This window comes from Bacteroides ovatus, assembly GCF_001314995.1.
Taxonomy (GTDB): domain Bacteria; phylum Bacteroidota; class Bacteroidia; order Bacteroidales; family Bacteroidaceae; genus Bacteroides; species Bacteroides ovatus.
In genome coordinates this window covers 3,860,414-3,918,084 of record NZ_CP012938.1, presented here as the reverse complement: position 1 = coordinate 3,918,084, position 57,671 = coordinate 3,860,414, and the positions used below count along the sequence as shown (strand labels likewise).

Here is a 57,671-nt window from a genome sequence, read left to right as displayed (position 1 = left end):
AAACTGTATATTTTGTTTTTGCGGCGTCCGCGAAGACAATAGTTCTTCTCGTCGAATTCGTAGTAGTCATCATCCAGATCACGAACAGGGACCAGACCTTCACATTTGTTTTCGTTCAGTTCTACATAAAGTCCCCACTCGGTTACGCCGGAGATTACACCGTCGTAAATCTGCCCCAGACGTTCGCTCATAAATTCCACCTGTTTATATTTGATGGAAGCACGCTCGGCATTGGCTGCAATTTGTTCCATGTTCGAGCTGTGGTCGCAGAGGTCTTCGTACTTAGCTTCGGATACGCTGCGTCCTCCGTCCATATACTTCGTCACCAAACGGTGTACCATCATGTCCGGGAAACGGCGGATGGGAGAAGTAAAGTGAGTGTAATATTCGAAAGCTAGTCCGTAGTGACCGATGTTATGGGTTGAGTAACGTGCTTTCTGCATGGCGCGGATGGATACGGTTTCTATCAGGTTCTCTTCTTTCTTTCCGTGTATGTCGTCCAGCAAGTGGTTGATGGATTTTGAAATATCCGTCTTCGTTCCGCTTGTACGCACTTTGTAGCCGAAGCGTGCGATGAACTGTGACAAGTTCTCCAACTTCTCCGGATCGGGCAGGTCGTGGATACGGTAAGGAAGCACTTTGGCTTTCTTGTTCTTCGGCACACATCCTATCTTTTCTGCTACGGTCTTGTTAGCGAGCAACATGAATTCTTCCACCAGTTTATTGGCATCTTTTGACTCTTTGAAGTAAACGCTGATTGGTTTTCCTTTTTCGTCAATTTCGAACTTCACTTCGTAGCGGTCGAAGTTGATGGCTCCTGCAGAGAAGCGTTTTTCGCGCAGTGCTTTGGCAATCGTATCTAACGTGAGTACTTCTTCTTTGAAGTCTCCTTCTTTTGTTTCTATGATTTGTTGTGCCTCTTCGTAGGTGAAGCGACGGTCGGAGTTGATAACTGTATGTACGATACGTGAGTCTCTGACTTCTCCTTTTTCCGTAATATCGAAGATAACGGAGAAAGCTAGTTTTTCTTCGTTCGGGCGGAGTGAACAAATGAAGTTACACAGCCGTTCGGGAAGCATCGGGATGGTACGGTCTACCAGATAAACGGAAGTTGCCCGCTTTTCTGCTTCCTTGTCGATGATGCTGCCTTCTTTTACGTAATGTGTCACGTCGGCAATGTGTACACCTACTTCCCACAATCCGTCCTTTAGCTTGCGGATGGAAAGTGCGTCGTCAAAATCTTTGGCGTCTTTCGGGTCGATGGTGAAAGTTGTTACTTTACGGAAATCTTCGCGTTTGGCAATCTCTTCTGCTGAAATTTCGGCAGGAATCTTATCCGCTGCTGTCTCTACTGCTTTCGGATATACATACGGCAGACCGAACTCCGCAAGAATTGCGTGCATCTCTGTGGTATTGTCGCCAGCCTGACCTAATATATCTATTACTTGTCCGATAGGATTCTTTGCCTTGTCCGGCCATTCGGTTACTTTCACAATGGCTTTATCTCCGGTCTTTCCGCCTTTCAGCTTATCTTTCGGGATGAAGATATCATTGGCTAATGTACGATTCTCTGTCACCAGAAATGCGTATGACTTAGCTACTTCCAGTGTGCCGACGAAAGTATCGTTTGCACGCTCCAGTATTTCTATCACTTCTCCTTCTGCCTCTCTGTTTTTCCGTTTGGCATAGAAGGTGATCTTTACTTTGTCATTGTTCATGGCATGTGCCGAATTGCGTTCGGCCACAAATATCGGCTCGCCTCCTCCTTCAGGAATAAAGGAATTCTTGCCATTGCTTTTCCGTTGGAAAGTGCCTACCATCTCTGTTCCATGATTGGTGAGACGGAATTTTCCTTTTTCTATTTCAGAAATATAATCGTCAGCTAAAAGGTCATGTAATATATCGACGCATAACATTTTTTGCGGATGGGTAGTGAGACGCAATTCCGAAAATATATATTTCATACTCAAGGTCTCGCTGGATTTGGCATGGAAAAAGTCTATTAATAATGCTGCCAGCTCTTTCTTACTCATTCTTTTGCCGGCCTTTTTCTCTTTCTTTTCTTTCTTTTTTGCCATATTATATGGAATTTATTAGTAGTTCAATCATTGATAGGATACAAAGTAAACAAATTTTTGGTTAGTTTGTTGTCAAGGTCTGTTTATTTTTTGATTTGCTTTTCTGTGAAGTATTAAGTCGATAGAGAAATATTGCTTGATTATTTATAAACAGAAAAAGAGGCATGTCATCCCGACACACCTCTATGTATACTTAAGAGAGATTTATATTATTAAATTAGTCTTTTATACAGCGTATAGGAAAACCACGTTTGGGGGTTATTCCATATTTAGAATAAGTTATTCCATAGCTATTATTACTAAAAGTAATATTTCCTGCTCCTTGGCTTTGCATTTCTGTGGTCCAGAAGTCAGCACCACTTTCTGACCAGCCAAAGCTTCCTGTTTGATAGCATTGCCCGGAAGGAATAATTGTAAGTCCGTAAGTATTACGAGGTCCATTTGCCAAGTCAGGGTTCATGTCGGAGTTTCCGGAAGCACTCCATCCTTCAAGACCTGCTAATGCTGACCAAACATTCTTGCAATTTGGATCAGAGTGTTTGTCTCCAAAATCATCTTCCCATACATCTCCTTCAACAGGGGGTAATTGTTCAGCTACAAAATTTTCTAATATTTTCCACTCTGCTTTACTAGGTAGGTGCCATCCACTTGGACAGATTCCTTGTACTCCACTTGGTACAGCATCTGCGTCCTTCCCTTCTTCATTTTCTTTATTCATTGCAGCATACCAATTATATAGAACTCCATATGTTTTGTATGTTTCAGTATTTTTTGCGGCATTTACATCTTCACCATCGTAGTCATAAACGAAATAAAGAGGTTCTCCTTCGCAAGTAGCGGCAGCAGCAGGTTTATTTACTTTAGGTAAATAAGCTAGATTTTCAGCCATCCATGTCTGCTCACCGATTTCTACGGTTTTGTATACATGGTTGTCACGTGAATCAACCATTTCTCCTTCGCCTGGTTCAGGAGTGGGTTCCGGCTTTGTCAGAGTGATGTTAACTTCGCTTGTAGCCATTGTTCCTTGATCACCTTTGACAGTTAATTCAATTTTTAATGCTCCTTCGGTTTGGTTAGCTTCAAATGTATAATCATAGCTAAAAGGCACTGCGGTAACTTCTGATATAGCTTTGCCTCCTACTTTTAATGTGACGTTTGAGATTTCACCAAAGTCAATCGTAGCTTCTCCTTTGATTGTCATTTTTTCTGCAATGTTTACCGTAGCTCCTTCAGCAGGTGCAGATATGGAGCATGTAACGTGTTGCTCGGGAGTAGGATCGTTGTTGTCGTCACCACAAGCAATTAGTCCTAAGACTGCGAATAAAAAGAATCCAAATTTTTTCATAAATATATTTATATTTAGTGAGTAATAATATAATCGTTAATCTTTGATGCAACGGACAGGAAGACCTACTCCCGGATTGAATTCTGCATTGGTTACAAATGTGTGGAGGTCTGACCATAAACGTACGGTGATACCGAATTCAGGTCCCATTTGTACTCCAGCTGTCGAACTCCACCAGCCGGCACTGTAGCAGGAATGCATCCAGTCTTCGTCACCTGCACATGCACGGAATCCGATGGGTAGACCGTTGAATAAGGTTGCATTATTCTTTTCCATTTCTACGCCAACCCAAGTTGGTTGAGGTTCTATTTCTGTATATTCCGGCAGCATCCACATTGTTGTTGAAGCTAAAGCTTTTGCTATTGCTGTTTCGTCTACCTGACCATCATTCATGATAGCGGCCATGCCGGAGTCTAAAACATATTTAGATAATGTCTGCCATTCTTTTTGTGAAGGAATATGCCATCCGTCAGGACAAACACCTTTTATATTCCGTGTTTCATCTTCTCCTAATGCTGTTTCACCTTGAAGTGCTGCAGGTAAGTTATAGTAGGCTCCATAAGCTTTTAAATAAGCTTTTCCCAAGTCTGTTTTGATATCACTGTCGAACATAACATAATATTTGGGCGCTGTTGAAGATATATCAAAATTCTGTTCCGGTAAATAACGTAAATTCTCTGCCATCCAGATTTGTTCTGCAAGTTGTATCGTCTTGTATACATTTCCATCACGTGTATCTGTGAGGTCTTCTCCATATTGAGGTGGTGCAGGTCTGTCACCGAGTTCTGTTGTGACAGTAATAGTTGCCAAAGCACTGCCTTCATGATCTCCTTTGACTGCTAATTCAATTTTCAACTCTCCTGGTTCAGCTTCCTTGGGGAAAGTATATTCATAATAGAATGGAACCGAACTTATGTCGGTAATAACTTCTCCTCCTACTTTAAGTTCAGCGGAGATAATTTTACCATAGTTAGTCGTTCCTTCTCCTCTGATAATCAGTTTGTCTGATATTATAACGGTTTCTCCGTTAGTCGGCATAAATATCTCACAGCTTACCTGTTGGTCTGGAAGTATTTCTCCTCCTCCGCCTGCGGTGCTGTTGTCATCTTTACAGCTTGCACCAAGTAATCCTAATGCCACGATAAAGCTAGTTAATAGTATCTTTTTCATATGTTATTGGATTATGTCTTCTTTAAATAGAATACAATTAATAAAAATGGACAGATTGTCTATAACCTTCTGTAGTTTTGCATCTTCATATACCCGGAAAACAAAACCGAAAGGATCACTCTCTTTTATTCCGGAAAAAGCGAAAACGAATGTTCCGTCTGTTAACATTACGGGGCCTAATGAGATTGTTACAGAAGGATCTTTTACATAATATAGGTCAGAGCTAAGAATTTCGAATGAGAGATATAAATTGTCCTCGAAGACTCCTAGGTTTTGACCGGCCCCAAAAGCCAGGCAATTGTCTATGGCTTTTGCTTTCAGTTTGTAAGGCAATCCGGTTAGAATGTTTGAAAGCAGGTATGTTCCGTCTTCCTGTTTTTCAATGATGACATCTTTCAAGCCGTAATTCATTTGCCCGTCTGAAAACATGCCTTGCCATGTTCCGGTAAGTTCGTCAACATCATATTGTATTACCTGATAAGAAGCCGATCTGTCTTTTGCTGCCACATTGACAATAGCTCCTCTCATTTTTCCGGAGGTATTTTCTTTTACCTTGAAATTTATTCCCTTCGCATTCTGTTCAAATGACAACCATTCTTGAGCTTCTGCGGGTATGTCTATTGTATAATCGAAAGAACTTTGTAATTTTATAGGTAGCGTAGCTGCTTTATTGTCGGTGCGGAGCATCCACTCGTCTTTACCGAAGATGAAAACAGCTCCGGATTGATTGATATTGAACGCCTTTTTTTCTACTCCGTTACTGATTGTCAATAAAGCATTTCTACCAGAGTATCCGGTGTTTTCTTTTACTTCGAATACTACTTCATTGGGGTTTACTTCTTTCAGCACACACCAGTCGGCATTAACATCTGCTGTTATATTGCCTGTTGCCTGAAGTTGTATGTAGCCTTTTCCTCCAGTCGCTTGGAAATTAGTATTTACAGCTTTGATCTCTAACCTGGATTCGCTGCTTTCCGTATCATTGCATCCCGCTATTGCTATGGTGCAAAGTACAAATAAGAATATATTAAAAAACTTTCTCATAATTGTATTAATTACCTTCGTTTTCTTTTTCCATTAAGATTGAGTTATACCAGCTCCAGTAACCCATTAGTCCTGAAGTTGAATATTCATCAGAGGAATAAGCCCAGATTATCAATAATGTATTTTCCTGGCTTGCTTTATCCGCAAAGTAAAAAGTGAAAGGGTTGGTATTTGCCGTTACATTTACCAATCCGCTGCGTAGACGTGAAGGCAAACTTAATTCTGTGTGAGCATATCCTTCTACACCTGCCGCACACGCAAAGTAGTAAGACGATGAAGAAACCGGACTTATACTTTGTGAATCTAAGATCAGTTTTCCGCTGGCTTTGTCATACAGAAGAGTGAAGTTGAATCCGCCAATACTTTTCAGAGTATAACTTTCTCCTCTGACTTTAGGAGTGATGGTTACAGATTGTGAAGTTGGACCTTCATCGTAATCGTCAACCGTTGCAGTGTAGGTACCGATATAGTCTTCATATTGCAGATAGTTTTCGGGATAATACTCTTTTAATACAATATCCGTTGCATCTGCATCGGTACAAACAAATAGCCTGGACTTTTTATCCCATTTGAAGTGCTGGACTTCAACTCCGTTGACATTATATGGAGACTGTAACTTCAGCCCTTTTTCTGTATAAATATATGGTAAACTTTCTGCACTGCTATAATCGGTACTGTAAACGGAGAATGTAGACATTGTGCCATTGTCACGTATAAAGTAGTTCAGTACTTGGCCCCCTTTCTCCATGCGATATGTATTCAGAAAAGCATCTTTCTCGATGTTAATGATATCCTCAAGCTGGATACGCCATGGTATATCTTTGGGCATAGGCGTCATTTCCATTATATTTTTATATTTTTTTCCTTGTAGAATAACCTTGTCGGGAGTTGCGCTCATGATAATAAACTCATAATCTCCTCCCACGTTCATGTTCAGGCCTAAAGGACCTGAAAACATGTGGATCAGCTGGTTGTATGAGTCGAAAGTGAGCATAGTGCTTTGTTCCGATTTAACTTGATACAGGGAGGTTATTATGGTACCCGGCTTGTAACCTTCTGCTCCTGCTTCCGACGCCATTTCTACCTGTTTTCCATCAAATTTCATTAGTAGGGTGACTGCACCTGCAGAATAGTTGCTTCCTATGTAATATTCCAGTTTCCATCCGTTCGGAACATCTTTAAGAATCTCCTGACATTTTATTACATCGGCTGTAGCTCTGTTGGCGGATGATTCGTCGAATATTTCTTCTTCAGAGAAAAGACAAGATTGTAATACAATGCAAGTCAATGCCAGAAGTGTGTATATTGATAGATATTTCTTCATAATTTTCATAGTTTATTCAATAATACTTAAGTCTACATTGCCGTTTGCTATATCATCTTGGCGGCGTAGAACGATGTCGCGTAATTCGTCCAGATTGATTCCCCAGGTTTGTTCCATGTAACTATAGACTATTTCGAATTTCTGTTTGATAAGTGCACGACCGCTTTCACCGGCATTTTGTAGCATATTATTCCAGTAGTCTTCTGTATTTGTGACGTACACCGCAATGTTTTCAACAAAATCTTCACGTGATTCACTCATTGCGTAGGAAGTGACAAATCCTTGTTGCCATGCATTGCGGTTAGCTCCCACCATATACCAGTCGCTGCCGATATAGGCATTTTCTGTGATACGATCAAATGCCGGATCATAGTTTTTGGTTTGATGCAGGATGTGGGCGAACTCATGATGCATTGTTTGGAAATAGTATTCGTTTAGCAGATTGATATCTATTTTATCAGGATTGATGTCATTTACATTGTATAATGTAATTTTCATACCACCTTCTGCCGTTCCCAATACCATGGTGCCATTGTCTTCATAGGCAGGAGAGCCGATAAAGTGAATGGTCTTGGGGATGTATTGACGTAAGAAGTCCGGATTACCGGTCGCTTCATCGTATGCTTCCAGCCATACATGTTTGATAATTTTAGCCAGTACTACGGATTTTTTATAGTCGGCAGGAGCTAATACATGTGTCATATCGCTCTCGTTATCTTCCATGCGATATTTCAATGCAATGTTGTACGGATGGGTGTAATTACCCAATATCCAGTTGTCGAATGGGCTGCGTTCTACTTCTTCTGTAGAGAAGATGCTGTTTGCTTTGTCCACGCCCTCGTCGTTGTTGCAAGCTCCCAGTCCGCAGGTTAGTGTTATGATTAAACTATATATGATGTATTTCTTCATATTTTTCCCTCCTTAAGTTAGTTAGTCATTTCTTGGATTTGGTTGCATACCTGCCGTAATGACACTGGACGGTAGCTGAATTGCACGTCTGGGGTCATTCGTGTCCATCTTGTCGGTGATATTCACCAAGGTATAACCTTCATAATAGCGGCGGTAGATTACAATGCCATAGCGCTTTATATCTTGCCATCTAAGTCCCTCTTCTAAAGTTAACAGGCGTCTCGCATGTAGAATACAGTGTATCAGATTCTCTTGCATTCCTTTTTCTATTACAAAATCCGGATGCAATTCCTTTTTTACCGTCGGGGCTTCCGGTGTGTAATATTTTAATTGAGCATAAAAATCATTGATTGTCTCTTTGGACAAGGTTTGTGTATTTTTCGTAAAGGCTTTCTGCCAGGCGTCTATATCGGCTGCAGCTTCGTCGTAACGTTTTAGTAATGTGTAAGCTTCAGCCCGGCAAAGTAATGCTTCATCGGTAGTGAAAGCAGGATACAGCATATAACCGACCCAGCTGTTGCCTGATGTGAACTGCTGATAGATGACTAAACGGCGGAATCCGTTCTTGATAGAGCCACCAGGCGCAAATGGGATTTGGTGGTAGCTTGACTGGTCTCCCCATGGACCTTCGGATTTACAACTTTCCGAGGCAGTAATATTATTCATGCAGTATCTTTCACAGTTGGCATAACCCGGATCGGAAACCAATGGCCAATATGAAGCTGCTGATATTACCAGTAGATTTGCCCGATTATCTGCATCTACATAAGCGTTCGGCTGTATGTTCTTGTTGGGAGATAAAGCTCCTAATGCAGCCCAGTCACGTAAATATTGGGAAGCATTCGTGCCGAGTACTATATTGGCATAATTGATAACCTTCTGGCAGTTAGAAAAATCCGGCTGTGTGTAATATAGATAAAAGCGGGCAGCAAATGCATAGGCAGCCTTTTTATTAAAATGATATTTCACTCGTGAGTAAATATTGTCGTCGATTAGAGGCAATCCTTCTTCTAAATCGGCTGCGATATTTTGATAGACTTCAGCAACAGTTCCGCGTGAGTATTGTGGATTTACAGATGTTTCCGGTTCCTTTATGTAAGGTATACCTAGGTCTTTATCTGCATTTGTACCATACGCTTTGCAGAATGTGGTAGCTAGTACGAAATGATTATATGCGCGACATATTAGAGCTTCACCTCTTTGTGCTGACAATGATTGAGGGTTTCCCATTTGCTCGATGGCTGCCAGGGCTTGGTTGGCCGATGCAATCGAGTTATAACAATCATTCCATAAGGCATGAGGTGAGTCTTGATTCTCTTCAGTGGTTTGCTGCCAGCGATACAAGTGCTCGTTTAACCGGAAAAGATAGCTGTATGCTTTACTATTTTCATCAATGTTGTCACTGTAGAATTCGCCTATATGACAGTTGGTGGTCATTGGGTATGCAGATACCAATACTTTGGTAATGCTCTCTTCGGTAGTTAGCTCAGTTCGGTTGTCCGGCATTTCATCCAAAAAATCACTACAGGAGGTTATTCCCAGGCATAAGGTTGAAATGACTGCTGTATATAATACGTTTTTATATTTCATCATTTTTATAATTATCTGAATGGTTAAAATCCTAATCTAAGAGTTAATGTGAACTGACGAGGTACAGGGGAGGCAACTCCACCGGTATTGAAGAATTCCGGGTCCTGTCCGTTTAGCTTCTTATCTGCGTAGATTAGGAATAAATTGGTAGCCTGAAGTTTCAAAGATAAATTGGATATCTTTGCTGATGTAATCCATGATTTTGGAAAATCATAGGACAAGGAAATTTCTTTCATACGAATAAAGTCTCCTTTGGCAATTCGTTCTGTAGAGTAATTATAGGCATTATATGCATACATCAAATCTTTATTATCTTCATATTGACGTTTGGAAATGATGGCAGGGATATTGGTATGCTTCTCATCACCCGGAACTGTCCAGCGATTTTTGAATTCACGGGGCATAGAGGATAAGTCACTGTATTGATAATTGAAGCACGGATTTAAACGTACTACATTACCAAATGAATAGGTGATAAATACATTTAGTTTGAATGCTTTATAGGTGAAGATATTACCAAAGCTACCTGTTATAGTAGGATCAGTGGGACCTTCATATTTTAGATAGTCTATATTGTCACGTGTTTGGAAATCAATATCAGTACTGGTTATTTTTCCATTGATATTATACATTGGGATACCATTTGAACTTAAGCCGACAAATGGGATAGAGAACAAACCACGCACCGGGTAGCCCTGACGCGCAAAACCATAGCCTGAAACCAGATCCATCACGCTGGAACGGGCGTTAAGCTCGGTCACTTCATTTTTTGCTTTGGAAAAGATGAAATCTGTATTCCATGAGAAGTCTTTCGATTGGATATTCTTGCTTGAGATGGTGAATTCAATACCATGTGACTTCATGGAGGCTATATTGGCATATTTATAAATAGAACCACCTACTCCTTGTGTCGGAGTTATACCAATCAGGTCATAGTTGTTGCGTTTATACCAGTCGATTGAGAAATTGATCCGGTTGTCTAAGAATCCCATATCAGCACCGATGTTTAATTCATGCTTCTTTTCGTAAGTCAATTCGCTATTTTCGGGGTCGGATACATAAAGTCCGGTTTCCTGTCCGCTGGTGAAAGGGCGAAATGGTGAATAGCTGGTGATTATGGCATGTGAATTTGTTACATATTCCGGACCTCTGTCGGCAGTTAAAGAGTAGGATGCTTTGAATGTCAAATGTGACAGCACTGAGCTGAGTGTTTCGAAGAAATTTTCTTCATGTACATTCCATGCTCCTGAAATATTCCATGTAGGTAACCAGCGGGAAGAACGGCTTTTTCCCATGCGGTTGGTGCCTTCATAGCGGAATGTTCCGTTTACTGTATAACGGCCATCATACGAATAGGTTGCATTGGCAAAACCTGCTACACTCCTTGTTGTGGTATGGTTTAATCCATAATAATTTTCACCGGACTCAATACCTTTCTTGAAAAATTCATATACGTACGATGGAATTTCGCCCATTGTATATTGCATTCCCCATCCTTGAAAATAATTCTGCATGCGTTTTAAATCATTCACCTCCATACCAGCGAAAAGATTGGTTATATGCTTTTCTGCAAATAAATGATTCCAGGATGCTGTGGCACGAAAGTCTACTCCCAGCATGCGATAGTCCTTACGCTGGTAAATACCGCCTTCCGGCAGTATGCTGATGGGTAAAGCATAAGGATTGTCGGGGTTGGTGTAGAGTAAATTATTGTTGTCACGAATAGTGGCGTCATCCATTCCTGTGCGATATGCTGTTGCCTGATTCGAGTGGTCTTTAATATTATGTTCTTGCGAAGAAGCTTGATATCTGACTGCTCCTAATGCGCTAAGCTCTAATTCTGGAAGTGCTTTCCATTTTACTTCTCCTTGGAATTTAACGTCAACTACGTTTAAGTCCATATAATTGTTATCCAATTCATGAAGGATATTGAATGGTGCGTAGTTAGCTGTATAGTTGACTGCCGGATCCAATGCGCGTGATGTGTTTAGTGCATACGAATATGGATTGATGTCAAATTGACGGGTGACTTCTCCACTAGCTGCATTCACTTCAGAACTCAGTGTTCCGGGCGCTTTCTGCTTACGGTAGGAAGCACTGGATATTAAATTTATAGATAAATTCTTATATATATTATATGTTGTATTTAAATTAGCTGTATAGCGTTTTACTTCACTTTGCTTGTACCACCCCGGGTCTGACATGGCACTTAATGAAGCATAGAATGAAGATTTTTCTGTTCCGGAAGTGATACTGACAGAATGATTTTGTGTGATATTGTTGGAAAATAAAGTATCAAACCAGTCGGTATTTCTCATTTCCGCTTCACGCAGGTAAGCGTTACGTGCTTCCGGAGTGTTGGCAAGCCCGAATTGTCCTGTAACCGGATTGTATTGATTGATTAACTGATACATACGTCCATACACTCCGCTATCTTTTGCACGGTAAGTATCGCTATTGTTGAGCCATCCTTTTTGTTCCATTTCTTTATAGATTCCCATTTGTTCCTGTGAATTCATGATATTGAATTCTTTATAACTGGGAATCATACGAGTTGTAAATTCACCGGTGTAGCTGATTTTGCTGACACCGGCTTTTCCCTTTTTGGTGGTTACTACAATAACCCCTGCCATGGCTCGCGCACCGTAGATAGAGGTTGCTGATCCGTCTTTCAATATTTGAAAGCTTTCAATATCATCTGAATTCAATCCGGCAATAGCTGAACTAATCAATGTTTCGGCATCTCCTGAGGATAAGTCATCCGGACCTACGTCGATAGCATCTTCCATGATGACTCCATCTACCACCCATAGTGGCTTTGAACTACCGAAAATAGATGTAGCGCCACGTACCCGGATTTTTGGGGCAGTACCAAATGTACCGGAAACATTTTGTACAGATACGCCTGCGGCACGTCCTTCAAGTCCCCGGCTGATATCAGGCAAACCATCTAGTTTGACCTCATCTGCGGACAATTGTTTGGTTGCTCCTGTAAACAGACGTTTGTCCATTTTCTGCATACCTGTTACTACTACTTCAGATAATGTTTGTACATCGGGCATTAATGTAACATTCATATTTGGGGCAGGAGTCAGGTCTTGCGGTTTCATTCCTATATAGGAAAATTGTAACAGGGATTTATTGGATACATTTTCTATCGAGAATTTTCCATCTATATCCGTTAATACGCCGGACTTACTTCCTTTGATGACAACGGTTGCACCAATGAGCGGCTGTCCGTCATCACCGGAAATAACCACTCCTTTCACATTGAATACTTTCGCCTGTTTGGAAGGACCTTTGATAGTAATTGTGATAAATTGGTCTTCAATATGATATTCCAGTGGCTTATTGGCTAAGATTATATCGAGAGTCTGCTCTATACTCTTATCCTTGACGGAGCCAGAAACGGTGAATTTCTTGACATCGTCATACGTAAACAGGATCTTATATCCGGATAGTTTTTCTAAACGTTTTAGTACGGACGGCAACCGTTCGTTGCTAATTTCAATCGTGATTTTCTTTTGCGATTGCACCTGAGCATTTACTTGGTAGGGTCGGAAACATAATACGCATAGAAAACACACAATAAGTAGGTTCCAATTATTTCTCATACGTTTGTCTTTAATAACACTATTTGAACATGTTTATATAACTAGTTCGTATGAGAAGAAAAAATGGATACCCCTTTTGCGATTTATTTTTTAATAAAAGTGATATTTTGTTGTATTTTGCATAGATTAGTTATACTTATGCAATAAAAATCTAGTCTACAGTAAGCGTATTGCCTTGCAAGGTGACTGTCACTTTTTTCATTCTATTAAGTAATGAGATCGTATGTTCCAGGTCTTTGGTACGATCGGATATAAAGTGCATTTTATACTCCATCGCTTCTTTGTTTCTGAACTCTATGTTTACATTGTACCAACGTCCCAAATTTTGCATAATATCTTTCAATGTGACATTGTCAAAGTAGAAATAGCCGTCTTTCCAATAAACATAGGAGTCTAGATCTACTTCTGCCAGGATAAAGTTGCCATCAGATTGCAGATGTGCATCTTCTCCCGGATATAGTCTGGTATATGATCCTCCTTTGGTATTGCTGACTTCTACTTTTCCATTAATAAGCACTACATGAGTATCTTCAGGAGTATAGCTGCGTATATTAAATTCAGTACCGAGAACACGGGTTTGCACAGTTTTGGTTTTTACGATGAAAGGTCGCTCCGGATCTTTGGTCACTTTAAAATAAGCCTCACCTTCTAAAGTGACGATACGTTCGTCGCCAATAAAGGCCGTTGGATAGACAAAGTTACTATTAGCATTGAGCCAGACCTCCGTGCCGTCACATAACACTACCTTGAAACTTTCACCGCGTGGAACAGTGAGTACATGTGTTTGAGTGGTCGTTGAAATGACTTGCCTGTAATCCAGTTCTTTTTTCTCGGACTTTGAGATCACTTTCTGTGGCAAGGTTTGGTTGCTTGATTGTGGTTCGTCTAATACAATCTTTTCTCCGTTATCTTTTTGCAGAGTGATATGTTGAGGGGCAGCATCAGCAGTAAATACAGTGATTGGTTCAAGAGTAGGGGTCGTCAGGGTATTGATAAGATAGTAAGTTCCAAATAGAACGGCAATCATGGCGGCTATTCCCATACTTACTTTCCAGAAGTTGGAACGCATTCTTGTCGTGTATTGTTTTTTCTTGAATCGTTCTAGCTCCATCTCTATATTGGGTAGTTCCATTCCGCTTTTTTGTTGTAGGAAAAGACTACTATCCATGATGTCGCGACAAGCCTGTAGGGTTTCTTCATCTTTAAGCATTTCCTGCAGTTGTTCGACGTTTATTTCTGAAGAGCTCTCCATAATGTCGAGTGCCTTCTCTACAGATTTATCTGTATTATCTATATTGTCAATATCTTTATTCATCACTGTTTGACTGTATCATACTTATTTATATTACGTTTAATCATAAAATAAAGACACCTGCTTTATGATTTTTTTGCACATTCTTCACGTATCACCTGTAATGCTTTCACAATATGCTTCCTGACTGCACTGACACTGATATTTAACTCTTCTGCCACTTCCTGATATTTCTTGCGTTGGATATAACATTCTTCTAAAATATGCTTGGTATGTGGAGTCAGTTTTTCCATTGCCTTACTGATATGCATCATTCTCTCATCCTGCTCCTGATATTCCGTTTCAACATAACTTTTGGTCAGTTCGGAGTAGATTTGTACATATTGTTCATGTATATTCTGATGTCGCAGGAAGTCAATGCTTTTGTTGCGAACGTAAATGTATAGATAAGATTTAGCCGTGGCTTTATCTATTTTTGCATAATTGGCCCAAATAAATTCGAAGGCGTCGCTTACGATATCCTTGCTAGCCTCCATATTATTAATCAGGTGAAATGCATAATAATAAAGTTGAGGATAGTACTCTTTAAAAAGAAAATCAAAATCGGCCTTATCTTCCACGTGCTTTAAAAGTGTTGAATAGTAAATGAATCGCGTTGCAAATAAACAAATAATAATTGAGAAAAGCAAAATGGCTTTTATTTTATATTTATCGTATCTTTGTGGCATCATATTTTTTCAATTAATATTCATGTAGGACCTGAAAAGTAATAATGGAGAGTATTTTAATTACAGGCGCGAGTGGTTTTATCGGCAGTTTCATCGTGGAGGAAGCGTTGAAGCGAAAGTTTGGTGTGTGGGCCGGGATTCGTTCTACGAGTAGCAAGCGGTATTTGAAAAACCGGAAAATCCACTTTCTGGAACTGGATTTTGCGCACCCTAATGAACTTCGTGCCCAACTCTCCGGGCATAAAGGCACTTACAACAAATTTGATTATATCATTCATTGCGCCGGTGTTACAAAGTGCCCCGACAAGCACTCTTTTGACTATGTGAATTATCTTCAGACCAAATATTTTATCGATACATTGAAGGAGCTGAATATGGTTCCGAAACAGTTTATCTATATCAGTACATTGAGTGTGTTCGGACCTGTACGTGAGAAGGACTATACTCCGATAAAAGCGGACGACCCTCCGGTACCCAATACTGCTTATGGATTGAGCAAACTGAAAGCGGAGTTGTATATTCAGAGTATGCCTGGTTTCCCTTATGTCATTTATCGTCCTACAGGAGTCTATGGACCTCGTGAAGCTGATTACTATCTGATGGCAAAGTCTATCCGGAAACACGTTGATTTTTCGGTCGGTTTCCGTCGTCAGGATTTGACTTTTGTGTATGTGAAAGACATTGTGCAGGCTATTTTCCTGGGAATAGAGAAAAAAGTAGTTCGTAAGGCGTATTTTTTGACAGACGGGAAAGTTTATAAAAGCCGTGCCTTTTCGGATTTGATACAAAAAGAATTGGGTAATCCGTTTGTTCTTCACTTGAAATGTCCATTAATTGTGCTAAAAGTTATATCTTTGTTCGCTGAATTCATTGCTACACGTTCCGGGAGGAGCAGTACTCTGAATTCGGATAAATATAAGATAATGAAACAACGTAACTGGCAATGCGATATAACCCCGGTAATGGATGAACTGGGGTATGTGCCCGAATATGATTTGGAAAAGGGAGTTCGAGAAACCATTGCCTGGTATAAAAATGAAGGATGGCTTTAGACTTATTTAAGCGCATAGAAACCCGGAAAGGGTTGTTTGCTGTGGAAAAGATTACATTGATTTATAATCTGTTGACTTCCATATTGATTCTGTTCCTGTTTCAGCGGATGGATCATCCATGGCACATGTTGCTGGATAGGGCTATGATCGCAGCAATGACTTTTTTATTAATGTATCTTTATCGTCTTGCTCCCTGTAAATTTTCGGCATTTGTGCGTATTGTCATTCAGATGAGTCTGCTGTCTTACTGGTATCCGGATACTTTCGAGTTCAATCGTTTCTTTCCGAATTTAGATCATGTATTTGCAACTGCCGAACAGTTTATTTTCAATGGTCAGCCTGCTATTTGGTTCTGTCATACGTTTCCGCATCTTATAGTCAGCGAGGCATTCAATATGGGATATTTCTTTTATTATCCGATGATGCTGATCGTGGCTCTATTCTATTTCATTTATAAGTTTGAGTGGTTCGAAAAGATGTCTTTTGTGCTTGTCACTTCTTTCTTTATTTACTATCTGATTTATATATTCGTTCCTGTTGCAGGCCCTCAATTCTATTTTCCTGCCATTGGTATTGATAATGTATCTAAAGGTATTTTTCCTGCTATCGGTGATTATTTCAATCATAATCAGGAGTTACTTCCCGGACCGGGCTATCAGCACGGATTTTTTTATAGTTTGGTGGAAGGCTCGCAGCAAGTGGGTGAACGTCCTACGGCGGCATTCCCCAGTTCGCATGTAGGCATTTCTACTATTCTGATGATTATGGCTTGGCGTGGCAGCAAGAAGTTGTTTGCCTGTCTTATACCTTTCTATATGTTGCTCTGTGGGGCTACCGTATATATTCAGGCGCATTATGTGATTGATGCCATTGTTGGTTTCTTCTCCGCATTCCTATTGTATGTGGTCGTAACCTGGATGTTTAAAAAGTGGTTTGCGCAGCCGATGTTTAAATAGAAACCGAAGACCTTAACGTTTTAATTAGATCATGTTATTCTTCAGGAACAAGTACAAGCTCCTGAAGAATAGATATAATAGGTGTTGATTTAAATTTCCGGATTTTCTTTGCGTTGGGAAGTGATTTCATCAAATATCCGGAAAAGCTCTTCTTTTGTTTCTGCCCGTAACATCGCAATACGTGTGTTGCGGAAGTTAGGGATTCCTTTGAATAACGGGCTTGCGGCCAGATGACGGCGTACATGCAAAATACCTCTACGCTCATCGAGCAGATTAACGCTGTCTACCACTTCCTGACGAAGTACTTCCATACACCATTCAAAACTAAGTGGAGGTAATTCTTCACCTGTCTCTAAATAGTGTTTTATTTCCTTGAATATCCATGGACGACCGAAGCTGGCGCGACCGATCATTACAGCATCTACTCCATAACGGTCAAAACACTCCTTACAGCGTTGAGGACTGGTCACGTCTCCATTACCGATAATGGGAATATGCATTCTCGGATTATTCTTCACTTCGCCTATCAGTGTCCAATCCGCCTCTCCGGTATACATTTGTGCGCGGGTACGGCCATGTATGGTCAATGCGGCTATGCCACAATCTTGCAATTGTTCCGCTAATTCTACAATTACTTTATTGTTTGCATCCCATCCCAAACGAGTCTTCACTGTTACGGGTATTTTCACCGCATCTACGACAGCACGGGTGATCTCCAGCATCTTGGGGATATTTTGTAACATACCTGCTCCAGCGCCTTTTCCAGCTACTCTTTTCACCGGGCATCCGAAGTTAATATCCAGAATGTCAGGTTGTGCCTGCTCTACAATCTTGGCAGCTTCCACCATTGTCTCCGTATCTTTCCCGTATATCTGGATGGCGACAGGACGTTCTGCATCGCTGATACTTAGTTTCTGTGCAGTCTTGCTGACAGCACGTATCAGTGCGTCACTCGATACAAATTCGGTGTATACCATGTCTGCTCCGAATTTCTTGCACATTAGGCGGAAAGCCGGATCGGTTACGTCCTCCATCGGAGCAAGTAAGATGGGATATTTACCTAGATCTATTTGGCCTATCTTCATATATGAATCTGCTATTTACTGTTTATGATTGAAGTAACTTCTTGTTTTCGCTGCAAAAATACGGAAAAAAGCCTACCTTTGTACGCATTCATTTGCTTAACTGATACAAATAAGTATATATTCTATGAGTCTTAGTTTGAAAGATTTTGAAATAATGGCTCCTGTGGGGTCGCGCGAATCTCTTGCTGCGGCCATTCAGGCAGGTGCCGATTCTATCTATTTCGGTATAGAAAACCTGAATATGCGTGCCCGTTCGGCTAATACATTCACGATTGATGATTTGCGGGAAATAGCCCGTACGTGTGATGAGCACGGGATGAAGAGTTACCTGACGGTCAATACGATTATCTATGATAAAGATATCCCTCTGATGCATACTATTGTCGATGCAGCCAAGGAAGCGGGAATTTCTGCGGTGATTGCAGCTGATGTGGCAGTGATGAATTATGCCCGTCAGATAGGACAGGAGGTGCATCTTTCCACCCAGTTGAATATCTCCAATGCAGAGGCTTTAAAATTCTACGCACAATTTGCAGATGTGGTAGTATTGGCTCGTGAGTTGAATCTGGAGCAGGTAGCCGAAATCTATCGCCAGATTCAGGAAGAACATATCTGTGGTCCGAGCGGCGAACAACTTCGTATCGAAATGTTCTGCCACGGCGCGCTTTGTATGGCAGTATCGGGTAAATGCTATCTCTCTTTACATGAGATGAATCATTCGGCCAATCGCGGTGCTTGTATGCAGGTATGTCGCCGTTCTTACACGGTTCGTGATAAGGAAACGGATGTGGAGCTGGATATTGATAACGAATATATCATGTCACCGAAAGACTTGAAGACCATCCATTTTATGAATAAAATGTTGGATGCTGGTGTACGTGTATTCAAGATTGAAGGCCGTGCCCGTGGACCTGAATATGTACGTACGGTGGTTGAATGTTACAAAGAAGCTATCAAGGCTTATTTGGATGGAACATTCACCGATGAAAAGATTGCGGCTTGGGATGAACGCCTGAAAACCGTATTCAACCGTGGCTTCTGGGATGGATATTACTTGGGACAGCGTTTGGGCGAATGGACCAGGAATTATGGTTCGGCAGCTACGGAACGTAAGATTTATGTAGGTAAAGGTATCAAATACTTTTCCAATATCGGAGTTTCCGAATTCCTGGTAGAAGCTGCTGAAGTAAGTGTAGGCGATAAGCTTCTCATTACAGGGCCGACTACCGGTGCACTATTTATGACTTTGGAAGAAGCCCGTGTTGACTTGGAATCTGTGCAAACAGTGAAGAAGGGACAGCATTTCTCCATGAAATCGGATAAGATACGTCCCAGTGACAAGCTGTATAAACTGGTATCGACCGAAGAATTGAAGAAGTTCAAAGGGCTCGATATTGAGCAAAAAAGAGGCTAACTGTTATTTCTCAACTTTTAATTCTCAATTTAAATGAACTATATCTATGAATTGGAAATGAAGGTTCGCGATTACGAATGTGACCTTCAAGGTATTGTCAATAATGCCAATTATCAGCACTATCTGGAACATACCCGTCACGAGTTTCTGACTTCGGTGGGTGTCAGTTTTGCTGCACTTCATGAGCAGGGAGTCGATCCGGTAGTGGCACGCATTAGTATGGCATTCAAGACTCCATTGAAAAGCGGAGATGAGTTTGTCTCGAAACTATATATGAAAAAGGAAGGTATCAAATATGTATTTTATCAGGATATCTTCCGAAAGAATGATAATAAAGTAGTAGTGAAATCCACTGTTGAGACGGTATGTGTGGTAAACGGACGTTTAAGTGACAGCGAATTGTTCGATAACGTCTTTGCTTCCTACCTGAAATGAACAGCTCCGAAGAAGAACAAATTTATAGTATTGCTCTGACAATGGTGCCCGGTATCGGGCACATAGGGGCAAAACATTTGATAGATGGAATGGGTAATGCCGTTGATGTCTTCCGGCTGCGCAAAGAAATACCGGAACGTATTCCAGAAGTAAGTCAACGGGTGATAGAGGCATTGGATTGTCCGCAAGCTGTGTTTCGCGCCGAGCAAGAATATGAATTTATCCGGAAGAATCGAATCTCCTGTCTGACTTTTCATGATGAGGCTTATCCTTCCCGCTTGCGGGAATGTGAAGATGCCCCTATTGTTCTTTTCTTTAAAGGAAATACCGATCTAAATTCCCTTCATATCCTGAATATGGTAGGAACCCGTAATGCTACTGATTATGGGACACAAATCTGCGCCTCTTTTCTGCGGGATCTGAAAGCAGTTTGTCCTGATGTACTTGTAGTTAGCGGCCTTGCTTATGGAATCGATATTCATGCGCATCGTGAAGCTTTGGCTAATGAATTACCTACGGTAGGTGTTTTAGCTCATGGCTTGGATCGTATTTATCCTTATGTCCATCGGAAAACAGCTGTTGACATGCTTGAAAAAGGGGGATTACTGACCGAATTTCTGTCCGGAACGAATCCCGATCGTCATAACTTTATCAGTCGAAACCGTATTGTTGCCGGCATGTGTGATGCTACCATCATCATTGAGTCGGCAGAAAAGGGAGGTTCATTGATTACAGCCGAACTTGCTGAAGGTTATCATCGCGATTGTTTCGCTTTCCCCGGTCGTATGAGTGATGAATATTCAAAAGGATGCAATCGGTTGATAAGGGATAATAAAGCATCCCTGTTATTATCTGCCGAAGATTTTGTGCAGGCTATGGGCTGGAATATGCAGACGACTCTTTCAGAAAAGGTAAGTGTGCAGCGTAGTCTTTTTATTGAACTGTCTGAAGAGGAACAAAAAATTGTCGCTATTTTGGGGAAACTGGGAAATCTGCAAATCAATTCTCTTGTAGTAGAAGCAGATATTCCTGTAAATAAGATGACTGCCCTACTGTTTGAACTGGAAATGAAAGGGGTGATTCGTGTATTGGCAGGAGGAATGTACCAATTATTGAATTAACTCACATGAACTAATCTCACATATAGACATAAAAAAAGGAGCAACGCCTTGCTCCAACCTTTGTTAACCTTAAATCTAATACTATGAAAAAAATCACATGACAAATGTAAGTGTTCAACTGATTCTTTCCAAATAATTCTGTTGTATTTGTTTCTCTTTTAAATTCTTTCACTGATTTTCACTGTTATCGGACACGACGCACTTCTAATGGATAAAGCCTAGCACATTTATGGTAAATAATGGAGAGAAATGCAAGCTTTCTTGAATATGTTTTCATGGTCATTCGAAGGGTTCGTGAAATAAGGCTTAAAATAAGTGCTTTGTTGGTTTAAAAGGAACGCCCCGTTGGTTTAAAACCAAGGCATCGTTCCTTTAAAACCAACGAGGTGTTCCTTTTAAAGGAAAATGTGTACTTGTATGTTGCTGTGTATTTGCACTTTATATTTTCAACTTTTTACGGGTATTATTCATTTCCCGAACCGGCCAGATTTCGGTGTATACATCTCCGGCCACGGAATATTCTCCAATCCGTCTCCGATATAGAACCCCAGATGCGGTGGTTGGTTATATCCGGTATTTTGCCAGGCAATTCCCAAACGATACACAGGGTCGTGCATCAATGTATACAGTCGGTGTTCTGTAGGAATAGTTGTGGTATATATACGTAGTTTACTTGGGTCATTAGCATCATAGAAGACAACTTCTTCCCGCCAGTCACCGAATAGGTCGGCACTGACATTAGGAGTCCGTTTTGTACCGTTACAATGCATTGCGCCGGGAAACGTATGGATAGTTACTGCTTTATTCCCGTTCCATTTGGAAAGATTCGTACCGTTCAGTATTTCATCCTGTAAGTCACCATCCCAATATACACGGAAACTGATACCAGGTTTATTATCTGAAATTTTTTCTCCTTTGCAATTATATATCCCCGGTGCGCCGGAACTCCACATTTCAAATCCACGATGATTGGGATCAATATCTGCTGCCAGCCCACGTCCATTATCTCCTTTAGTAGGACCTCCCCAAAGGATTTCTCCGGTTCGTGCATCGTGCATTTCATAACCATAAGTTTGGCAGGCCTCTTTTTCCTCATGTACTTCCCACACCTGATATCCCGGACGGTCAGGGTCAAGATTGGCTACATGCATGGCATCACCATGTCCCAGTCCGGTGCGGTAAAGTAATGTTCCGTCGTTGTTAATAGCACAGGAACCATAAATAATTTCGTCACAACCGTCGCCGTCTACATCGGCTACCGACAGATTATGATTTCCCTGTCCGAATGCTCCTTCACCTTTCACGTCAGAGATATGCTTCCAGCGTTTGACTAGTTTGCCATTGATGAAATCATATGCCACTAATGTCGTTTTTGCGTAATAACCGCGACACATGACAACACTTGGGTGCACTCCGTCCAGATAAGCTACACAGGCGAGAAAACGGTCAACACGATTACCATAGCTGTCCCCCCACGAACCGACTTCTCCGCGTTCTACTTCATAAGGTATAGTGTGAAGTTCTTCCCCTGTCTCACCGCTGAAAATGGTAAGATATTCCGGTCCCTCAAGAATATAACCGCAAGTCTTATGGTTCATCTCGAGATTTCTCCAGTCTTTTTCCGGGTCATCCGTACCGATGAATATTTTTTTTCCTTTTCCGTCCATTGTTCCCGGTGCTGTTTTACAAACCATTTCTGCTTTACCATCACCATCAAAGTCATATACCATAAATTGGGTGTAGTGGGAACCGGCACGGATATTTTTTCCTAAATCAATTCTCCATAATTGTTTTCCGTTTAGTTTATAAGCATCCAGATATACAGGCCCTGTCACACCGGAGAAGGAGTTGTCGGCTTGGTTGGAAGGGTTCCATTTTACAATGATTTCATATTCCCCGTCTCCGTCCAAATCACCTACGCTGCAATCACCCGGAACATACGTATATGCTTGCCCTTCCGGATACTCCTGTACCACAGGTGGGTGTTTGGCCCTGACATAAGTGACACCCGGAGGAGTTGTTCCGCCTTGCGGGCGATTCATCCGGATGGTCAGGAATTCTTCTGCCCAAGGTGTCACTTCTTTAGAAGAAGTCTCTTTACCATTCACAATGGTTCTCACCACATATTTATCACTCGGTTTTCCAGAACTGTCAGTTAGGTTGGTCGCCTCTCTGGCGGATAAGGATTTGAACAGTTTACCGTTTTTGTAGACATTGAAAGCTGCATCTCTTTCATTGCCTGACAAGCGCCAGCTGATAAAGACACCGCCGTCCGTTTTTACAGCTACTAACCCTCTGTCTAATGCTTCCATCTGGCGTTGCTTTCCCTGTGCGGAAATCATTCCTGAAGTGAGGAATCCTATGATAAGGATGGAATAAAATACTGCGTTTCTCATTTTCCTTTTTATTAATGTTTATGTATGTCCCGATTATAAAAGGACATACAAAGGACGGCATTTATAATTAGCATTAACTGGACAAATATACAAAAACATGGAAAATATTACTTTCCGGGCTGTCTATATTATTGTTTCCGGCATATTTGAATTGTAGTCAATGGATTAGTACTGCTCTCTATTTAGACATGGAAGCTTACCCCTACTTTTGTATCAAAGAATAAATTTATCAATAATTAAACTTATATCCATGAGAAAACAAATACTGGTTGTTTTGTTACTTTTGTCCGGATGGAGTTCACTTCCGGCCCAATCTCTTCCCGACCGGAAAGAGACATTGAAAACCATTATCAAGGTAAATGATTATTTCATGAAGAAGTATGCGGATTATACCCGTCCCAGTTATGTCAGTAAATTCAGGCCCAGCAATATATGGACACGCGGTGTCTATTATGAGGGTTTGATGGCTCTGCATACTATTTATCCCCGTTCGGATTATTATGATTATGCTTATGACTGGGCCGATTTCCATAAATGGGGAATGCGTGGCGGTAATATCACCCGTAATGCGGATGACCATTGTTGCGGACAGGCATATATCGAATTATACAAGATTTCTCCCGATCCTGCGAAAATAAAAAATATAAAGGCAGCGATGGACATGTTAGTCAATACTCCGCAAGTGAATGACTGGACTTGGATCGATGCCATTCAGATGGGAATGCCTATTTTTGCACAATTGGGGAAACTGACCGGTGAACAGAAATATTATGATAAGATGTGGCAGATGTATTCCTGTTCGCGGAATAATATCGGTGGTAATGGTTTATTTAATCAGAAAGAGGGATTATGGTGGAGAGATGCTAATTTTGTTCCCCCGTATAAAGAACCCAATGGAAAGAATTGCTTTTGGAGCAGAGGAAACGGATGGGTCTATGCCGCCCTGACAAGGGTATTGAATGAGATTCCTGCTGATGAATCTCATCGGCAGAATTATTTAACTGATTTTCTGGCAATGAGCAAAGCTTTAAAAGCTTGTCAGCGTGAAGATGGTTTCTGGAATGTGAGCTTGCATGATGAGTCCAACTATGGTGGAAAAGAGACTTCGGGAACTTCCTTGTTTATATATGGTATGGCGTGGGGAATACGGAACGGCATTTTGAATAAACAGGAATATTTGCCTGTGGTCCTCAAAGCTTGGAATGCGATTGTCAAAGAGTGCATACATCCCGATGGCTTTTTGGGATATGTGCAGGGAAGCGGCAAGGAACCTAAAGACAGTCAGCCTGTGACTTATAAGAGCGTGCCCGATTTTGAAGATTATGGGGTAGGGTGCTTTTTGTTGGCGGGTACTGAAGTGTATAAGTTAGATTAATTGTCAGTTATCATTTAAGTTTTTAATAACATGGAAAAACAAAAAGTAATGAAATGGTTATTGTTCCTTTTATTGGTTCCCGCTGCATTAGGGGCGAATAACAGGGAGAAATATAATTTTAACTCCCAATGGTTATTACATGTAGGGGATATTCAAGGAGCGGAAAAGAACTCCTTTTCTGATAAAGATTGGAAAAAGGTAACGTTGCCACATGCTTTTAATGAAGATGAGGCTTTTAAAGTCGGCATTGAAAACATGACTGATACCATATCTTGGTATCGTAAACACTTTAAATTGCCTAAGACAGCAAAAGGGAAAAAAGTGTTTATTGAGTTTGAAGGAGTGCGTCAGGGAGCTGACTTTTATGTGAATGGTAATCATATCGGACTGCATGAGAATGGGGTGATGGCGGTAGGTTTCGACTTAACATCCTATTTGAATTTTGGTGGTGAAAACGTGATTGCCGTACGGACTGACAATGACTGGAACTATAAAGAGAGAGCAACAGGAAGCAGGTATCAGTGGAATGATAAAAACTTCAATGTTAATTATGGAGGTATACCTAAAAATGTATGGTTGCATATTACAGACAAGTTATATCAAACTTTACCTTTATATAGCAACTTGCAGACCACTGGAGTCTATATCTATGCAACTGACATACGTACCAAGAGCCGTGAGGCTATTATAAATGCAGAATCAGAGATACGTAATGAATATGATGCTCCTCTTAGTGTGAATTATGAAGTCAGTGTATACGATTATGATGATAAACTGGTGAGCACTTTCAGAGGTGAACCGATGATAGTAAATCCTAAAACAACGGCAATAGTAAAAGCTTCTCAAAAATTAGATAATCTTCATTTTTGGAGTTGGGGATATGGTTATCTCTATAATGTAAAAACCAGATTGATAGTAGACAATAAAGTTATTGACGAAGTTGTGACCAAAACGGGCTTCAGAAAAACACGTTTCGGGGAAGGAAAAGTATGGTTGAATGACCGTGTACTGCAAATGAAAGGATATGCCCAACGTACAAGTAATGAATGGCCGGGTGTAGGATTATCGGTACCACCTTGGATGAGTGATTTTTCTAATGGTTTGCTACTTGATCATAATGCAAACTTCTTCAGATGGATGCATGTGACGCCGTGGAAACAGGATGTAGAGTCTTGCGACAGGGTTGGAGTGATTCAAGTGATGCCCGCTGGGGATGCAGAAAAGGATGCGGTAGGGCGTTGGTGGGGGCAGCGTCTGGAATTGATGCGCGATGCTATTATCTATTTTAGAAATAATCCGAGTATTTTGTTCTATGAATCCGGCAACGAATCTATCAGTAAGGAGCATATGCTTGAAATGATCGCTATTCGTGACAAATATGACCCTTATGGTGGCAGAGCAATGGGGTCTCGTGAAATGTTGGATATTCGTGAAGCCGAGTGGGGAGGAGAAATGCTTTATATCAATAAGAGTGAACATCATCCGATGTTTGCCACAGAATATTGCAGAGATGAAGGCTTACGTAAATATTGGGATGAATATAGTTATCCTTTTCATAAAGAAGGGGCCGGACCTTTGTACAGGGGACAGGATGCAAGTATATATAATCATAATCAAGATATGTTTGCCGTAGAACTGGTTCGTAGATGGTATGATTACTGGCGGGAACGTCCGGGAACAGGGAGAAGAGTAAGTTCCGGTGGGGCAAAAATTATCTTTTCTGATACTCAAACCCATCGGCGTGGAGAAGAAAATTATCGTCGGAGCGGAGTGGTTGATCCTTTGAGAATACCTAAGGATGGCTTTTTTGCCCATAAAGTAATGTGGGATGGATGGGTTGATATTGAGAAGGAACATACCTATATTATGGGACATTGGAACTATTCCCCTGATGTAGTAAAGCCTGTTTATGTCGTTTCTACGGGAGATAAGGTAGAATTGTTTGTAAATGGTAAATCAAAAGGTTTCGGTAAACAAGATTATCGTTTCTTGTTCACCTTTGAGAAGGTACAATGGGAGGAAGGTACGATTGAAGCGGTGAGCTATAATGAATTCGGTAAGGAACTAAGTCGTTATTCCATAAAGACAGTGGGAGAACCTGAAAGACTGAAATTAACCTTAATACATGGTCCTGAGGGATTATTTGCCGATGGAGCCGATTTGGCAATGATACAGGTAGAAGTTGTCGATAGCAATGGAAACCGTTGTCCGCTTGCCAATAATAAGATCAGTTTCGATTTACAAGGTCCGGCAGAATGGAGAGGTGGAATAGCACAAGCTGCTGACAATTATGTTTTGGCAAAAGCGCTACCTGTGGAATGTGGTATTACAAGAGTATTGGTTCGTTCAACAGGCAAGGCGGGAAAGATTACAATAAAGGCAGAAGCATCCGGATTAGTTTCAGATGAAGTGTCTCTTACCTCTATTCCTGTAAAAGTGGAAAATGGATTAAGCAAATTTTTTCCTAGTGAAAAGCTTGCCAGTCGGTTTGATCGCGGTGAGACGCCATTGACTCCTTCTTATAAAAATTCAAAAGTAGATGTGAGAGTTAAGTCTGCCTTTGCGGGAGTTAACAGTGAAGAGGCTGTTAATAGCTTTGACGGTAATGAGTTAAGTGAATGGAAAAATGACGGTAGATTAAATACGGCATGGATTACGTATCGGTTGGAACGGAAAGCGGAGATTGACGACATATGTATTAAACTAACCGGATGGAGAAAGCGTTCTTACCCATTAGAAGTTTTTGCGGATGACGAATTGATTTGGAGCGGTGATACGGAACAAAGTCTGGGGTATATTCATCTGTCGGTTAAGCCTGTGAGAAGTGATAAAATCACTATTAGATTGAAAGGAGCGGCTAAAGAGGCAGATGCTTTTAAACAGATTGTGGAAGTCGTTGAACCTAGTGCAGGTGATTTGGATTTGCTTAGAGCGAAAAATGGAGAAAAAACGAATAATGAATTGAGAATTGTTGAAGTTGGGTTCTTGGAAACTATAAATCGCTAATTTAGAGTTAGTGATAAGAATCGTTTATTACTTATATCCATTTGATAGAGAAAAGAATGTGCCCTCTAAAAGTTAGATTATAAACTTTTAGAGGGCGTTTCATTACTAGATACTTTCTTGGCTCTTTTATAAAAGATAAATATATGCTTTGACAAAAACTATCAGAGTTGGGTGGTAATTCCGGCTTTTAAAACTAAGTGATGAAGCTGTCCGTTTATCAGGATGTCGACTTCATCGTCTTTTGGAGACTTTATGGTAGTATGAGTGACTTTGCCGTCTTTCCAGTCTATTGAGATTTCATAACCACCGCGTGCTTTCAGTCCTTTTACACTACCTTTTGTCCAGTCGGGTGGTAATGCGGGGAGTAGATGTATGTAGCCGGCATGGCTTTGCATGAGCATTTCGGCAATACCTGCCGTAGTACCAAAGTTACCATCTATTTGAAATGGCGGATGGGCGTCAAATAAGTTGTTATATATCCCGCCCGGACTACTTGTTGAAGCTTTCATTTGGTAATGGGTACTATGGTGCAAGGCACTTTTTAGTAGTCTGCGAGCATAGCCACCATCTTGTGCACGTGCCCATAAGTTCATTTTCCAGCTGATAGCCCATCCGGTAGCTTGCGGACCGCGCCATTTCAGTGAACGTAATGCGGCTTGATAAATACTGTCATTGCTCGTCTTATCTATCTCATTTAAAGGATAGAGGGCAAAGAGGTGCGATACATGTCGATGGGTCAGACTGCCGATAGAATCCTGACCGGCATATTTCCACTCTTTCAGTAACAACTCACCATCTGCTTTGTTGACGATTTCCGTATAAAGGCCGTCATCGATATTGTTGTGATAGTCATTGATGACTTCTAACTCTTCTGCTCTCAGCGGACAGTCTTTGTCCAAAGCTTTGCAAGCTTTCAAGGTGTTACTAAAGAGGGACTTTACCAATTGTTGTGCATGGGCTGTCACCTTGCCCGTCGGCCCTTGTTCCGGACTGAATTCTCGCGGACAAATCCATTTGCCGTCGTTTTCATCACGTATAAGACGGTTCTTCCAGAACTCTACAGCACTAAGCATTACGGGTAATGCTTTTTCACGAAGGAATGTCTTATCCCCCGTATAGAGCCAGTGCTCGTAGAAGTGCAGGCAGTACCAGGCGTTGACTACAGCATATTCCTGTAACTTCCATTCTGTGCCGCCACCAAAAATGTTGTTAGCCGTGGAACAGAAGAATCCACCCGGCTTCTGATTCTCATTTTTGTTAGCTGAACGTAATACGGTATTTACATTGTCGCGCCATTGTGTATGTATGAGGGCTTCGTTATAGATATAGTCGAGCAAATTGTTGTGCAGTTCACTGAGATTGGTGACTTCTGCGGGCCAGTAGTTCATCTGTACATTGATATTAGCATGTATGTCGCAGTGCCATACAGCGCTGTTGCTATAGTTCCATATGCCTTGTAAATTGCTAGGTAAAGCTATGCCTTGGGCGCAACTTATAAGCAGGTAACGACCATAATTGAAATAGAGCTCTTCGAGGAAGTGGTTATCCAGATACGATGAATCTGTCTTATTATAGTCAGCTACAAGCTGCGGTGTCGGTTTGGTGTTACAGTCGTCGGGTGTGATAGACAACTGGCAGCGGTCGAAAAGCATACGGTGGCTTTTCTGCTGACGTGTTTTCAGTGTGGTATAGTTTTTGGCTAAGGCTTTGTTTATGATGTCGTCAATGCGTTGATGGAGTACTGATTCATTGGTGCGATAGTTGGCAGTTTCAGTACTGTAGTTAGTACCACCTGACAACAAAACGAGCAGGGAGTCGGCTTTGGTTATGGTAAGTGCCGAATCATTGATACTCACTTTGGCTTTCTTGCCGTATGGAGTGACTGCTACCCGGCAATAATAGGAAAGATAGGTTAGTTTACCTTTAAAAGTCATGTTTCCTTTGTCGATTTTTGTGCCCGATGCTGTTCCGTTGTAATCGGTATTGCCATCTTTCAGTAGCAGATCTACATTGATTTTCTCCTTTCCCGAAGCACGTAGCATCACAGCAATCATTCCGTCGGGAGATGAAGCTATGTATTCGCGGTCATATCGGACTCCGTCAATAGAGTAAGTCATACCGGCTACAGCATTACGTATATCCAGCCAGCGACGGTAGTCGGTGATCTTTGTATCTGTTTTAATTCCGCGATGGCTGATGTAGAGGTTGCCGAAGTTACGATATTCACCGTAGTTGGCTTTTTTCTCAATGCCGTTAGGACGTCCGGTCCATACGGTTTTTTCATTAAACTGTATTTCGTCGCATCCGATGCCACCGAAGATCATAGCTCCCAGTTGCCCGTTACCGATAGGAAGTGAAAGATCCATCCAGTTGTCTGATGGCTGGTCATACCATAGTGTGAGTTTCTCTTGTGGCCTTACACTATGATCCATAGGAATAATGTTATTTGCTGGAACTTTCTGTTGTGCCGATATACTGAAAGTAAAGAGTAAAAATAGCAGGGTGCTGAAATGGTATTTCATAATGTTTTTTATAATGATTATTTTCATGGTATTTGAATTAAAACATTTCCAGTTACAAAGAAAGTGGTTTTATATAGATTTAATTATGTAGTTCAGTACAGAAATATATCTTCTTGTACATTATTTATTCTTTTATATTATTTAGGATTCAAATCGAGCAAAATTTGAATAAGCTCATAATAGAAAAGGCTGTCTCATTTTTTTCTGCATTGTTGAGACAGCCTTTTTTAACTAACTAATCAAAAACCTTTGTATTATTAATACCTATTGAATCTATTTCCTGGATTTTGGCAGAGCTTGGCTAAGTTTTTCCACTTTAATCGGTTTCTCCATAGAACACTCTGTCCGGGATTCTCCGTTTTGAATAAAAATATTCTGAGATTTGTCTCCTTTGATGTTTGTGAGTATTTCCCCGTGTGGAACAGCAAAGGTTACGTCATCGAATAAAATATTCCGGCCGTCCAATATATTGATTTTATTATCTTCTGCGTAAATATCCAGATTTCTGAAAGTGAATCCGTCTACATCGTTTAAAGCGCCAATTAGTTTTTTGCTGATAATCTTGCCGTTTTCTATTAATACATTACTGCATGGAATTTCAGGAATCCCGTTTACACTTAGAATTTTCTCGGCTGATTCTACAATGAAATTCTTGATATGAATATCTTTGATAGTCGGAGTCAGCTTATTGACAGCTCTTGGCGGATAGCGTTCGGCGAGTTCCCCTACATAACGTTTGCTGCCCAGTAAATCCCATTTAAAGGCTTCTCCTACATTAATCATGCGGATTTTCTCGTATAAAGCATCATTAACTCCACCTGCACGGTTACGGCGTGTTTTAAAGCGTATACCGATTTGAGTGCCGTCAAAGACACAATCGTGGACATATACATTCTTAACACCACCGGCTGTCTCGCTTCCGCAAGTAACTCCGCCATGCCCTTGTTGAGCCAGGGAGTAACGGATTACAACGTTTTCTGTAGGCTTCCCAACCCGTAATCCATCCTCTGCCCGCCCTGCTTTCAAAGTGAAGCAATCGTCTCCGCAATTCAGCGTGCAATACTCTATAAGAACATTCTTGCAGGATTCGATGTCTATGCCGTCACCACTGGGGATTCCTATTGAATTTACGGTAATTCCCCGTATAATTACATTTTCACAATAAATCGGACAAACATTCCAGAAAGTACTGCGTTCCATCGTAATTCCTTCAATCAAAACATTGGTGCAGTTAATCGGAGATATCGTTTTAGGCTTATAGAAGCCTCTTCCGTCCATACCATCGAATACTCTTTTTTCTACCGGAGCATTATTCAGAATATCTTTTTCTACTACCGTATTACCATTAGGGCGCTGTCTGATTTCGGCATCCAGTGAAGGGCCGTAAATAACTCCTTTTCCTGTAATGGCTATATTATCCTCACCGTTGGCATAGATGAATGAACCGGAGCCCATGATCTCGATTCCTTCATGACGGGTGAACACGGCAGGCAGATAATCTTCTGCATTCCCCGGAAATTCGATTTCAGAACCTTCTGCGAGGTGCAGGTTGACATTACTTTTTAGAACGATGCGTCCGGATTTCCATTTTCCTTTAGGTATGATAACGGTTCCGCCACCTTTTTGGGAAATTTCTTCAATTGTTTGATTTACAATAGAAGTGATAGGAATGTTTGTTTTTGCCCCTTTCTCTTCTATGTTAATAGTAAAGTCCGGGAAAACGGGTCTTTTCAGTTGTGGAATCTCAAAAGGTGCTCCTTCAATAGGTACGATTTTGTCCGGTGTGGCTGCTGCTCCGACTTGTTCAACTGTGATAATAGTTTCTAATCCTGCATTTGATTGGCAAGATAGAAGCATAAAGCTGAATATCAGAGTAGGAAGTAAATACGGTTTATACGAAATTCTCATGATATTAAAATTAAAAATATTTCTGGTTGCAAAGAAAGAGGTTTATATAGATTCAAATTTGTAGCTCTGTACAAAAACATATTTTCTTGTACGCTTTTGCTCTTGATAGGATTTAATTCTATTTATTTGTACTGGATTACATACTTGGATTCTTCAATAGCTCTACTTTTGCCATGTAGAATATTGATTCGATAATAGACCAAATAAAAATATCTCAAAGATATGATAACCATGAAAAAGATTGCAATTACATTGTTCTTTTGTGCCAGTTGCTTTGTTCTGCTCTTTGCGCAGAAAGAACCGGCTTGGGACAATACCTCAAAAAGAAAATGGGATCCGGCATTTCAGAAGGTAGAGATTCCTTCCACTAAAGATGGAGAAGTTCAGAAGGCATTTATGTACAAGTCGACTAGCAAGGTATCACAGCCTTTGATCGTAAGTCTGCATACCTGGAGCGGTTATTACAATCAGACTGATCCTTTAGCTAAAGAGATATTGGCGCGTGACTGGAATTATATTCATCCTGATTTCAGGGGAGCTAACAGGACACCTTCGTCAATGGGGAGTCCGTTGGCTTTGGGGGATATTGAAGATGCCATTCAGTATGCATTGAAGCATACTAATGCTAATCCAGAGGAGGTACATATAATAGGGGTATCAGGAGGTGGCTTTGCTACGTTAGCCGCTTTCATGAATATAGAATACCCTGTGAAATCATTCTCTGCATGGGTTCCAATTTCAGATATTGAAGCCTGGTATTGGGAATGTGTAGGAAGAGGATCAAGATATGCGGAAGATATTCTAAGTGTTGTATCTCTTGATAAAAAGACCTTTAATAAAGAAACCGCTATTCTTCGTTCGCCTTTGAGACAAGATTTCCCGATAGAGAAGCGGAAGAATTCGAGATTGTATATATACACAGGTATCCATGACGGTTATAAAGGTTCTGTTCCCATCACTCATTCTTTAAATATGTATAATAGACTGGTTGGAGAGTTGAAATATGGGAGTTCGGATATGAAAGAAATTATGGAGAAATCTTTGTCGGACTCCGATCTGATATCCCCTGAAGAAATGCTTGGACTTTTAGGAAAGCGCATGAATCCTGAATATGAGAAGAATCAGATGTTATATGATCGTAAAGTTCATTTACTTCGTAAATATGAAAATATACAATTGACGGTTTTTGAAGGAAGGCATGAGCAGATTTCTCAAGCTTTAAGTTTGCTGCCTTATAATCATACTGTGACGGATTTGAAATGTAATATATTGGCTATTGGAGACTCGAATGGTCAAAATAAAGGTGGATGGGTCGATCAGTTGAAAAAGATGATGCCTGAATCAAATATTGTTAATCTCTCTGAGAGTGGTAGGACTATTGGGTTTGATAATAATGGAAGAGAACGTCTTAATGCACTCAAAAATATAGATGCATATTTGGATAAGGCACAGGTTGAGAAGAAACGTTATGATTATATTATCGTATGCTTGGGTACAAATGATTCTAAAAAAATGTTTGATTCAAGGCAAAGAGAAGTTTCAGAAAATCTAAAGGTTCTTTTGGCTAAAATTAAGAAGCATAAGTTGTGTAGGAGTGGCAAGACCAAATTTATTTATGTGACTCCACCACCTTTGAGGGATGAAAATGTTAGTCCCAAATATCAGGATTCAGGTAAGAGATTGGCACGTTTGGTTCCGGAACTTGAGACTATGGCCTTAAAGCAGGGCTTTGATGTCGTTAATATCCATCAGCCGCTGTTGGGAGTACTTGATTATTATGCTAAAGATGGTGTACACATGGCAGAGCCCGGGCAGGAGATTGTGGCGTCAAAAATACTTTCTCATATTTTGAGTAAGAGATAGGTGTCGAAAGTCAGAAAAGAAACTGTAATCCCAAATATTATTATACTATGAATAGGAGAATTTTTCTTTTGTGTTTATTGTTATTTCCGCTTTTGGTCTTCTCTAAGCCGGGGGGAGAACGTGAATATTGGGTGAAAACAATGATTAAAATGGTGGATCCCATTTATACGAATCTGAGCCGGAATACATTAAGAAAGAATATGCCAGTAGAGACGCGTGACGGGTTGAATACTGGTAATGATAGAAAAGATGTGACTCATTTGGAAGCATTAGGACGTTCATTTGCTGGAATTGCACCATGGCTTAATCTTCCGGTTGATAAAACGGAAGAGGGAAAGTTGCGTTTTAAATATATTGATTTGGTAGTTAAGTCTTTGGCTAATGCTGTTGATCCGGAATCTCCTGATTATATGCCTTTTGATAGACCTTACAGTCAGAAGTTAGTTGATGCTGCATACGTAGCGGAAGGATTGCTTCGTTCAAAAGATCAGGTTTGGACTCGCTTGGATACTATCACCAAGCAGCGGTTGATAAAGGAACTGAAGGCATCCCGGCATTTTAAGGCACCGGACAAGAATTGGTTAATGTTTTCGGCTATGATTGAGGTTGCTTTATTAGAGTTCACAGGAGAATGTAATATGAAACCTGTTACCTATGCTTTACAAAAACATAAAGAGTGGTATAAAGGTGATGGGTGGTATGGTGATGGACATCGTTTGCATATGGACTATTATAATAGTTTTGTCATTCAACCGATGATGATGGATATATTGGATGTATTGAAACGTCGTGGAGCAGAAGGTGCCGATTTTTATGATACACAGTTGAGGCGTTTTGTGCGTTTTGCTGAACAACAGGAAAGAATGATCGGCCCGGACGGGACTTATCCACCTGTCGGACGTTCTATCGCTTATCGTTTAGGGGCATTTCATGCATTGGCACAAGTCTCATTGATGAAGAAATTGCCGAAGGAAATTAAACCGGCACAGGTGCGTTGTGCTTTGACAAAAGCAATGAAACGACAACTCGTGAAAGGAACGTATGATAAAGACGGATGGCTTACATTGGGGTTTTGTGGTCATCAGCCTCGTTTGGCGGAGAAGTATGTTTCTACAGGAAGTTTGTATATGTGCACTTTAGTTTTTTTGCCTTTAGGGCTTGATGCTATGGATGAATTCTGGAGTAGTGGGCCGGAAGAATGGACTTCGTTAAAAATATGGGGTAGTGATGCAGAAGTTCCTATTGACCATGCATTGAGAGATTAACTCTTATGTAAACTATAAAAATAATAAATTGAACTATGAGAATAAGATTTTTGATTGTTACTTTTGCTATTTTCTTTTCTTTGTGTAGCTCTGTTTCGGGTAAGGATAATAGAAAAGAAATGCGTACTATTATAGATAAAGGATTGAATACGGCTATTGTGCAGTCTAAACAGATGGCGGAGAAATTACTAGGGCAGAAAGATGAACTTCCTCGTACCATAGGTAAAAGGGGAGCGTTTATAACATCGAATGCAGGGGCATGGACAAGTGGCTTTTTCCCTGGAGTATTATGGTATTTGTATGAAGCGAATGGTGATGTCTCATTAAAGATGTATGCTGAAGATTATACCAGGCGGCTGGAAAAACAACAATTTACTACCAGTAATCATGATGTAGGTTTTATTCTTTATTGCAGTTATGGTAATGGATGGCGTTTGACCGGTAATGAAGAATATAAGCAGGTAATGTTACAAGGGGCGCAGTCGTTAAGTACACGTTTTAATCCGGTAACTGGTTGTATTAAATCCTGGAATAGAAAAACTTGGCAGTATCCGGTTATCATTGATAATATGATGAATCTGGAATTATTATTATGGGCATCTAAAAATTCGGAACATTCGGATTTTGCTTCCATAGCACGTTCTCATGCGGATATTACAATGAAGAATCATTTCCGTCCGGATTATAGTTGTTATCATGTCGTATCTTATGATACAATAACTGGGAAGCCGGATCACAAAGGTACTTATCAAGGATATGCCGATGATTCGGACTGGTCTCGCGGGCAAGGTTGGGCACTGTATGGTTATGTAATGATGTATCGTGAAACAAAAGAGAAGAAATATTTGGAACATGCCATACAAGTAGCTAAATTTATCATAAATCATCCGCAATTGCCGGAGGATAAGATTCCTTATTGGGATTTTGATGATCCTGATATTCCTGACACACCGCGTGATGCTTCTGCCGGAGCGGTGATTGCATCCGCTTTGATTGAGTTGAGCCAATATACTAAAGGACGCTTTTCTAAGGAATGTTTATCCGTAGCGGAGACACAGCTAAGAAATTTGTCGTCTTCTAAGTATTTGGCAGAACCGGGGACAAACTGTGATTTTATATTAAAACACTCTGTAGGTAACAAGCCCAAAAAGAAAGAAGTGGATGTACCGTTGACTTACGCTGATTACTATTATGTGGAAGCTTTGCTTCGTTATAAAAAAGATATTTTAAAAGATAAAATTGGTATTGAAATAAAGAAATAAGAATCACATGAAGAACAGAATTATAATTTTATGCTTGGTATGTCTGTGCCTGGTTAATATTGGACTATTTGCACAGGAAACTTCTCCCCGCACCATCTTCTCGCTGAATGAGGGTTGGGAGTGTAGGCCTATCACAACAGTAAACCGAAAAGCTCCATTCACTCCAGTGACTATACCTCATACTTGGAATACGAGTTATATTGAAGGGACTACATTATATGAGCGTAAAATGATGGTATATCAGCGTCCGTTGGTAGTGACGAAGGCAATGAAAAATAAACGCCTTTTCCTGTATTTTGAAGGAGTGAATTCGGCTGCACAGGTGTTTATGAATCGTCGCACGGTTGGTGAGCATTTGGGTGGATATACCGCTTTTTGTATTGAAATTACAGACGAGGTGAAAGAAGGAGAGAACTTGCTGGAAGTTTGGGCTAGCAATGCATATCGTACAGATATTTTGCCTGTTAGCGGTGATTTTAATGTGAATGGAGGTATTCATCGTCCATGCCATTTGATTGTAACCGGACAGGATTGTATTTCTCCTTTATTTTATGCTTCTCCGGGAGTATTTATCCATCAGGAAAATATCTCGAAAACGGTTGCTGATGTGAATGTGGAGACACATCTTTCATTAAAAAACAAGAAACAGGGGCTAAGGCTTAAAACAACTGTGGCGGATGCGGATAATAAAACCGTAGCTAGTAATGAGGTGGAAGTCTCTGATGTGATTGTAAAACAGCCGATGAAGATTCATCGTCCTATTCTTTGGGACGGGAAGAAGAATCCTTATTTATATACTGTGACTGTCGAGTTGTATGATGGCAATCTATTGAAAGACAGGATGGTGCAGCGTACAGGATTCCGCTATTTCTCTGTGGATCATGAAAAGGGTTTCTTCCTGAATGGTGAATATCTGAACCTTTATGGCTTCTGCCGTCATGAGGATGCAGTAGGTAGAGCCAGTGCCTTGCTTCCGGAAGATTACCGGATGGATATGGAACTTATAAAAGAGTCCGGAGCAACAGCGATGCGTCTTGCTCATTATCCTCACGCAGAACCAATGTATGATTTGTCGGATGAGAATGGGATTATTCTTTGGACGGAGATACCGATGTGCGGTCCTGGTGGACAGGCATTTACCGGATTTGTTGATACCGAAGGATATAAGGATAATGCACGGTTGGCAGTGAAAGAGTTGGTTTATCAGAAGTTTAATCATCCTTCTATCTGTTTTTGGGGTATATGTAATGAGATACTGGTAAGTGATGGGAAAAGATTTGTGGAGTATGATAATCCTATTCCTTTTATTAAAGAACTCAACGGAATTTATAAATCAATTGATTCTTCCCGGCTTACAGCATTGGCTACTTGTGTAGACCAGTCTTACTATCTGGGGTGCTCGGACTTGATTGCCTGGAATAAATATTTCGGTTGGTACAAAGATGCCGCCCCTTCGGCATCCAAGTTTTTTGATGATTGTAGGGATAGCTCAAAAGGAATACCGGTCGGTGTTTCTGAATATGGTGGTGGGGCAAGTATCAATCACCATCAATGGCCGCTTGCTATGGAAGACCGTTCCGATAGTCATTTTCATCCGGAAGAAGCCCAGACATTCTGCCACGAAGGTAACTGGGAATCATTTGCAAAACGTCCTTATCTATGGGCAAAATTCATCTGGGTATTTGCCGATTTTCCTTCTTATATGCGTCAGGAAGGAGAGAAGGATGGATATAATGATAAGGGTTTGGTGACACATGATAGAAAAACGAAGAAAGATGCTTTTTACTTTTATAAGGCTAACTGGAATCCGGAACCTATGATTTATATTACAAGCCGCCGTTTTACTAAAAGAGATAATCCGAAGACGGATATTAAAGTCTTTACAAATCTAAAGGAGGCTACTCTTTATATCAACAACCGGAAAATAGGAACGATGAAACCGGATGAAATGAATCGTGTTATCTGGAAAGATATCCGATTAAATGATGGACGTAATATCATTTGTGTGGAAGGGAAAAATGGGAAAGGACTTCTTTCGGATACCTGTGAATGGTATTGCATTAAATAAGTTAATTGTATAAATAAAAACTACGGGGAGGCTCCCGTAGTTTTTTGTTCTTGAAAATAAGCCTGTATGTACTTATATGCCAATAATTTGTATTGTAGTACGGAAAGCGGGTTTGTACATCACTGATTATACTTTTTGAATCAGAATACATGTAAATGTACAGTAATTAAGGTTCTTTATATACCAATCGTATAACTTTGTTCCAGTAAAATTGATCGTGAATTTATTGTGTTAATTGAATATGTGCTGTTTTAGTACTATCAATAGGTTAATTTAATATATTTAATATTATGAGAAATGTGATGAATAGTATGCGGTATTTGCTGTTATTATTGTTCCTTTCGTCTTTTCTGTTTTCGTGTGAGAATAAGATGGATGAGCATTATGAAAAGCCAGGGTGGTTGAAAGGGAGCGCATGGGACGTTCTTGCCAATGAGTATGAAGGAAAATACTCTATCTTTCTTGAGGCGGCAGAGTTGGCCGGATTTCGTCCTGTTTTGGAAGGTAAGGCACTTGCTACAGTTATGGCACCGGATAATGATGCCTTTATGGCTTATTTGGAGAAAGAAGGATATGTTTCGGTAAGAGACATGCCGATGGACGAGCTGAAAAAGCTGATTGGTTTCCATTTGGTTTATTACTCCTATAATAAAAGTGACTTGGAAAACTTCCGTCCGCAGAGTGATGTTGTCGATGAAGAGGATACTGATGTGTTGCCCGGCATGTATTATAAATTCAGGACTCGGAGTTCCAGCCCGACTTCATTGGGAGTTGATCCTACTACTAATGATTTGGTGACAGTATATCATTTGGAACGGTTTGTCCCTGTTTTTTCTCACTACATGTTTTCGTCCAAGGGAATTGATGCCAAAAAGAACTATGAATATTTTTATCCAAACTCTATTTGGACGGGTGATGCAGGATTTAATGTATCCAATGCAACGGTCAAGGATTATCAGATTATTGCTAATAATGGCTATATTTATGCTATAGATCAGGTGCTTGAACCCCTGGAGACTATTTATACGGTCATGAAGGATAAACAACAATATTCAAAATTCCTGGATTTGTATAATTCGTATAGTACTTTTACGTATGATGAGCAGTTGACTAATGATTTTGCGAAAGGCTTGGGGGTGGACAAGCTCTATTTATTTAAGCATGAGGCTAGCGGCTTACCCAATATCGCATTAGAATGGCCTGTTTCCAACTTTAGGCTGATTCCGACGCTTGCTTCTGTTTCTTATAGTGTATTTGCGCCTACAAATGAAGCTTTGGAAGCATTCTTTACTCGTTTTTGGAAAGAACATGGTTATAATTTTTTGGAAAATGTCGATCCTTTAGTCGTTAAGATCCTGTTACTGCAATATGTATATGGTGGCTCTATTGTTTTTCCTGATGAAATAAAGAATATAACCAATGATTATGGTACTTCCTATAATTTTGATCCTTATACAGTGAAAGATAAGAGTATTTGTGTTAATGGAAGTTTTTATGGATTGGATGAGATTGATACTCCCCCTATTTTTAATTCGGTAATCGGACCGGCTTTTTCTCATAGAGATTATCGTTGTTTCTTGTATGCTTTGGACGGTGCAGAAGGATTATTGAAGACTTATAGTTCTTTGGCTACTAAATATACCTTGTTAATTCCTGATGACGCGACTTTCAAGGCAAGTGAAATGGAAGTGTTGAAAACAACTTCCGGAACGTATGCATTGATGGAACCCGCAGATACTGAATCAGGTATGGGGCCGGTCGGGTCTTCTAAATTGCAGCGGTTGGTCAATGTACATACAGTAAGTGGTGAAGAAACTCTTCCTTTCAACGGTACTAAGGTATATACCAGTCAGAATGCATCAGCGTATTGGTTTGTTAAAGATGGAAAGATTACTACCAATGCAATTTTTAATATGGCATTAGGAATGACCGGAAATGATTTCTCCTCACTTTTCTCACCTTTTGAAGAAGTTACTAATAATGGAGAAGCTTGGAGTAATGGAAAGTCATATGTGTATAAATCAAACACGTATGGAGTATTTGATATAGACGGTGCAGATGCCGGCGATGCTAATTATAAAGGAATAAAAGCTGTATTGGCAACCTGCAATGAATCCAAATATCCCTATTTTGTATTTGCGCAATTATTGAAAAAAGCCAATATGGTTACCGGGCAAGATTTACCGGATTTTCAGAGCCGGATTATAAGCTTTATTCCGACCAATGAAGCATTGGTAGAAGCTATGAAGGCTGGTAAGATTCCGGGTGTAGAGGGAGGAACTATTGATTTGTCTCAAGCGGAGCCAACCTTGGAAGGTACATTTGAACCGGAAGTATTAAAGGCATATTTGAAAAATTATTTCTTGATTACTACCTATGCTCCGGAAGTGACCAGTTGCCCCTATGTTGGTTCTCCTACATGGAAAACAGGCACTTATCGCAATTCTAATTATAAGAATATAATCTATACAGATAATGGAGAGTCTTTGTCTGTCCAGTTGGATGGCTCAGATCATGTATGTTCCGTGGTTCCAACCTATTATTATTTTCCATTTGCATACAATGATGGAGGATTCCATTTAATAGACTCTGTTTTTTAATAAACTGAATATCTAAAATTATGAAACAATTTAAATTAATATGTGTATCAATAGCTCTGCTTCTGTGTGGTGTGGGAGAGGCTGTTGCTCAGACGCACAAGGTTGTGTCGGGTACGATCACAGAGTTGATAGGAAAAGCGGCAGAACCGTTGGTTGGAGTAAATGTGAATATCGTTAATGCGCAGAATCGTTCTTTGGGAGGAGCTATTACTAACCTGAACGGTCAGTATAATGTGAAGATTCCTGAGGGGGAGAGTAATCTGACAATTGTATTCTCTTATATTGGGATGAAAACTCAACGCGTTAAATATGCGGGTCAGACGAACTTGAATATTCGTATGGAATCCGAATCAAAAACAGTGGATGAGGTGGTTGTTTCGGCCAAACGTATAGAGAGAAATGATTTGGGTATTACTAGCAAAGAGATGATATCAGCTACTCAAAAGGTGAATATGGACGATTTGGTAGCAGCCGCTCCTATTGTCTCTGTCGAAGAGGCGTTGCAAGGTCAGTTGGGTGGTGTTGATATTGTGTTAGGTGGTGATCCGGGTACTCGCAGTTCCATTCGTATCCGTGGTACGGGTACATTGAATGCATCAGCCGACCCTTTGATTGTAATTGACGGTGTACCTTATCCGACGGATATTAGTGATGATTTTGATTTTTCTACTGCTAATGAAGAAGATTTAGGTGCTCTTTTGAACATCTCTCCTAATGATATAGCAACGGTCGAAGTTTTGAAAGACGCTTCAGCTACTGCTATCTGGGGAACACAGGGAGCAAACGGTGTTTTGGTTATTACTACTAAAAAAGGTACGGTAGGAAAAACCCGTTTCTCTTTCTCATCTAAATGGACTCTTAAGACCGAGCCTAAAAATGTCCCTATGCTTAATGGGGATGAATACACTGCTTTGATGCAGGAAGGGATTTGGAATTCAGCCAAATATACAGGATTGGATAACGCGTCAAATCATTATTTGGATTTATTATTCAATACCCCGGTCATTGGATATACTCCCGGATTCGAACATTTTAATGAGTATAATCAGGATGTAAACTGGTTGGATTATGTACGTCAGACAGCTTTGACTTCAGATAATAACTTTTCTATGAGTGGTGGTGGTGAGAAAGCTACTTATCGTCTCTCTTTGGGCTATATGAGTGATGACGGGACTACTATCGGAACATCGTTGAAGCGGTTGAACACATCATTGAATGTAACTTACCAGTTTTCTAATAAGTTGAAATTTGGAGCGAACTTTTCTTATTCACAATCTGATCAGGATGCAAACTGGGCAAAAAATGTCCGTTCGGAAGCATTGAGTAAAATGCCGAATAAATCTCCTTATACAATAGACAGAAGGACAGGACTGATGACGGGAGATTATTTTGTGTATCATGATCCGGACTTTGAAGGTTCTTTCAAAGGTACTGTTAATAAAGATTCACAAAACTTTAATCCGGTAGCTATGGTAAATGAAGCGGTGAATAATACAATGCAGCGGGAAGCTAAGATTACGTTTAATGCTGATTATACGATTTTGCCAGGATTTACATACAAAGGTTGGGCGGCTATAAATATGCGTACGATCAAGGCTCATCGTTTCTTGCCTCAGGTTGTAACCGGAGTAGCTCAAAACAGTGAGTATGCCAATCAGAGTGTGGACTCTTATTCTGATAAACTAGTACTTCAGACAGAAAATAAATTTATGTATATTAAAAATTGGAATGATAAGCATAATTTAATCGCTAATGCGTTGGTTCGTACTTCTCAACAAGTTACTACCAATTATCTGAGTGCTACATATGGTAATGCTTCTTCGGGCTTGTCTGATCCTACTGTCGGTACTTCGGTTTTGGGGGGAGAAAATGGGATGAATTCCAGTGAGGCTGAAACTCGTACTGTGTCATTTATCGGTTTGATGAATTATACATTATTAAATCGTTATGTATTTCATGCTTCTTTAAATGCCGAAGGCAACTCTGCCATGGGACGTAATAAGCGTATGGGATATTTTCCAGCCGCAGGTATTGCATGGAATCTTCAGAATGAATCTTTTATGGAGTCTCTGAGGGATCGTTGGTTGGATGAAGCTAAAATACGTGTCAGTGTAGGGCAGAGTGGTCGTGCTCCAAGTGGTACTTCTATTTATCTGGGAGCTTATGTTAAAGGTGATAACTATATGAATATGTCCGGTACGAAACCGGAACGTATGCAGTTGGATGATTTGCATTGGGAGACTTCTACCGAATATAATTATGGTGCGGATGTCATGTTATTCGGTGGTCGTTTAAAGTTTACATTTGACTATTATCAAAAATACATCAAGGATTTGCTACAAAAAGACTATAAACTCCCTTCATCCACCGGTTTTGGTTCGATGAGATATTATAATTCCGGGAAAATGGAAAATAAAGGTTGGGAATTTCGTGCGGATGCAATCTTTTGGAAGAATAAAGACTGGCAGATCAGCGGCTATGTGAACCTTAGTCGCAATGAAAACCGTATTACTGAATTACCAGGCAATATGGCGCAGGAAACTTATGAAGCCAATAATGGTAAATATGCTGCACGTGTAGAGGTAGGTCAACCGGTCGGAGCTTTTTATGGTTACCGTTATTTGGGAGTATATAAAGATAAGGATGCTACTTATGCGCGTGACGCATCAGGCAATATAATGAACGATGTACACGGTAAGCCAATCGTTATGAAAAATCTGACTAAGGCTTGTCAGCCGGGAGATGCCATATATGAGGATATTAATCATGATGGTGTAATTAATCAATATGACATCGTGTATTTGGGAAATTACAATCCGGTGTTGACTGGTGGTGCCGGATTAACGGTCAAGTATAAACAAGTGTCCTTGAGTGCATTCTTCCATGGACGTTTCGGACAATCAATTGTAAATACAGCTCGTATGAATAACGAATCAATGTACAGTGATGACAATCAGAGTACGGCTGTTTTGAGACGTTGGAGAAATGAGGGGGATGTAACGGATATTCCACGTGCTTTGTATAAGGAAGGATACAACTATTTAGGTTCTGACCGTTTCGTGGAAGATGCTTCATTTATTCGCCTGAAAACTCTGACATTGAATTATTTGTTCCCTAAAAAGATATGTAATCGATTGGGAATAAATACTTTAAGTTGTTTTGTAACAGGCTATAACTTATTTACGTGGACAAATTATACGGGACAAGATCCGGAAGTGGAAATTCCTACTAAACCTACAGATTTGGCAGAGGATAAGGCTACCACTCCTGTTTCTATGAGATTCGCTTTTGGTATTAATCTGAATTTCTAATACAAGGTAATATGAAAAAGATATTAATATGTTTGGCTATTGCCGGAGTCGGTTTGTTAAGTTCCGGCTGTAATGACTGGTTGGATGTGCTGCCTAAGAATGAGCAGGTGTCACCTGACTATTGGAAGACAAAAGAACAGGTGGAAGAAGTCCTTGCGCAAGGCTACTCGTATATGCGCACCACTGTTCCTTACTTGATCTATTGGGGCGAACTCCGGGGTGGCTCTGTCTATGCATATAGTGGTTCGGAACAACAAAAATTGCAAAACTTTCAATTGACAGCTTCGTCCAAGATGTGTAATTGGTCGGCTTTCTATCAGCTCTTGAATATTGCCAATTCAATTATAAAATATGCACCGGAAGTACATGGGCATGATGCGACATATACGGAAGCTGCCATGAACTCACATATGGCGGAAGCTTATTTTATGCGGGCATGGGTTAATTTCACACTGGTACGTAATTATAAGGAAGCTCCTTTAATACTGGAACCTTATGTGACGGATTCCTATCCGTTCAATATGAGCAAGTCTTCGGAAGAAACATTTATCGTTCAGATAAAAGAGGATATAAAGACAGCATTGGACTCCGGAGCGGCTAAAGAGTTTTATGATGATGACACATGGGCGGGCGCTACAAAAGGGCGTATCACTAAATGGGCTTTATATGCGTTAATGGCAGATGTTTGTCTTTGGAGTGAAGATTATGAAGGCTGTATTGAATATACGGATTTGTTGATTAATGCTAACTCCTCTCATCGTCCGGCATTTATGGCTGACCCTGAACAATGGTTCACGATTTTTAATCCGGGAAATAGTAATGAATCCGTTTTTGAGATAAATTTTGATGTGCTCACTTATAATCAACCTGTCGATAATAGCCCGTCTGCCTATTTTACTCATTCTTCATCTGCACCATTTCAATATTCAGTGGCTATGTACGGTCGTTTATGGAATGAAACCAGAACCAGCAATGAGAGTTCGGTTCGTGCGTCCGGAGGAGCATATAACGACTTAGGAGTAGGGGCGGCTTCCTGTGTCTGGAAATATCAGGGATATGGTTACATGTCTACGGGCTACAGGGATCAACAAGATGCCAACTGGATTCTTTATCGTATGGCGGACGTATTGCTGATGAAAGCGGAAGCTTTGGCGTGGAAGGGTGGAACTGCTAATTTTCAGGCTGCCATAGATTTGATAAACCGGGTACGTACCCGTGCCAATGTTGCAGAGCTGGATGTGAACATAAATGATGTGACGGAAGAATCTATGCTGAGATATGTGTTGGAAGAACGTGATATTGAGTTGGCTGCGGAAGGGAAACGCTGGTATGACTTGGTTCGTTTCGGTAAGTCGAAAGGTTATAAATATCAGACGGCATTCATTGATTTGATTGTGGCAAACAATGCTTCAGCCAGTTCACAATGGCTACGTTCGGTATTGAAAAATACGTATGCTTGGTATCTGCCGATTCCTCAGAGTGATATTGAGCGGAATTCACTTCTGACACAGAACCCTTATTATGATATAACTTCAAATTGATATTGCCATGAAAAATATTATAAAATATTGTCTTCTGTTGTTGGTAATCTGTTATTCCTGTGATGACCCTTATAAGGATAAGACATTTCAGGTTTATAACGTACAACCGGCGGCATCTTATCTGGAAAGTCGGTCAGATGAGTTTTCAGAATGGATTAAAGTTTTGAAATATGCTGATTTATTTAACGCGGTAAACCAGGCTACTGATGTATTCACTGTACTTGCGCCGACCAATGATGCTATGTACGAGTTTTATACGCAGAAAGGAGTTTCTTCAATTGAAGAATTGGGGCAGACTTATGCACGCGGTCTGGCGGAATATCATATTATGAATGATTCCATTCAGCGGGATGATTTTGTGGCAGGAGGAGAGTTGCCGGTCAAGACCCTTTCCGGTGATGTACTGGAAGTGTCGTTTGACGAAAGCGGAGAGGGAGGATTTAACTCTGTTTATATCAATAAGGAGGCACATGTGAAAGAATTTGCGATTTCGACAGCCAACGGTCTTGTTTATGTATTGGATGATGTTTTGAGTCCTGCCATAGAAACAGTCTACGAGCGCCTGTGTGGTCATGAGGAGAACCGGATATTCCGTGCTGCTGTTGAGTTGACCGGTTGGAAAGATGAATTGAGTATTGTGTCCGGAATTAATCCTTCCGTACCGGGCAGCACATCAGAAGTGAGGAGATATTTCACAGTATTGGCTGTATCAGATGATGTTTACAATGATTGTGGAATTTCTACAGTAGAAGCACTAGCCTCTCATTTGGGAGCGGGAAGCGATTATACAGACAAGAATAATGCGTTGAACAGATATGTTGCTTATCATATTCTGGATGGAAACTATAAAATCGCAGCTTTAAAATCTTTCGATAATGAAGAGACATCCAGGAAATTATGGAATACCAAAGCTGAAAATGCATTGATAATGACTTCATCTGAAAATGGTGATTATTATTTGAATTTTGATGGTGGTGATGACAAGGCCGGATTCATTGAAGATAAATCTAATGAACAAGCCAGGAATGGGTATATTCATCAGATCGATGGCTATCTGCCTGTGTGTGAAACATTGAAACCGATTCCTTATTATTTTGATTTTTGTGATTTCCCTGAAGTTGCTTCTTATATTACTTCTTATGGAGTGGACGGGCAGTTGTATCAACAGAAAGCCGGAGATAATGAAGGAGTTACGTCGTTGGCTAACAATACCGGTTCGTATGTTTCTTGTTATGAGATGCAAATGGGGCCTTCCGGCACTATCAGTTCCGGTTGGGGATATTTGGAATACCGTACCGCATATAGTAAGTCGGAGTATAATTGGTGGAATTTGTTACATTATGATGTCTTAGGTATTAATATTGGCTATAATGGAACATTGACAATGAATGTTCCCACAATTTTGTCCGGGAGATATAAAGTGACCTTGGGATTTGCTTATGCCAGTTCGATGAATTTCATGCGGTTGGCAGGCGATGTCCCGTCTGAAGGAAGTAATGGCGGGCGCACATCATTTACTTTTGATGATGATTTGGGCAAATCGGTGAGTACAGCTATCTATGCGGCTGTTCCCGTAGATGAACTGAATTGCTATAAGGTAGAGTTGTTCAGCGAACTGGAGTTTACTGCTACCCGTTCCCATAAATTACAATTAGTTGTTTTGGATCCTGCGGCAAGTACACACAAGAATTTCCGTCTGCAGTTGGATTATCTATTGTTCGAACCTATAAATTAAGTAAAGCGATGAAAACAATCAATTATATATTAATGTCCGTATGTCTATTGGCGGGATTATGTTCTTGTACGGATGAGTGGGATTCTCATTATACCCGGAAAGAGCCTGTAGTCAATAATGTAGATGTTGTAATTGTAGACAAACCGGCATCAGTCTATTTGAAGGATGAGGCTTCTTACAGTTCCATGTACGGGTTGTTTGAGAAAGCAGGTATCTTTCAGACGCTGGACGAAAAGAAGTCATTATATACCATGATGGTGGTTAATAATGAAAATACCACCCGGACGGCTACTGAAGGGGAGACGGCCGAAGATCCTGATATTTTCCTTGCCAAGGCCCATATAACGGACGCGGCTATTTCACCAAGTAACTTGAAAGAAGGGCAACTTCTGTTGATGTGGAACGGGAAAAATGTGGAAGTCACGACACAAGATGCGTTGACCGGTCAAAATAGAATTGCTTTTAACGGTGCTGTGGTTAAAAAAGTAATTAAAACTGCCGATGCTTATATTTATGAACTGGAGGATTACATCAACACTCCTAAATCCTTGATGGAAGTAGTGGAAGGGTTGGGCGATGACTATTCAATCTTTAAGGGGATGGTGATGGCAAGAGTCGACAGGGTTTTTGATAAGAGTGCCAGTACACCGACAGGGATAGACCCGACAGGAAATACTGTTTATGATTCGGTATTTACTTTCAAGAGTGCTTATTTTGAGGCTAAGGGAATGGACTTATATACCGAAAATATGAAAGCGACCATGTTTATTCCTTCCAATACATTAGTGGAAAATGCGTTGGCTGATGCTAAAGATAGATTGAGATCCTGGAATATGGAACGTGCGGATTCTATTCTGGATAACTGGATATTCCAAAGTGCATTTTATAAGGATGTGGAATACAAAAGAGAAGATTTTGGAAACCCGGCAAAGCCGGACTTGATCTCTATTTTTAATCAACAATGGAGAACGACTGTTAATAAGGTGGATTTGGACAATCCGGTCAAGATGAGTAACGGTATCGCTTATTATGTTACTTCTTTGAAGATTCCTACCAATGCGGTACTGCTGTGGAGAATCAAAGAGTTCTTCTGTCCTGCTTGGAATGCTCCTTTGACAGATAGCGAGAAGTTGGCCTATTATAATCTTTATCCGGAAGAAGGGTCGACAAATTATAAGAATGAAAGCATGAATATTCTTTGTACGGGTACGAAGAATTATGCAGGAGTTAACCAACCCAATTCCAATTGGCCGGCGATAGATTATAGCGGATTGAGATTTCAGTTGATTGATGACACGCAGAAAGGAGTGCTGCAATTCAAGTGTTTTAAAATGCAGGAACATGTGGATGGTACTCATACTTTGATTCCATATACGCTTCCGCCGGGTGAATATTATCTCTATTGGGGACACTACGGGAAATATAGTAGAGTGAATGCGACATTCTACGTGAACGACATGAAGGTTAGAGAAATATCAGAAGTTGAAATGTATAGTATAAATTGGGATCGTGGCGGTGGTGGCTTTAATGAGATTTATAATACAGTCTCAAATTATGACCGTGATGGAGCAGAAATAGGAATTGTAACCATTGGAGGTGATGTACCTGTGGAACTGACAATCAAGATTGAGTTTACGGCAGGATATAATAAGAATCTCTCTCCATTCCACTGGTGTTTCCGTCCGACAGAAAATTGTTATTAACCTTGATAAGGATAGGATATGAAAAAGATAAGAACTATACTTAGTATGTCTGTATTGCTCTTGGGAGCAGCAAATATATGGGGACAGAGTGCCCATAAACTGACGGGTAAGATTTTTTCGACAAAGAATCAGCCGGTTGAGGGGGCCATTGTTACGGTGTTAGATACGGTAAATGTGACTACTTCGCGAGATGGAGCGTTCAAGTTTGAACTGAAGGATCCTTCAAAGGCAAAAGAAATTTCAGTATGGGCTGCCGGTTATTATCCAGTACAGCAGAAATTGAACAGCCGTTCGGAGGTAGTCATTATGATGACTCCGGAGGGACAGTATAAATATAATGAATCGGTCGTATTGCCTTTCCGCGAAGAAGGAGATACCAGACTCTCAAATAGTACATCGGCCACTAATATAACGAAAAAGGACTTCCTGTTGGGAGGAACTAAAATAGACCGTGCCTTAGCCGGACAGATTGCCGGATTGGAAATAAAACGCGGCAGTGGTATGCCGGGTGAGGGGAGTTATTATAATTTACGTGGTATTCGTTCATTGACGGGCGATAATGCTCCTTTGATTGTAATAAACGGGATACCTTATATGCCAGACAAGACTTCTTCAACAGTCATTGGCGGGTTTACACGGGACATTTTCCAGTCTTATAACTTGCAGGATATTCAGAATATAACAGTTCTGAAAGGTGCGGAGGCTGCAATGTATGGTTCATTGGGATCGAATGGGGTTATTCTGATTCAGACGGATGGTGCTGTATCTAATGACCTGGAAACCAAAATCAGTTATTACGGTTCGTTTGGAGTGAATTGGAATGACAAACGGATGCCGTTGTTAGGAGTGGAAGATTATAAGTCTTATTTGTCAGATGTAGGTTTGACCATCTATGAATATCCGAAAGATTTCTATGAGAATTTTCCGTTTATGAAAGATCCGAATGATAAAAGATATGCCTACTTGTATAATAATAACACTGACTGGCAGGAACTAATCTATAAGAACAGCACTTCCACCGATCATCTGTTCCGTGTGGAGGGTGGTGACGCTATCGCCAAATATGACCTTTCATTGGGATATAGTCGTGATAACGGGTTGATGGATAATACAAGTATGGAGCGTTTCCATACCCAGTTGAATACCAATATCCTGGTAAGCCAGAAAGTGAATATTTTCGCCAACTTAGGCTTGGCATATCTGAACGGGCATTTTCAGGAACAAGGAATGAGTGCAGCTACGAACCCTATTCTAGCCGCGTATTTCCGTTCCCCCTTGTTAAGCCCTTATGATAAAGACCGGGATGGCAATGTCCTTGCCACTTATTCCTCTTATCGTTATGGTGAGAGCCGAACAACTGCTTATGGAGTCAGCAATCCGTTGGCATTGATAAATACGTTGGATGCTCACAACCGCCAATATGATCTGAATATGAAAGCCGGTATTTCATACAAACCTTTCTTGGGACTTACAGTGAGCGGCATTGTCGGCTTGTATTACAACTTTAATAATGAGCATCTTTTTATTCCCGGACAGAGTGACCCGACAATCCTGCCTGTAGTCGATATGTATGATACCAGGAATAATGCGGTGAAAGAAGGAGAAGCGGAGACTACGAACTTTTTTCTGAACCTGAATGGAAATTATCAAAAAACTTTCAATTATGTCCATAAGCTGAATGCAATTGCCGGCTGGCAGATGCTGACGTCTAAGAATGAATACGATGCAGGTGAAGGACGTAACACAGGTAATGACTTCTATCAGACTTTGGGGAGTGTTCAGGCAATCGGACGCCGTTTCCTTGGCTATACGAATAACTGGAACTGGATGAACTTTTATGCGCATGCGGATTACACTTATAATGATAAGATACAGGCATCTGTAAACATGGCGGTAGACGGAGCTTCTTCCACCGGTACGGAGGTAAACCGTTTCTATATGTATCCTTCTGTTGGGCTGACTTGGTTGGGCAAAGGATGGAAACCTTTCCAGAACACAACATGGATTAATAAGTTCAATATACGTGCAGAGTATAGTCTGACCGGTAATACCCGTTTTGCATCTACTTTAGGAAGTTTCAATTATTCGGCTGCTCCATATCAGCAATTATCCACAATTGTACGTACCAATGTGCCGAATACTTCTTTGAAGCCGGAAAGAAACGCATCTTTAAATTTAGGCATTGATTTGTCAGCCTTGCGTAACCGTTTGAACGTATCTTTTGACTATTACAACAATCAGGTGAGCGATATGATTAGTGCCATGCCACTTTCTTCCATATATGGCTCTTCCGCCTATTATGCCAATATTGGTAAGATGGAAAACAAGGGAATCGAGCTTTCCGTACAGGCCTCTTTGGTACGTACCCGTAACCTTGAGTGGATTGTAGGAGGTAATATTGCCCGTGCTATGAATAAGATAAAATCTTTGGGCGGTGAAGACCAGATCGTACTGGATTATAACAATGGAGTGCAGATGGTACATCGGGTAGGAGAATCACCATACCAATATTATGGTTACCAAGCCGATGGAGTATTTTCAACACAGGCAGAAGCTGATGCAGCTAATCTCTCTAATCGTACCGGGATGCGATATAACGCGGGTGATGTTCGTTTTGTTGATCAGAATGGGGATAACAGGATTGATGATAAAGACCGTGTGTTGTTAGGTAATGCTTCACCCCGTTATTTTGGCGGATTCTATACTCAATTGAAATATAAAGGATTTGCGCTTTCTGCGGAATTCAGTTATTCAAAAGACAATATGGCCTACAATGCTGTAAGACAACAATTGGAATCGGTATCTACGACCAATAACCAAAGTTTCGCGGTTGTAAACCGTTGGGGATTGGAAGGAGAGGTGACGGATATTCCCCGTGCCGTATGGAATGACCCTGTGGGTAATAACTACTTCTCATCCCGTTGGATTGAAGACGCTTCTTATCTTAGAATGAGGAATGTGACTTTAAGTTATACGTTCACAAAGAAACTTTGGAATTTCTTCCGTGCAGGAACAATCTATGTGACAGGGGAGAATTTATTTACTGTCACTAACTATTTAGGCATGGATCCGGAGTTTTCTTATTCGTATGCAGAGAATATGCAAGGCTTCGATAATGCAAAACTGATGCAGCCGAAGACTGTAAAAGTGGGTGTTAATTTAAATTTCTAAAGAGTATGAAAAGAATATATATGTTGAGAAATCTGATACTCGGTCTGGTATTGATGGCATGTGCTTCCTGCACTGACTTCTTTGAGCCGAATAACGATACTATCTTGAGAGGTAATGACTATATGGGTGAGAACAGCGAACTTTATTCAGGATTTTTGGGAATAGTGACCAAAATGCAGGCTGTCGGTGACAAGGCCATTTATCTGACAGATACCCGTGCCGAGCTTTTGGAACCGACAGAACACACGCCGGGAGAATTATATAGCCTATACAATTACGATGATGACTTGAGCGGCAACTCTTATGCTGATCCGGCTAGATATTATGATGTGATTATTTCATGCAATGATTTCATGCAGAAGGCAAAGGTTTATAAAGATGCCCATGAAACCACTGTGGATATGGATCACTATAGAGGGTTGATTAGTAGTGCGTTAAGAGTGAAAACGTGGATTTACCTCACATTGGGAAAAATTTATGGACAGGCAGCCTGGATTGATGATCCTTTGCAAAGTTTTGTCGATTTTTCCAAGTTTGAGATAAAGGATTTGGATGGAATACTGGATGCGTGCGAAAATCTCTTGTCTACAGGTTTTGACGGTGTAAACGGAACTTATACTATGGACTGGAGAGCCTGGCTGGATCCTACGGGTACAGATAGTGAAGTCATTAGTACTTATGAATATTGGAATATGATGGTGCCGGGCTATTTTGTCCTACAAGCAGAAATCTCTTTATGGAAAGGAAACTATCAGAATACAGTAAGTGTGCTTTTAAGGGAGATGAATCGTGTATTTGCGTTGAATCGTGAAAAACAATCACGAACTAAATACATGCGTAATGGTAGTTATGGCAATGGATATGGAGGCTGGTTTACTAGTGCCAGTCCGGAAATCGAATCTACCGAATCTGTCATTATGTATAATTATCAATATAACCAAAAAAACTCTTTGTTGAGACATTTTGATACTACGGGAGAATATTTGTTGCGTGCATCATTAGCCGGAGTGAACCGGTTTAAAGATCCTGTTTATAATCCGTCTCAAAAACCGGATGATGAGTTTACGACAGATAACCGTTCCAAGACTTTTAAGGAAATTGTAAAGGATGTAGAATATTCAGTCCAGAAATATCGGGGTATGGGTAGTAAACTGGGACATACGGTAGCTCATGATGATGTGCAAATCTATATTTATCACACTGCCGATCTTTATTTTATGCTGGTTGAAGCATTGAATAATTTGGGACGGTATGAGATTGCCGATGTCTTGATGAATCAAGGGTTCTATCTTACATACGGTGCATTGGCGAAAGTTACGGATGCGGATAAAAAGGTGTGGAAAAACACAGGTTTCACTAACGATTGGGGGAAAAATCTAACAGACGAGGGAAGTTACCGTACTTATGAAGATAGAGGGATTCGGGGAATTTTAAATCTTGGTGACCGTGATATGTGGCGTGAGGGCGATGGAGAGACGGATATGGACATAAAGAGGCATAATGACCTTGAAATATTGAAAGAAGCCTTGTTGGAATTTCCTTGTGAGGGAAAGACATATCCGATTATGCTCCGTATAGCAAGACGCTGGAATGATTATAGCATTATCTCCAAGTATGTAGGTGAAAAGTATACAGATCCTGCCAAACGTGCTGAAGTGGAGAGCAAAATAGAAGCGGGAGCTTATTTCGTTCCTTGGGATTTAAGTAAAACGTCTTCTTCCCATTAATATGATAACTTGTTAGGTTTAATAATAAAAAAGATATATATGAGAAAAATATTCATTCTTGTTTGTGGAGCTATACTTCTCTGGACTTCTTGTTCGGATGACGAGGTGGTATCGTCAGAACCGGTAACTCCTGAAGTTCCGGTAGTGGAATATCCCGATATCACTATGTTTGATACCCGGGGGATGATGGTGAGTTATGATCCTGCTCATGGTGAACTGGGAGCATTGGTCAGTTGGAAATGGATGAAGGACGATCCGAATGATGCATCGTATGATATTTATCGGAGTGTGAATGGAGGTGAGTTTAAGAAATTGAATTCTGCGCCGATCTCTAAAAGTACAAATTATAAGGACTTATCTGTAGACGTATCAAAGACAAATACCTATGAATTACGTTTTTCCGGTTCCGGCGAGGCTCTTGGTTCTTATAAATTCACTCCTGAAATGGCTGCGACTTTCTACAAATCCATTCATCTGAATATGAATAACTTGCCGCCTCTTTTGGGGGCGACAGGCGTCCCGGGCGAAAATGAGGATGAAGATGAAAGTGGAAGTGAAGATGTTATGGGATATAAGGTTTCTGATGCGGCAATTGGAGATTTGGACGGAGATGGGCAATATGAGATTGTAGTGAAAAGACAGACCATGTCAATTGATAATGCGAGTCCCGGATTTGCACCGGGCAGTGCCTTGTTGGAAGCTTATCGGTTGGATAATGGTGCGTTTATGTGGAGAGTGGAGCTAGGTCCCAATATCCGTCAGGGGACTCATTATATTTCGTTTATAGTATATGATTTGGATGGCGACGGAAAGGCTGAATTGGCTGTCCGTACATCTGAATTGACAAAATTTGGAGACGGGACCGTGATTGGCGATGTAGATGGTGACGGGATTACTTATTATGTAAATACTAATCCGGAAAGCGGCGCTTATGGAAAGATTTTGGACGGACCGGAATTTTTGTCTATTATTGATGGAACCACAGGAGCCGAATTGGCACGTACAGATTATATTTCACGGGGGGATAAACTACTTTGGACCGGATATTGGGGAGATGGGTATAATTATGGAAACCGTATCGACCGTTTCTTGATGGCAACGGGACATTTTGATTCTCCGAACAGTGCACCCAGTATTGTAATGTGTCGTGGATATTATAAAAATTTCCAGATTGTAGCACTTGATTACGCTAATGGTAAGTTGACTAAACGTTGGCATTTCGATACTTATCCCAACTATCAGGAGTATGTACATCAGGGAAATCATAATTTGGCGGTTGGCGATGTGGATAATGATGGCAAGGACGAGATTATGTATGGAGCATGTGCCATAGACCATGATGGGACCGGACTTTATTCTACAGGACGGGGACATGGTGATGCTTTACATTTGGGAAAATTTGATCCTAGCCGTGAAGGATTACAAGTGGTCACTTGCCATGAAGGTCCTGATATGTATGGTGACTGCGGTACTGAAATGCGGGATGCCGCTACCGGAGAAGTCTTGGTTGCCATTCCGGGTAATGGACAGGACGTCGGCCGATGTATGGTGGCTGATATTGATCCGGAAACGCCGGGATGCGAAATTTGGGCATCAGAACCAGCGGGTAAGCTCTATTCATGTAAAGGGGAAGTGCTGGCAAAAAGAGCCCCCCGTTATAAATGGGGAGATAACTGGACGTATAATATGGGAATCTGGTGGAGCGGCTCTTTGAACCGGCAGTTGTTGGATCGTGGTTTTGTTGTGGATTATGGAACAGGTGGAGAACCGAATGTCCTGTTCTCAAAAGGTGATTATAATGTGACCACCGGTCAGGGAACAAAGAATAATCCGGTGTTCTATGCAGATTTCTGGGGAGACTGGCGTGAAGAAATGGTTTATGTGACTCCGGATTATACGGAACTGCGTATTTTCACTACCAACCTTGAAACTAAGTATCGTTTCCGTCCTCTGATGTATGACCACATCTATCGGCTGAGTGCTGTTCACGAGAATGTGGGATATAACCAGCCTACTCATACCGGATTCTACCTTGGCTCAGATTTGTTAAATGGTGAAGGTATGGAAGTCGGTCCCGGTAATATCGGTGACTGGAAACCGGAGGAAGGCGAGCATAACGGCTCTGCTTATGAGGATTGAGGAATGTATTAATAATCACTAAGAGAAAAAGATATGAATATGAGATATATTATCAGTAAGAAAGGATTCCGGTTATTATGCTTGTTAGGGATAATTGGTCTTTCTTCTTGCACGAATGAGAGCGAAGTGCAAATTCTTGGCAACGATCTTATAATGGAACTGACAGCGCAGGTGAATCAGGTGAAAACACGTGCCAGCTCTGAAAATTCATGGACAGGTGATGGTACCGAGCAGGTTTCTCTGAATATGGGAGAAAAGAAGGTGACTTACAAGGTTACGGATGTAACCGGTACGTTGGAGCCCATAAATGAAGAAAACCGTTTGCTTTGGTCCGTGCCTTTAAAACCACAGGTTGTAACGGCTTGGTATCCTGCAACCGAAGGGAATAATCTGCCTGCATCATGGAATGTACAGGCGGATCAGTCCGGAGCCGGTTTCCAGTACTCGGATTTATTGTACACTATGGCAGAGGTTTCTTTACAGGGCAATAAGATACTGCCGTTCGAGCATTTGACGGCCAAAGTGATTGTGAACCTGAAAGGGAATGGCAAGAATGAGACTGAATTGGCGAACTCGGTCGTTACAATTGAGAATTCGGTTCTTTCGGGCAATATATCCGATGGCATCCTGTCTGTTTCCCAAGGGGAAAGCAAGGTGATTACTCCGAAAAAAGTGATCTCATCCGACGGGTATGTTTATTCTTGTCATGCGTTGTTGATTCCCCAGGATATGAAAGGAAAGAAGTTCATTAAGATCCAAATGGGCGGAAGAACATTTTATTATACCCCGGAAGAAGGAGATGCCAATCTGGCCGGTGGGTTTAAGTCTGTCTACAATATTACGGTAGGCGATCAGAAGATTGTTGTTACTGTGGAAAAGAACTCGACGCAATGGAGGGGTGAAGAAGAGGAAATCATAGAAACTACGCCGATTTCGTGAGTCATCCTTGATAGTGATTGATA

34 protein-coding genes (1 of these 34 cut by a window edge) are annotated in these 57,671 nt (G+C 40.8%); 20 read left to right on the top strand and 14 right to left on the bottom strand.

Going from position 1 to position 57,671, the window contains the following annotated elements; all coding sequences use genetic code 11:
- The 10 genes from rnr to Bovatus_RS15225 all read right to left on the bottom strand — a co-directional run.
- Nucleotides 1-2,078, bottom strand: the 5' portion of a protein-coding gene (gene rnr, locus Bovatus_RS15270; RefSeq protein ID WP_004298552.1) for a ribonuclease R. The gene continues 79 nt to the left of window position 1, outside the view; the window shows 2,078 of its 2,157 coding nt (coding positions 1-2,078); it begins with the start codon at nt 2,076-2,078; the stop codon falls past the left edge of the window.
- A gap of 217 nt (nt 2,079-2,295) precedes the next feature.
- Nucleotides 2,296-3,423, bottom strand: coding sequence for an FISUMP domain-containing protein (locus tag Bovatus_RS15265; RefSeq protein ID WP_004298551.1), 1,128 nt, complete (start codon nt 3,421-3,423; stop codon nt 2,296-2,298).
- A gap of 36 nt (nt 3,424-3,459) precedes the next feature.
- Nucleotides 3,460-4,593, bottom strand: a complete 1,134-nt coding sequence (locus Bovatus_RS15260) for a fibrobacter succinogenes major paralogous domain-containing protein (RefSeq protein WP_004298550.1) — start codon at nt 4,591-4,593, stop codon at nt 3,460-3,462.
- 3 nt (nt 4,594-4,596) lie between these two features.
- Nucleotides 4,597-5,637 (bottom strand): BACON domain-containing protein, encoded by a 1,041-nt coding sequence (locus tag Bovatus_RS15255; protein WP_004298549.1) that lies wholly within the window; start codon nt 5,635-5,637, stop codon nt 4,597-4,599.
- 7 nt (nt 5,638-5,644) lie between these two features.
- Nucleotides 5,645-6,961: a DUF4302 domain-containing protein gene (locus tag Bovatus_RS15250; RefSeq protein WP_052587941.1), complete on the bottom strand. Its 1,317-nt coding sequence runs from the start codon at nt 6,959-6,961 to the stop codon at nt 5,645-5,647.
- A 12-nt stretch (nt 6,962-6,973) separates the two neighbouring features.
- On the bottom strand, nt 6,974-7,870 hold the full coding sequence (locus Bovatus_RS15245) for a zinc-binding metallopeptidase (protein WP_004298547.1): 897 nt from the start codon (nt 7,868-7,870) through the stop codon (nt 6,974-6,976).
- A 21-nt stretch (nt 7,871-7,891) separates the two neighbouring features.
- Nucleotides 7,892-9,460: a RagB/SusD family nutrient uptake outer membrane protein gene (locus tag Bovatus_RS15240; protein WP_052587929.1), complete on the bottom strand. Its 1,569-nt coding sequence runs from the start codon at nt 9,458-9,460 to the stop codon at nt 7,892-7,894.
- A gap of 23 nt (nt 9,461-9,483) precedes the next feature.
- The gene (locus tag Bovatus_RS15235; RefSeq protein ID WP_004298545.1) at nt 9,484-13,074 is read right to left on the bottom strand and encodes a SusC/RagA family TonB-linked outer membrane protein; all 3,591 of its coding nucleotides are present in this window, start codon (nt 13,072-13,074) and stop codon (nt 9,484-9,486) included.
- Between the two features lie 151 nt (nt 13,075-13,225).
- Nucleotides 13,226-14,389 (bottom strand): FecR family protein, encoded by a 1,164-nt coding sequence (locus Bovatus_RS15230; protein ID WP_004298544.1) that lies wholly within the window; start codon nt 14,387-14,389, stop codon nt 13,226-13,228.
- A 62-nt stretch (nt 14,390-14,451) separates the two neighbouring features.
- The gene (locus Bovatus_RS15225) at nt 14,452-15,054 is read right to left on the bottom strand and encodes an RNA polymerase sigma-70 factor (protein ID WP_081015856.1); all 603 of its coding nucleotides are present in this window, start codon (nt 15,052-15,054) and stop codon (nt 14,452-14,454) included.
- Between the two features lie 44 nt (nt 15,055-15,098).
- On the opposite strand from Bovatus_RS15225, the gene Bovatus_RS15220 reads away from it, so the two are divergent.
- Nucleotides 15,099-16,106 carry an NAD-dependent epimerase/dehydratase family protein gene (locus tag Bovatus_RS15220; RefSeq protein WP_004298542.1) on the top strand — a complete coding sequence of 336 codons (1,008 nt, stop codon included), beginning with the start codon at nt 15,099-15,101 and terminating at the stop codon, nt 16,104-16,106.
- On the top strand, nt 16,097-17,062 hold the full coding sequence (locus Bovatus_RS15215) for a phosphatase PAP2 family protein (protein WP_004298541.1): 966 nt from the start codon (nt 16,097-16,099) through the stop codon (nt 17,060-17,062). The genes Bovatus_RS15220 and Bovatus_RS15215 overlap by 10 nt, the downstream gene beginning before the upstream one ends.
- An 89-nt stretch (nt 17,063-17,151) precedes the next feature.
- Here the strand turns inward: Bovatus_RS15215 and dusB are convergent, their stop codons facing one another.
- Nucleotides 17,152-18,147 carry a tRNA dihydrouridine synthase DusB gene (dusB, locus tag Bovatus_RS15210; protein ID WP_004298540.1) on the bottom strand — a complete coding sequence of 332 codons (996 nt, stop codon included), beginning with the start codon at nt 18,145-18,147 and terminating at the stop codon, nt 17,152-17,154.
- 124 nt (nt 18,148-18,271) lie between these two features.
- Here dusB and Bovatus_RS15205 point away from each other — a divergent pair, with 124 nt between their 5' ends.
- Genes Bovatus_RS15205 through dprA form a run of 3 tightly spaced genes read left to right on the top strand, consistent with a single transcriptional unit; the run spans nt 18,272 to nt 21,117 of the window.
- Complete coding sequence (locus tag Bovatus_RS15205; RefSeq protein WP_004298539.1) at nt 18,272-19,561, top strand: peptidase U32 family protein; 1,290 nt, start codon at nt 18,272-18,274, stop codon at nt 19,559-19,561.
- A gap of 33 nt (nt 19,562-19,594) precedes the next feature.
- Nucleotides 19,595-19,996: an acyl-CoA thioesterase gene (locus Bovatus_RS15200; RefSeq protein WP_004298538.1), complete on the top strand. Its 402-nt coding sequence runs from the start codon at nt 19,595-19,597 to the stop codon at nt 19,994-19,996.
- Complete coding sequence (gene dprA / locus Bovatus_RS15195) at nt 19,993-21,117, top strand: DNA-processing protein DprA (protein WP_004298537.1); 1,125 nt, start codon at nt 19,993-19,995, stop codon at nt 21,115-21,117. Before Bovatus_RS15200 ends, dprA begins: the two co-directional genes overlap by 4 nt.
- Nucleotides 21,118-21,584: 467 nt before the next feature.
- On the opposite strand, the gene Bovatus_RS15190 is transcribed toward dprA, so the two are convergent.
- Complete coding sequence (locus Bovatus_RS15190; RefSeq protein WP_004298535.1) at nt 21,585-23,513, bottom strand: rhamnogalacturonan lyase; 1,929 nt, start codon at nt 23,511-23,513, stop codon at nt 21,585-21,587.
- Nucleotides 23,514-23,763: 250 nt separating this feature from the next.
- On the opposite strand from Bovatus_RS15190, the gene Bovatus_RS15185 reads away from it, so the two are divergent.
- Nucleotides 23,764-24,888 (top strand): glycoside hydrolase family 88/105 protein, encoded by a 1,125-nt coding sequence (locus Bovatus_RS15185; RefSeq protein ID WP_004298534.1) that lies wholly within the window; start codon nt 23,764-23,766, stop codon nt 24,886-24,888.
- Between the two features lie 30 nt (nt 24,889-24,918).
- Nucleotides 24,919-27,894, top strand: coding sequence for a glycoside hydrolase family 2 protein (locus Bovatus_RS15180; RefSeq protein ID WP_004298533.1), 2,976 nt, complete (start codon nt 24,919-24,921; stop codon nt 27,892-27,894).
- Nucleotides 27,895-28,055: 161 nt separating this feature from the next.
- On the opposite strand, the gene Bovatus_RS15175 is transcribed toward Bovatus_RS15180, so the two are convergent.
- Both Bovatus_RS15175 and Bovatus_RS15170 read right to left on the bottom strand, forming a co-directional pair.
- Nucleotides 28,056-30,326 carry a glycoside hydrolase family 95 protein gene (locus Bovatus_RS15175; RefSeq protein ID WP_167560854.1) on the bottom strand — a complete coding sequence of 757 codons (2,271 nt, stop codon included), beginning with the start codon at nt 30,324-30,326 and terminating at the stop codon, nt 28,056-28,058.
- A gap of 363 nt (nt 30,327-30,689) precedes the next feature.
- Entirely contained in the window at nt 30,690-32,273 is a 1,584-nt protein-coding gene (locus tag Bovatus_RS15170; RefSeq protein ID WP_004298530.1) for a glycoside hydrolase family 28 protein, read from the bottom strand.
- A 282-nt stretch (nt 32,274-32,555) separates the two neighbouring features.
- Between Bovatus_RS15170 and Bovatus_RS15165 the strand changes: the two genes are divergently transcribed.
- The 13 genes from Bovatus_RS15165 (at nt 32,556) to Bovatus_RS15105 (ending at nt 57,648) form a co-directional block, all read left to right on the top strand.
- On the top strand, nt 32,556-34,187 hold the full coding sequence (locus Bovatus_RS15165; protein ID WP_052587938.1) for an SGNH/GDSL hydrolase family protein: 1,632 nt from the start codon (nt 32,556-32,558) through the stop codon (nt 34,185-34,187).
- 47 nt (nt 34,188-34,234) lie between these two features.
- Entirely contained in the window at nt 34,235-35,452 is a 1,218-nt protein-coding gene (locus tag Bovatus_RS15160) for a DUF2264 domain-containing protein (RefSeq protein WP_004298528.1), read from the top strand.
- A 35-nt stretch (nt 35,453-35,487) separates the two neighbouring features.
- Nucleotides 35,488-36,714 carry a glycoside hydrolase family 88 protein gene (locus tag Bovatus_RS15155; protein ID WP_004298527.1) on the top strand — a complete coding sequence of 409 codons (1,227 nt, stop codon included), beginning with the start codon at nt 35,488-35,490 and terminating at the stop codon, nt 36,712-36,714.
- Between the two features lie 7 nt (nt 36,715-36,721).
- Nucleotides 36,722-38,782, top strand: coding sequence for a glycoside hydrolase family 2 protein (locus Bovatus_RS15150; RefSeq protein WP_004298526.1), 2,061 nt, complete (start codon nt 36,722-36,724; stop codon nt 38,780-38,782).
- Nucleotides 38,783-39,072: 290 nt separating this feature from the next.
- Nucleotides 39,073-41,382 carry a fasciclin domain-containing protein gene (locus Bovatus_RS15145; protein WP_224440833.1) on the top strand — a complete coding sequence of 770 codons (2,310 nt, stop codon included), beginning with the start codon at nt 39,073-39,075 and terminating at the stop codon, nt 41,380-41,382.
- Nucleotides 41,383-41,402: 20 nt separating this feature from the next.
- Nucleotides 41,403-44,693, top strand: coding sequence for a SusC/RagA family TonB-linked outer membrane protein (locus Bovatus_RS15140; protein WP_004298524.1), 3,291 nt, complete (start codon nt 41,403-41,405; stop codon nt 44,691-44,693).
- A gap of 11 nt (nt 44,694-44,704) precedes the next feature.
- Complete coding sequence (locus Bovatus_RS15135) at nt 44,705-46,234, top strand: RagB/SusD family nutrient uptake outer membrane protein (protein WP_004298523.1); 1,530 nt, start codon at nt 44,705-44,707, stop codon at nt 46,232-46,234.
- A 7-nt stretch (nt 46,235-46,241) separates the two neighbouring features.
- Nucleotides 46,242-47,969 (top strand): DUF5108 domain-containing protein, encoded by a 1,728-nt coding sequence (locus Bovatus_RS15130; RefSeq protein ID WP_004298522.1) that lies wholly within the window; start codon nt 46,242-46,244, stop codon nt 47,967-47,969.
- 8 nt (nt 47,970-47,977) lie between these two features.
- The gene (locus Bovatus_RS15125; RefSeq protein WP_004298521.1) at nt 47,978-49,672 is read left to right on the top strand and encodes a fasciclin domain-containing protein; all 1,695 of its coding nucleotides are present in this window, start codon (nt 47,978-47,980) and stop codon (nt 49,670-49,672) included.
- 18 nt (nt 49,673-49,690) lie between these two features.
- Entirely contained in the window at nt 49,691-52,843 is a 3,153-nt protein-coding gene (locus Bovatus_RS15120) for a SusC/RagA family TonB-linked outer membrane protein (protein ID WP_004298520.1), read from the top strand.
- Nucleotides 52,844-52,848: 5 nt separating this feature from the next.
- The gene (locus tag Bovatus_RS15115) at nt 52,849-54,570 is read left to right on the top strand and encodes a hypothetical protein (RefSeq protein ID WP_004298519.1); all 1,722 of its coding nucleotides are present in this window, start codon (nt 52,849-52,851) and stop codon (nt 54,568-54,570) included.
- Nucleotides 54,571-54,609: 39 nt separating this feature from the next.
- Nucleotides 54,610-56,709: a rhamnogalacturonan lyase family protein gene (locus Bovatus_RS15110; RefSeq protein ID WP_004298518.1), complete on the top strand. Its 2,100-nt coding sequence runs from the start codon at nt 54,610-54,612 to the stop codon at nt 56,707-56,709.
- Between the two features lie 33 nt (nt 56,710-56,742).
- A complete protein-coding gene (locus Bovatus_RS15105; protein WP_004298517.1) occupies nt 56,743-57,648 on the top strand; it encodes a fimbrillin family protein in 906 nt (301 codons plus the stop codon).
- Nucleotides 57,649-57,671 lie beyond the last annotated feature (23 nt).

What these genes read in the sequence shown, in the direction of transcription:
- Bovatus_RS15175 (WP_167560854.1), bottom strand. Translation starts at nt 30,326, where the DNA reads ATGGATCATAGTGTAAGGCCACAAGAGAAACTCACACTATGGTATGAC.
- Bovatus_RS15105 (WP_004298517.1), top strand. Translation starts at nt 56,743, where the DNA reads ATGAATATGAGATATATTATCAGTAAGAAAGGATTCCGGTTATTATGC.
- Bovatus_RS15200 (WP_004298538.1), top strand. Translation starts at nt 19,595, where the DNA reads ATGAACTATATCTATGAATTGGAAATGAAGGTTCGCGATTACGAATGT.
- Bovatus_RS15215 (WP_004298541.1), top strand. Translation starts at nt 16,097, where the DNA reads ATGGCTTTAGACTTATTTAAGCGCATAGAAACCCGGAAAGGGTTGTTT.
- dusB (WP_004298540.1), bottom strand. Translation starts at nt 18,147, where the DNA reads ATGAAGATAGGCCAAATAGATCTAGGTAAATATCCCATCTTACTTGCT.
- Bovatus_RS15245 (WP_004298547.1), bottom strand. Translation starts at nt 7,870, where the DNA reads ATGAAGAAATACATCATATATAGTTTAATCATAACACTAACCTGCGGA.
- dprA (WP_004298537.1), top strand. Translation starts at nt 19,993, where the DNA reads ATGAACAGCTCCGAAGAAGAACAAATTTATAGTATTGCTCTGACAATG.
- Bovatus_RS15235 (WP_004298545.1), bottom strand. Translation starts at nt 13,074, where the DNA reads ATGAGAAATAATTGGAACCTACTTATTGTGTGTTTTCTATGCGTATTA.
- Bovatus_RS15250 (WP_052587941.1), bottom strand. Translation starts at nt 6,961, where the DNA reads ATGAAGAAATATCTATCAATATACACACTTCTGGCATTGACTTGCATT.
- Bovatus_RS15130 (WP_004298522.1), top strand. Translation starts at nt 46,242, where the DNA reads ATGAAAAATATTATAAAATATTGTCTTCTGTTGTTGGTAATCTGTTAT.
- Bovatus_RS15220 (WP_004298542.1), top strand. Translation starts at nt 15,099, where the DNA reads ATGGAGAGTATTTTAATTACAGGCGCGAGTGGTTTTATCGGCAGTTTC.
- Bovatus_RS15240 (WP_052587929.1), bottom strand. Translation starts at nt 9,460, where the DNA reads ATGAAATATAAAAACGTATTATATACAGCAGTCATTTCAACCTTATGC.
- Bovatus_RS15155 (WP_004298527.1), top strand. Translation starts at nt 35,488, where the DNA reads ATGAGAATAAGATTTTTGATTGTTACTTTTGCTATTTTCTTTTCTTTG.
- Bovatus_RS15260 (WP_004298550.1), bottom strand. Translation starts at nt 4,593, where the DNA reads ATGAAAAAGATACTATTAACTAGCTTTATCGTGGCATTAGGATTACTT.
- Bovatus_RS15230 (WP_004298544.1), bottom strand. Translation starts at nt 14,389, where the DNA reads ATGAATAAAGATATTGACAATATAGATAATACAGATAAATCTGTAGAG.
- Bovatus_RS15165 (WP_052587938.1), top strand. Translation starts at nt 32,556, where the DNA reads ATGAAAAAGATTGCAATTACATTGTTCTTTTGTGCCAGTTGCTTTGTT.
- Bovatus_RS15265 (WP_004298551.1), bottom strand. Translation starts at nt 3,423, where the DNA reads ATGAAAAAATTTGGATTCTTTTTATTCGCAGTCTTAGGACTAATTGCT.
- Bovatus_RS15190 (WP_004298535.1), bottom strand. Translation starts at nt 23,513, where the DNA reads ATGAGAAACGCAGTATTTTATTCCATCCTTATCATAGGATTCCTCACT.
- Bovatus_RS15185 (WP_004298534.1), top strand. Translation starts at nt 23,764, where the DNA reads ATGAGAAAACAAATACTGGTTGTTTTGTTACTTTTGTCCGGATGGAGT.
- Bovatus_RS15205 (WP_004298539.1), top strand. Translation starts at nt 18,272, where the DNA reads ATGAGTCTTAGTTTGAAAGATTTTGAAATAATGGCTCCTGTGGGGTCG.
- Bovatus_RS15180 (WP_004298533.1), top strand. Translation starts at nt 24,919, where the DNA reads ATGGAAAAACAAAAAGTAATGAAATGGTTATTGTTCCTTTTATTGGTT.
- Bovatus_RS15120 (WP_004298520.1), top strand. Translation starts at nt 49,691, where the DNA reads ATGAAAAAGATAAGAACTATACTTAGTATGTCTGTATTGCTCTTGGGA.
- Bovatus_RS15255 (WP_004298549.1), bottom strand. Translation starts at nt 5,637, where the DNA reads ATGAGAAAGTTTTTTAATATATTCTTATTTGTACTTTGCACCATAGCA.
- Bovatus_RS15135 (WP_004298523.1), top strand. Translation starts at nt 44,705, where the DNA reads ATGAAAAAGATATTAATATGTTTGGCTATTGCCGGAGTCGGTTTGTTA.
- Bovatus_RS15170 (WP_004298530.1), bottom strand. Translation starts at nt 32,273, where the DNA reads ATGCTTCTATCTTGCCAATCAAATGCAGGATTAGAAACTATTATCACA.
- Bovatus_RS15225 (WP_081015856.1), bottom strand. Translation starts at nt 15,054, where the DNA reads ATGCCACAAAGATACGATAAATATAAAATAAAAGCCATTTTGCTTTTC.
- Bovatus_RS15160 (WP_004298528.1), top strand. Translation starts at nt 34,235, where the DNA reads ATGAATAGGAGAATTTTTCTTTTGTGTTTATTGTTATTTCCGCTTTTG.
- Bovatus_RS15110 (WP_004298518.1), top strand. Translation starts at nt 54,610, where the DNA reads ATGAGAAAAATATTCATTCTTGTTTGTGGAGCTATACTTCTCTGGACT.
- Bovatus_RS15145 (WP_224440833.1), top strand. Translation starts at nt 39,073, where the DNA reads ATGAGAAATGTGATGAATAGTATGCGGTATTTGCTGTTATTATTGTTC.
- Bovatus_RS15115 (WP_004298519.1), top strand. Translation starts at nt 52,849, where the DNA reads ATGAAAAGAATATATATGTTGAGAAATCTGATACTCGGTCTGGTATTG.
- Bovatus_RS15150 (WP_004298526.1), top strand. Translation starts at nt 36,722, where the DNA reads ATGAAGAACAGAATTATAATTTTATGCTTGGTATGTCTGTGCCTGGTT.
- Bovatus_RS15140 (WP_004298524.1), top strand. Translation starts at nt 41,403, where the DNA reads ATGAAACAATTTAAATTAATATGTGTATCAATAGCTCTGCTTCTGTGT.
- Bovatus_RS15125 (WP_004298521.1), top strand. Translation starts at nt 47,978, where the DNA reads ATGAAAACAATCAATTATATATTAATGTCCGTATGTCTATTGGCGGGA.